General features: G+C 48.5%; 46 protein-coding genes and 1 riboswitch (2 of these 47 running past the window's edge). Of the genes, 43 read left to right on the plus strand and 3 right to left on the minus strand.

Annotation, left to right across the window (positions count from 1 at the left end):
- The 35 genes from AK95_RS05685 to AK95_RS05860 form a co-directional block, all read left to right on the plus strand.
- Nucleotides 1–1,172: the 3' portion of a helix-turn-helix transcriptional regulator gene (locus AK95_RS05685; protein ID WP_083397535.1), read on the plus strand. 1,153 nt of this gene lie to the left of the window's left edge; the window shows 1,172 of its 2,325 coding nt (coding positions 1,154–2,325); its start codon lies off the left edge, out of view; the stop codon is at nucleotides 1,170–1,172.
- Nucleotides 1,173–1,430: 258 nt separating this feature from the next.
- A complete protein-coding gene (locus AK95_RS05690; RefSeq protein WP_071219008.1) occupies nucleotides 1,431–4,031 on the plus strand; it encodes an exo-rhamnogalacturonan lyase family protein in 2,601 nt (866 codons plus the stop codon).
- A gap of 69 nt (nucleotides 4,032–4,100) precedes the next feature.
- Complete coding sequence (locus AK95_RS05695; protein WP_083397528.1) at nucleotides 4,101–4,835, plus strand: DUF1961 family protein; 735 nt, start codon at nucleotides 4,101–4,103, stop codon at nucleotides 4,833–4,835.
- 78 nt (nucleotides 4,836–4,913) lie between these two features.
- Nucleotides 4,914–5,960, plus strand: coding sequence for a glycoside hydrolase family 88/105 protein (locus AK95_RS05700; protein ID WP_071219009.1), 1,047 nt, complete (start codon nucleotides 4,914–4,916; stop codon nucleotides 5,958–5,960).
- A 29-nt stretch (nucleotides 5,961–5,989) separates the two neighbouring features.
- Complete coding sequence (locus AK95_RS05705; RefSeq protein ID WP_071219010.1) at nucleotides 5,990–8,257, plus strand: rhamnogalacturonan lyase; 2,268 nt, start codon at nucleotides 5,990–5,992, stop codon at nucleotides 8,255–8,257.
- A 175-nt stretch (nucleotides 8,258–8,432) separates the two neighbouring features.
- Nucleotides 8,433–9,230, plus strand: a complete 798-nt coding sequence (locus AK95_RS05710) for a polysaccharide deacetylase family protein (protein WP_071219011.1) — start codon at nucleotides 8,433–8,435, stop codon at nucleotides 9,228–9,230.
- Between the two features lie 28 nt (nucleotides 9,231–9,258).
- Nucleotides 9,259–10,545, plus strand: coding sequence for an FG-GAP-like repeat-containing protein (locus AK95_RS05715; protein ID WP_071219012.1), 1,287 nt, complete (start codon nucleotides 9,259–9,261; stop codon nucleotides 10,543–10,545).
- Between the two features lie 86 nt (nucleotides 10,546–10,631).
- Entirely contained in the window at nucleotides 10,632–11,567 is a 936-nt protein-coding gene (locus tag AK95_RS05720) for a phosphotransferase family protein (protein WP_071219013.1), read from the plus strand.
- Nucleotides 11,568–11,804: 237 nt separating this feature from the next.
- The gene (locus AK95_RS05725) at nucleotides 11,805–12,470 is read left to right on the plus strand and encodes a TetR/AcrR family transcriptional regulator (protein ID WP_071219014.1); all 666 of its coding nucleotides are present in this window, start codon (nucleotides 11,805–11,807) and stop codon (nucleotides 12,468–12,470) included.
- A 117-nt stretch (nucleotides 12,471–12,587) separates the two neighbouring features.
- Nucleotides 12,588–13,256: a pentapeptide repeat-containing protein gene (locus AK95_RS05730; protein WP_083397529.1), complete on the plus strand. Its 669-nt coding sequence runs from the start codon at nucleotides 12,588–12,590 to the stop codon at nucleotides 13,254–13,256.
- 99 nt (nucleotides 13,257–13,355) lie between these two features.
- Nucleotides 13,356–14,585 (plus strand): serine hydrolase domain-containing protein, encoded by a 1,230-nt coding sequence (locus AK95_RS05735; RefSeq protein WP_071219099.1) that lies wholly within the window; start codon nucleotides 13,356–13,358, stop codon nucleotides 14,583–14,585.
- A 375-nt stretch (nucleotides 14,586–14,960) separates the two neighbouring features.
- Entirely contained in the window at nucleotides 14,961–15,845 is an 885-nt protein-coding gene (locus tag AK95_RS05740; RefSeq protein WP_071219015.1) for an AraC family transcriptional regulator, read from the plus strand.
- Between the two features lie 102 nt (nucleotides 15,846–15,947).
- Nucleotides 15,948–16,946, plus strand: a complete 999-nt coding sequence (locus AK95_RS05745; protein ID WP_071219016.1) for a phytanoyl-CoA dioxygenase family protein — start codon at nucleotides 15,948–15,950, stop codon at nucleotides 16,944–16,946.
- 14 nt (nucleotides 16,947–16,960) lie between these two features.
- Nucleotides 16,961–17,755 carry a sugar phosphate isomerase/epimerase family protein gene (locus AK95_RS05750; protein ID WP_235613005.1) on the plus strand — a complete coding sequence of 265 codons (795 nt, stop codon included), beginning with the start codon at nucleotides 16,961–16,963 and terminating at the stop codon, nucleotides 17,753–17,755.
- 375 nt (nucleotides 17,756–18,130) lie between these two features.
- On the plus strand, nucleotides 18,131–19,282 hold the full coding sequence (locus AK95_RS05755; RefSeq protein ID WP_071219018.1) for a GntR family transcriptional regulator: 1,152 nt from the start codon (nucleotides 18,131–18,133) through the stop codon (nucleotides 19,280–19,282).
- Between the two features lie 39 nt (nucleotides 19,283–19,321).
- On the plus strand, nucleotides 19,322–20,140 hold the full coding sequence (locus AK95_RS05760) for an MBL fold metallo-hydrolase (protein ID WP_071219019.1): 819 nt from the start codon (nucleotides 19,322–19,324) through the stop codon (nucleotides 20,138–20,140).
- A gap of 41 nt (nucleotides 20,141–20,181) precedes the next feature.
- A complete protein-coding gene (locus AK95_RS05765; RefSeq protein WP_201259358.1) occupies nucleotides 20,182–21,300 on the plus strand; it encodes an extracellular solute-binding protein in 1,119 nt (372 codons plus the stop codon).
- Between the two features lie 87 nt (nucleotides 21,301–21,387).
- Entirely contained in the window at nucleotides 21,388–22,416 is a 1,029-nt protein-coding gene (locus AK95_RS05770; protein WP_071219021.1) for an ABC transporter ATP-binding protein, read from the plus strand.
- Nucleotides 22,413–24,122 (plus strand): ABC transporter permease, encoded by a 1,710-nt coding sequence (locus AK95_RS05775; RefSeq protein ID WP_071219022.1) that lies wholly within the window; start codon nucleotides 22,413–22,415, stop codon nucleotides 24,120–24,122. The genes AK95_RS05770 and AK95_RS05775 overlap by 4 nt, the downstream gene beginning before the upstream one ends.
- Nucleotides 24,123–24,355: 233 nt before the next feature.
- Nucleotides 24,356–25,285: a DUF2268 domain-containing putative Zn-dependent protease gene (locus tag AK95_RS05780; protein ID WP_071219023.1), complete on the plus strand. Its 930-nt coding sequence runs from the start codon at nucleotides 24,356–24,358 to the stop codon at nucleotides 25,283–25,285.
- Nucleotides 25,278–26,393 carry a hypothetical protein gene (locus AK95_RS05785; RefSeq protein WP_071219024.1) on the plus strand — a complete coding sequence of 372 codons (1,116 nt, stop codon included), beginning with the start codon at nucleotides 25,278–25,280 and terminating at the stop codon, nucleotides 26,391–26,393. Before AK95_RS05780 ends, AK95_RS05785 begins: the two co-directional genes overlap by 8 nt.
- A gap of 338 nt (nucleotides 26,394–26,731) precedes the next feature.
- The gene (locus tag AK95_RS05790; RefSeq protein ID WP_201259360.1) at nucleotides 26,732–27,874 is read left to right on the plus strand and encodes a GntR family transcriptional regulator; all 1,143 of its coding nucleotides are present in this window, start codon (nucleotides 26,732–26,734) and stop codon (nucleotides 27,872–27,874) included.
- 607 nt (nucleotides 27,875–28,481) lie between these two features.
- Complete coding sequence (locus tag AK95_RS05795) at nucleotides 28,482–29,432, plus strand: ABC transporter permease (RefSeq protein WP_071219026.1); 951 nt, start codon at nucleotides 28,482–28,484, stop codon at nucleotides 29,430–29,432.
- A 32-nt stretch (nucleotides 29,433–29,464) separates the two neighbouring features.
- Entirely contained in the window at nucleotides 29,465–30,385 is a 921-nt protein-coding gene (locus tag AK95_RS05800; protein ID WP_071219027.1) for a carbohydrate ABC transporter permease, read from the plus strand.
- Between the two features lie 56 nt (nucleotides 30,386–30,441).
- Nucleotides 30,442–32,133, plus strand: coding sequence for an extracellular solute-binding protein (locus AK95_RS05805; RefSeq protein ID WP_235613006.1), 1,692 nt, complete (start codon nucleotides 30,442–30,444; stop codon nucleotides 32,131–32,133).
- 135 nt (nucleotides 32,134–32,268) lie between these two features.
- Nucleotides 32,269–33,252, plus strand: coding sequence for a Gfo/Idh/MocA family protein (locus tag AK95_RS05810; protein WP_071219029.1), 984 nt, complete (start codon nucleotides 32,269–32,271; stop codon nucleotides 33,250–33,252).
- 18 nt (nucleotides 33,253–33,270) lie between these two features.
- Nucleotides 33,271–34,356: a Gfo/Idh/MocA family protein gene (locus AK95_RS05815; protein ID WP_071219030.1), complete on the plus strand. Its 1,086-nt coding sequence runs from the start codon at nucleotides 33,271–33,273 to the stop codon at nucleotides 34,354–34,356.
- A gap of 304 nt (nucleotides 34,357–34,660) precedes the next feature.
- Complete coding sequence (locus AK95_RS05820) at nucleotides 34,661–35,647, plus strand: aminoglycoside phosphotransferase family protein (RefSeq protein WP_162487540.1); 987 nt, start codon at nucleotides 34,661–34,663, stop codon at nucleotides 35,645–35,647.
- Nucleotides 35,648–36,154: 507 nt separating this feature from the next.
- Complete coding sequence (locus tag AK95_RS05830) at nucleotides 36,155–36,592, plus strand: GNAT family N-acetyltransferase (RefSeq protein WP_162487532.1); 438 nt, start codon at nucleotides 36,155–36,157, stop codon at nucleotides 36,590–36,592.
- Between the two features lie 272 nt (nucleotides 36,593–36,864).
- Nucleotides 36,865–37,554 (plus strand): alpha/beta fold hydrolase, encoded by a 690-nt coding sequence (locus AK95_RS05835; protein WP_071219034.1) that lies wholly within the window; start codon nucleotides 36,865–36,867, stop codon nucleotides 37,552–37,554.
- 314 nt (nucleotides 37,555–37,868) lie between these two features.
- A complete protein-coding gene (locus AK95_RS05840; protein WP_162487533.1) occupies nucleotides 37,869–38,465 on the plus strand; it encodes a hypothetical protein in 597 nt (198 codons plus the stop codon).
- A gap of 35 nt (nucleotides 38,466–38,500) precedes the next feature.
- Nucleotides 38,501–39,232 (plus strand): glycosyltransferase, encoded by a 732-nt coding sequence (locus AK95_RS05845; protein WP_071219036.1) that lies wholly within the window; start codon nucleotides 38,501–38,503, stop codon nucleotides 39,230–39,232.
- A complete protein-coding gene (locus tag AK95_RS05850) occupies nucleotides 39,229–40,461 on the plus strand; it encodes a glycosyltransferase family 4 protein (protein WP_071219037.1) in 1,233 nt (410 codons plus the stop codon). Before AK95_RS05845 ends, AK95_RS05850 begins: the two co-directional genes overlap by 4 nt.
- Before the next feature lie 21 nt (nucleotides 40,462–40,482).
- Entirely contained in the window at nucleotides 40,483–40,683 is a 201-nt protein-coding gene (locus AK95_RS05855; protein ID WP_071219038.1) for a hypothetical protein, read from the plus strand.
- 7 nt (nucleotides 40,684–40,690) lie between these two features.
- Nucleotides 40,691–41,251: a class I SAM-dependent methyltransferase gene (locus AK95_RS05860; protein ID WP_071219039.1), complete on the plus strand. Its 561-nt coding sequence runs from the start codon at nucleotides 40,691–40,693 to the stop codon at nucleotides 41,249–41,251.
- A 129-nt stretch (nucleotides 41,252–41,380) separates the two neighbouring features.
- Here the strand turns inward: AK95_RS05860 and AK95_RS34045 are convergent, their stop codons facing one another.
- Nucleotides 41,381–41,533, minus strand: a complete 153-nt coding sequence (locus AK95_RS34045; RefSeq protein ID WP_162487534.1) for a hypothetical protein — start codon at nucleotides 41,531–41,533, stop codon at nucleotides 41,381–41,383.
- Nucleotides 41,534–41,679: 146 nt separating this feature from the next.
- Here AK95_RS34045 and AK95_RS05865 point away from each other — a divergent pair, with 146 nt between their 5' ends.
- The 8 genes from AK95_RS05865 (at nucleotide 41,680) to AK95_RS05900 (ending at nucleotide 55,815) form a co-directional block, all read left to right on the plus strand.
- The gene (locus AK95_RS05865; protein WP_071219040.1) at nucleotides 41,680–44,511 is read left to right on the plus strand and encodes an NHL repeat-containing protein; all 2,832 of its coding nucleotides are present in this window, start codon (nucleotides 41,680–41,682) and stop codon (nucleotides 44,509–44,511) included.
- Nucleotides 44,512–45,084: 573 nt separating this feature from the next.
- Nucleotides 45,085–45,179: riboswitch (cyclic di-GMP riboswitch) on the plus strand.
- A gap of 206 nt (nucleotides 45,180–45,385) precedes the next feature.
- Nucleotides 45,386–47,545 (plus strand): non-ribosomal peptide synthetase, encoded by a 2,160-nt coding sequence (locus AK95_RS05870; protein WP_071219041.1) that lies wholly within the window; start codon nucleotides 45,386–45,388, stop codon nucleotides 47,543–47,545.
- A gap of 405 nt (nucleotides 47,546–47,950) precedes the next feature.
- Nucleotides 47,951–50,191, plus strand: coding sequence for an AraC family transcriptional regulator (locus AK95_RS05875; protein ID WP_235613007.1), 2,241 nt, complete (start codon nucleotides 47,951–47,953; stop codon nucleotides 50,189–50,191).
- 206 nt (nucleotides 50,192–50,397) lie between these two features.
- Nucleotides 50,398–51,378, plus strand: a complete 981-nt coding sequence (locus AK95_RS05880) for an ABC transporter permease (protein WP_071219042.1) — start codon at nucleotides 50,398–50,400, stop codon at nucleotides 51,376–51,378.
- A 71-nt stretch (nucleotides 51,379–51,449) separates the two neighbouring features.
- Nucleotides 51,450–52,352 (plus strand): carbohydrate ABC transporter permease, encoded by a 903-nt coding sequence (locus AK95_RS05885; RefSeq protein WP_071219043.1) that lies wholly within the window; start codon nucleotides 51,450–51,452, stop codon nucleotides 52,350–52,352.
- A 118-nt stretch (nucleotides 52,353–52,470) separates the two neighbouring features.
- Nucleotides 52,471–54,186 carry an ABC transporter substrate-binding protein gene (locus tag AK95_RS05890; protein WP_071219044.1) on the plus strand — a complete coding sequence of 572 codons (1,716 nt, stop codon included), beginning with the start codon at nucleotides 52,471–52,473 and terminating at the stop codon, nucleotides 54,184–54,186.
- Between the two features lie 294 nt (nucleotides 54,187–54,480).
- The gene (locus tag AK95_RS05895; protein ID WP_071219045.1) at nucleotides 54,481–55,377 is read left to right on the plus strand and encodes an AraC family transcriptional regulator; all 897 of its coding nucleotides are present in this window, start codon (nucleotides 54,481–54,483) and stop codon (nucleotides 55,375–55,377) included.
- 57 nt (nucleotides 55,378–55,434) lie between these two features.
- On the plus strand, nucleotides 55,435–55,815 hold the full coding sequence (locus AK95_RS05900; protein WP_071219100.1) for a RidA family protein: 381 nt from the start codon (nucleotides 55,435–55,437) through the stop codon (nucleotides 55,813–55,815).
- Nucleotides 55,816–56,122: 307 nt separating this feature from the next.
- On the opposite strand, the gene AK95_RS05905 is transcribed toward AK95_RS05900, so the two are convergent.
- Together AK95_RS05905 and AK95_RS05910 are read right to left on the minus strand one after the other, a co-directional pair.
- On the minus strand, nucleotides 56,123–57,013 hold the full coding sequence (locus tag AK95_RS05905; RefSeq protein ID WP_071219046.1) for a carbohydrate ABC transporter permease: 891 nt from the start codon (nucleotides 57,011–57,013) through the stop codon (nucleotides 56,123–56,125).
- A gap of 65 nt (nucleotides 57,014–57,078) precedes the next feature.
- On the minus strand, nucleotides 57,079–57,671 hold the 3' portion of the coding sequence (locus tag AK95_RS05910; RefSeq protein ID WP_071219047.1) for an ABC transporter permease. It continues 298 nt past the right edge of the window; only the last 593 of its 891 coding nucleotides appear in the window; the start codon falls outside the window, past its right edge; the stop codon is at nucleotides 57,079–57,081.

Consider the following 57,671-nt stretch of genomic DNA (forward strand, 5'->3'; position numbering starts at 1 on the left):
TTCTCCATCAGCTCCTTCAGGGCTATTTGTACGCCTATACGGAGGAGGACCTGAGGTCACGGATGGAGCGGTATAAATGGCAGGTGTGTGGCAAGCAATTTGTCGTGCTGTACGTACAGCTTACCGGGATCGCCAGCATGGAAGGGAAGTTCAAGTTTGGCGACGAGGGACTCGTCACCTTTGCATCCGTCAACATGATCGAAGAGCTGGCGGATTCGTATTTCGAGCAAAGCAGCACGATCAATTTCCATGATCTTGGATCAGGGGTGCTGCTCATCTTGCCGGAAGGGGAGCCATGTACAGAAACGGTCAAATCGTTTTGCGAAAAGCTTGCGCAGACGGTTAACCGGTTGCTGAACATGGTGGTCACGGTGGCGATCAGCCAGGCTACCAGCCGTGTAAGCGACATTCCGCTCGCATTTGAAGGCGTGAAACACGCAGCCAGCTTCCGCAAATTCGATAACGATAACCAGATTATCGAAATGGAGCAGCTGAATTTCGAGGATTCGTCCGAACCGAAGTACCCTTTTACGCTGGAAAGAGAATTTCTTCAGGCGCTTCGAACCGGACAGGAGGCGGATGCCAACGCCTTGCTCGTCGAATTCCAGAATGCGCTGTCCGTGCAGGAAGCAAAAGCGATAGATGTCCAGCAGGGGATGCTTCATTTGTTGGGTTCCATCCAGCATGCGATTCTCGTATCCGGTATTCAGCCGAATCGTTTGTTCAAGGGCGCCAACCTGTATGAGCAGCTTTCCCAGATTAAAGAACCTGCCGGCGCCAGGGAATGGTTCCAAGTGAAGGTGATCGCTCCTTTCATGAAGGAGCTGACGACCCGAACGGATGGCCAGGTCAAACGGCTGATTGAGCATGCCATGATCTACATGCAGCAAAACTATATGCACGACATTTCGCTCGACAATTGCGCCGACCACATCGGCACGAACCCGTTCTTCCTGAGCAAATCATTCAAACAGGTCACCGGCAAAAACTTTATCGATTATTTGACCGAGCTGCGTTTGGAAAAAGCGAAGGAGCTTCTTCGGGAATCGGAGATGAAAATTAACACGGTCGCCGAACAAGTCGGATATCGGCACAGCTACTTTAACCGGATCTTTAAAAAGCTCGAGGGCATGACTCCCACCCGTTATCGTGAGCTTAGCCGGGCAGATTAGGAAGCAAGCCGCGATAAACAGATCGAAAGAAGCAGCCGGCAGCGTTCATGATGTGACCGCTGCCGGCTTTATTGTGATGCGTTGGGCTGTGAAGCACCAGGAGAACCTTATCGTGCAATAAAGTGCTATTCTCGAGAAATCGTGCAATCTAGCCTGGCGGATGTCATCAAGAAAGTGCCATAGCCGGGAAAGCCGCAGCTGTCTACAATAAGGGCGTTGAAACAACGGAAGCCAACAAAACGTTTAGGAGATGATTCCATGAACGACACGCGAGTATCACTGCGTTGGTTAAAGGCAGCCGCTGATATTTCGGCTGGGCTGAGTTGGGGGATGCCGTGGAAGGAGGGGGAGCTTTCGCGGGACGACCGGCTTTCGCTGCACTTGGAGGGCGGGACTGCCCCCGCACTGCAAAGCTGGCCGACTGCATATTGGCCGGACGGCAGCGTCAAATGGACGGCGCATGCCGCCGCATTTCCGACTGGTGCCCCTCACGGGTATACCATCGTGAAGGGAGATTCAGAACATTCACCAACAGCGGCTTCATTGTCCGTACGTGAGGCAGAGGATGGCTTTACCATCGACACGGGCGTCATTTCCTTTCGGGTACCGAAAACAGGCCGCCGAATGATCGCCGATGTTCAACGAAACGGTGTCAGCATAAGCTCTTATGGCGAGTTGATCGCCATCAAGGAAAGTGTAAGCGAGCTGACCGGCAGCCGAACGATCCGGGAGGAACGTTATCAATCCCAAATCTACGAAGCGAAGGTGGAGCAAGCAGGTCCGGTACGAGCGGTCGTCAAGCTGACGGGCCGCCACCGTGCCGTGAACGGAACCGGTGAATGGCTTCCTTTTTCGCTTCGCCTGTACGCTTACGCGGGTCTGGAGTCGATCCGGATGGTGCATACGTTTTTTTATGACGGCAATCCGAACCAGGATTTCGTGAAGGGACTCGGCATCCGTTTCATCCTGCCGATCCGTGGGCCGCTGTACAACCGCCACATCCGGTTTGCCGGTGATACCGGTTATTTAAGCGAATCGCCCAAAACGCTTCATTCGCGGCGCACAAAAGGCAAATATTTGGAGCTGTTCAAGCGTCAGCTCAATGGGGAAACGCTGACCGACGAAGAATTGGACGACGAGTACTTTATGAGTCTGCTGCAAGACTCCGCAAGCTGGGACGGCTTTAAAGTGACCCAGTTCTCAGCCGACCATTATCTGATGGCCAAGCGTACCAGGGCAGGCTGCAGCTGGATCAAATCCGGCGAAGGCCGGAGAGCGCGCGGCGTTGCATATGTTGGTGGGCCCGGCGGCGGACTGGCTCTTGCGATGCGCAATTTCTGGCAAAAGCATCCTTCGGGCATGGAGGCCCACGGCCTTACGACGGACGAGGCGCAGCTGACCGCCTGGTTCTGGTCCCCGGAAGCGCCGGTTATGGACATGCGCCATTACGATACGTTAACGCATGTTGAATCTTCCTACGAAGGCGCGGAAGAGCTGCGCGCAACTCCGTACGGCGTCGGCAATACGAGTGAGCTGACGATTTGGTGCCGGGCGTTTACGCCGTCGCCGGTTGAGCTGGAGGCTTACGCGAGCTATAACGACTCGCCTTCGCAGCTTGTATGCGAGCCGGCTTATTTGCGCAGCCAGGGCGCTTTTGGCATTTGGAGCTTGCCGGACCGGGGAACGCCCGCCAAAGCCCGCCTCGAAGAGAAGCTGGACGGGATCATTGCCTTTTACCAAAGGGAGGTGGAGCAGAGGCGCTGGTACGGCTTCTGGGATTACGGCGATTTCATGCACAGCTACGACCCTGCGCGCCATGTCTGGAATTATGACCTCGGCGGCTGTGCTTGGCAAAATACGGAGCTGGTCCCGAACATGTGGCTGTGGCTGATGTTTTTGCGCTCGGGACGCGAAGACATTTTCCGGATGGCGGAGGCGATGACGCGCCATACGAGCGAGGTCGACGTCTATCATTTCGGGGAATACGCCGGGCTCGGCTCCCGGCATAACGTCATCCATTGGGGCTGCGGCTGCAAGGAAGCCCGGATCGGCATGGCCGGACTCCATCGCTACTATTATTATTTAACGGGGGACGAGCGGATCGGGGATATGATGGACGAGGCGAAGGATGCCGACTATACGACCGTCCATATCGACCCGATGCGCGCCTATTTTCCCAAGGATGAGCATAAGACCCATATCCGGGTCGGCCCGGATTGGGCGGCTTTCAGCTCCAACTGGATGACCCGCTGGGAGCGCAAAGAGGATTTGTTTTACCGCGACAAACTGCTTACCGGCATTCAATGCATTAAACAGGCGAATTACGGTCTGATCTCCGGTCCGACTTACGGTTATGATCCGAATACCGGCTTGCTGACGTCGATGGGTGACGACAACTGGGGGCGCCATCTGGCATTATGCATGGGTGCGCCGCAGGTGTGGTTCGAGCTGTCCGGCATGCTGAAGGATAAGCAGTGGGACGACATGATGGCCGATTTCGGAGTTTTCTATAATCTTTCGCAGGAAGAAAAGGATCAAATCACAGGCGGCGCCATCAGCACAAAGCGGTTTGAGCATCCAGTCCTGACGCTGGCCCTCGTCGCTTACGGCGCTTGGTACCGTAAGGACAGACGTACAGCCGATATTGCATGGTCGACGCTGCTGGGACACCCTTTTGCAACCACAGACCTGGAAAAAGACGCCGTTGACGTTACGTACGTCGACAAGCTGAAAGAGATTGACTGGATGAATACGAATGAGGCGTCGCAATGGTCTTTGAACACGATCATCAGCCTGGAACTGATCTCAGATTCATTACCTGACCATGCAGGCTCGGCCCGTCAGGAAGCGAATGTGTAATGAAGCTCGGTTACCGCTCGTCGCCAAAGCGCGGTCAACCAGACCTGGGAAGAAAGGAGCGTGAATACGATGACAACAGATCAACCAACCGAAACAGGGGTCGTGCATACTGCAAAAAGCCCGCTGATTCCCGAAAGGTGGCGTGCGATTTATGCAAACCCACTCGCCAAGCCCGAGCATGTCGCAGATTATCGAATGGAGGGAGATGGAGCCATCACGTTTCCTTTGGGACGTATGCGGCTCGAAAGCGTCCGCGACGAGGCGGAGGGGCAGCGAGCCAATTTCGTATTGTGGTGCCCGGAGGACTTTCCGGCGGACACCGCCGTTTCATGGGATTTTTGGCCGGTACGCGAGCCGGGCCTGGCGATTATGTTTTTTAGCGCAAGCGGTACGGAAGGCCGGAATTTGTTCGATTCTTCCATCAAGCCACGGACTGGTGAATACGACCAGTATCATCACGGCGAAATGAACGCCTTCCACGTTTCTTACTTCCGGAGGAAGTGGGCGGAGGAGCGGAAGTTTCATACATGCAATTTGCGTAAAAGCTACGGTTTCCACCTGGTCGCGCAAGGAGCAGACCCGATTCCAGGCATCATGGACGCGGTCGGACCATACCGGATGCTGATCGTCAAGAGCGGACATCGCATTACGTTTGCCGTTAACAATCTTCCGCTTTTCTCATGGGAAGACGACGGCGTGACGTACGGGCTTCCGATCGCTGGCGGAAAGCTCGGTTTCCGCCAGATGGCGCCTATGATTGGAGAATACGCGAATTTAACCGTATATGCCGAAATTAAATCGTAGTTTACACCGTTATTTCCATAATTACTGCCGGAGCCACTTCCATCTCAGCAGGGGCTTTGGCTAAGGAGGCTTTGCAAATTGAAGTTAACTATCGCTAATGCAGATCTGAAGCTAGCTGTCAAACGAGTAGCAGACTACACCTTCGGCATGGATCTGACTTGGGACTGGCCGTGCGGCGTCGCTTATTACGGGATCAGCCGTGCCTTTGAAGTGACTGGCGAGCAAGCATATTTGGAACGGATGATACAGTGGTGCGATGAATATATCGAAGCAGGACTTCCGGGATGGACGGTCAACACATGCTCGATGGGACATATGCTGCTTACCCTTTACGAACAGACGAAGGATCAGAAATACCTCAATATCATCATGAGCAAGGTGGACTATCTGGAGAACAACGCCCTGCGTTTCGGTGACGGTGTGCTCCAGCACACGGTGTCGGCTAAAAACGATTTTCCGGAGCAATGCTGGGCGGACACTCTGTTTATGGCGGGATATTTCCTATTACGCGCAGGTGTGGTGCTTGGGGAGAAGCAGCTTATTGACGATGCACTTCATCAGTTTTATTGGCATATTCATTATTTGCAGGACGAGAATACCAGCCTGTGGTATCACGGATATAACCACCTTAATAAGGATCATATGTCAGGAATGTATTGGGCACGCGCCAACGCTTGGGCGGCCTATACGATGTCACGCGTGGGACATGTGCTGCCGCAAGCTTACCTATACCCTCCATTTATGCATATTATAAGCTCGCTGCGAGACCAGCTTGCCGCCATCAAAAAGCTGCAGAAGGATGACGGCCTCTGGGGCACCGTGCTCGACTACCCGGAAGCTTATGGCGAGGTGTCAGCCACGGCTGGCATTGCCGCGGCAATGGTGATGCAGAATAATCCGCTTCATGCCAAACATGTAGAGCTGGCGTTAAAGGGCGTGCTGGCTAATATTTCCGATCGCGGACGGGTGCTTAACGTATCCGGTGGAACCGCCGTCATGAACGATATCAGGGGTTATCTCGAAGTGGATAAAAAATGGGCCCAGGGCTGGGGGCAGGGACTTGCGCTTGCCTTACTTTCCGCAGTTATCGAAATGAACAACACGGGAGAACAGGATAACGGATAGATGTTCATATTAAGGAGGGGTGTCGATTTATGAAAACCGTCCATGAGCAGCACAAGTTTGATGCACAGAAGACATCCGGGGTACAAATGGAATTTCTGGACCGGGGGTTGGTTGCAGCAGCGACAACAGAAGGGATTTTTCTCAGCTGGAGATTGCTCGGGAATGAAGTGACCGGTTATAGCGGTAACGGAATGATCGGCACCAATTTCAACCTGTATCGTAGTGGCGACTTAATCGCAGCTGTCCACGACAGCACCAACTATTTGGACCCCAGCGGGACGTTAACATCGGTTTATTATGTTTGTGCCGTTGTGGACGGACAGGAAGTCGACCGTTGTGCCGATGTCACTCCCTGGGCGGGTCCATACTATGAATTACCTCTGCGAAAACCGGCTGACGGTGTCACGCCAACTGGCCAAATCTATACATACGCGGCAAATGATATGAGCGTCGGGGATGTAGATGGCGACGGTGAGTATGAGTACTTTGTAAAATGGGATCCGTCCAATGCAAAGGATGTATCGCATTCCGGCTACACCGGTCCGGTATATATCGACTGCTATAAGCTGGACGGAACTCTCCTCTACCGGATTGGGCTTGGAGTGAACATTCGGGCGGGTGCTCACTATACACAATTTTTGGTCTATGATTTTGACGGAGACGGGAAAGCCGAGCTGATGTTCAAGACAGCGCCCGGTACAAAGGCCATAAGGTACGATCAGGAAGGAATCATCTCCTCCGAAACCTATATAACCATGCCTCCGGAGGATGTGGCTGCAGGGTATAGTCATCAGGACGACTATCGAATGTCCAGCGCGGACTACTATAAGCATATTGTCCATATGTTTATGAGCTGGCACTTGCATGAAGAGGTAGTGACCGGCTGTTGGCCCTCTACACTGGAAGAATGCTTCGGAATCGATCGTCGCTACAATTATCCTTTGCTAGAGGAGGATGCGGAGCGGCTGGCCGATTATTTTCTTGACGTCTATGCTCCCGGCCGGAGCGGCCGCAACAACTTGCGGTCATTCGAGGGCTTCATTCTTGAAGGGCCGGAATATTTAACCGTGTTCCATGGACAAACAGGCGAAGAATTGGAGACGATCCGCTATAAGCCGGGGCGGCATGATGACGGTCTGATGTGGGGGGATTATGCTTGGAATCGCATCGAGCCCGGAAACCGCGTGGATCGATTCCTAGCAGGAGTTGCCTATTTGGACGGAAAAAAACCGTTTGCGATCTTTGCTCGCGGTTATTATACCCGGGCTGCCGTCGCAGCTTATTCCTGGGACGGCACGCGCCTTAAGGAGCACTGGTTGGTTGACAGCGGCTGGATTTCGATGAATAATCCTTTTCATGATACGCTCCGTCTGGAGGACGGCCGGAATGAGAACTTTGGCAGCCTCGCTAAACAAGGGGCGCATTCCTTAAGCATTGCAGATGTGGACGGAGACGGCTGCCATGAAATTATTTACGGGGCGGCGACCATCGACCATGACGGATCCATTTTATACAGCTCCCGGGCCGTAATGCCTCCGGAAAGCACGGCACCTGGAAAAATCGCCAAGCTGGGTCACGGCGATGCCCTTCATGTAGCGAACATTGATCCAGACCGGCAGGGATTGGAGATTTTCATGGTGCATGAAAGCGGTGCCTCGGGACCATACGGATTTACGCTGCGTGATGCGTCAACCGGCGAGGTATTATACGGCGGCTTTGCCGTCGATGACGTAGGGCGCGGGATGATCGGACAGGTTGATCCGAACCAAAAGGGGCTTCAAACATGGTGCAGCGAGGGTTATGAAAGCGATGAAGCATTCGGCTTGATGACATGTAGAGGAGACCAAATGGCAAAACAGATTCCGGGCACGAACATGAGCATCAAGTGGTCGGCCAACATGACAACACAGATGATAGGCGGCCGTTTCGACGAGCCTGTTACAATCGACGATTGGAAACAAGGCAGGCTGCTTACGGCAGAAGGTGCAGTTACCAATAACGGAACGAAGGGAAATCCTTGCCTTGTCGCTGACGTTTTCGGAGATTGGAGGGAAGAGCTGTTAGTACGAACAAAGGATAGCTCGGCGATTCGGATCTACCTGAGCACTGAGGTAACCGACCGGAAATTGTATACGTTAATGCATGATGCCCAGTACAGAACCGGTGTCGCATGGCAGAATGTGGTCTATAACCAGCCCTGCTACACAAGCTTTTATTTTGCTTCCGATATCGATTGGGCGAAGGTCCCTACCCCAAATCTATATTTACCTCGTGTATGCATACGTGATCGCAACTGATGTTTCCGCGGGTGGCCATCCATGTTTGTTGACTTTTTTAATTGGGGCAAATGATCTGTTTAGTACTGGCAGCTTCTCAGTGAAACCAGGTTATCCGTCAGTTGCGCTCCGCTCATTGCCGAAGGGAACTTGCAGTACGCCTGCTGTGGAGTATATACGCTAAGGAGGAAACAGGATGGCGAAAATTTTGATGTGCTTTCCGGAAGGGCGGCACAAAGCGTTAACCATGAGCTACGACGACGGCCGATTCGCCGATCGGCGGCTGGTAGACACGTTTAACCGATATGGGCTTAAAGGAACTTTTCATATCAATTCCGGTCTGCTCGGAACGCATGACAAGGTGGGTGCAGATGAGGTCAAAACGCTCTATACAGGTCACGAGGTGTCGGCACATACGCTGACTCACCCTACGATCGCTCGCTGCCCGAACGAGCAAATCGTGCACGAAATCATGGAAGACCGGCGAAATCTGGAACGTATCGTGGGTTATACGGTGCGTGGGATGTCGTATCCGAACGGCTCTTACAACCACAGAATCAAAGAAATGCTGCCAGGTCTCGGCATAGAGTATGCCAGAGTCGTTGACAGCACTGGACATTTCGGAATGCCGGACGACTTTTTGGAATGGAAGCCGACATGCCACCATAATCGTGACCTGATGAAGCATGCGGAAACCTTCGTCAGCTTGCACAAAAAGCAATATCTGTATCTGATGTACGTATGGGGCCACAGCTACGAGTTCGATAACGATAACAATTGGGAGCTTATGGAAAAGTTCGGCGCCTATATTGGGGGCAATCCGGACATTTGGTATTGTACGAACATTGAGCTTGTCGATTACGCCAAGGCATTCGAAAGGCTGAAGTTTGCAGCTGACTTGGATTTTGTTTACAACCCTTCAGCGTTAAACGTCTGGTTGAACGTGGACGGAGAGATCTTCGAAGTGAAAGGCGGCGAGTTAATCAAGTTTTAATACGAAGAGAGGAATGGAGGGAAGTTGGATGAACCAAGAGATGATCAAAGAACCTATACTCATCGGCAAGCTGGATATACGGGCGGCAGGTCCACGCTGTAAAATGCTGCTCGGCGACTTAAACGGAGACGGCCGGATGGAGATGCTGCTCGTGCAGCCTGACAACCGCCAAGACGTGCGTTATATTCCCCATCAGGTGCAGTGCCTCACTGCGTTTGATCTAGAGGGGGATCTGCTCTGGCAAACGGGGAAGCCGGATCCGGGAGCAGGCAGCCAAGGATCGGATTATCCGGCACAAATAGTCGATATCGATGGAGACGGCCGGTTGGAGGTGCTATGCGTTATGGGTAGCCGACTCGTTGTCATCAACGGGCACGACGGAAGCGTTAGATCGTCCCATGAGCTTCCGGACCCTGAGGCGCACGACTGCATTATCATTGCGAATTTGACAGGCAACCCGAATGGGCGAGATTTCATTCTTAAGGATCGTTATCATCGCATGTGGGCTATGGACCGGAACTTCAATTTGCTCTGGATGCACGAGGGCAACCCCGGCCACTTCCCTTGGGCATATGATTTGGATGGTGATGGATACGACGAAGTGATGGCCGGCTATACGCTGCTGGACCATGACGGCACGCCGTTATGGAGCTGCCGTGATTTGGATGATCACGCCGATTGCATTTGGATCGGTGATGTGAATGGCGACGGAGAGCCTGAGGTTGTAATCGGAGGCAGCGTAACGGTCATGTATGACCGTTACGGCAAGGAATTATGGCGCTACGAAGGCTCAATCGAGTCACAGCATATCGCACTCGGGCGCTTCCGAAGCGAATTGCCGGGAATGCAAATTGCCGGGCTGGATCGAGTCGTGAGAGAGGACGACGGTAAGGGCTTAATTGGTAAGGACGCCTTGTTCCTGCTTGACAGCAGCGGACAAGAGGTGTGGAAGGAAGACCGCAAGACACCCGGCTGGCTTACGATTATCGAGCCCTTGAGCGGGTGGGCGGAAGGTGCGCCAGACTATATTTTGGCATACCGGCGCGGTGGGGGCATATTCCCAACATTGTATGACGGTCATATGAACGCGGTAGTGGAGTTTCCTTCCGAGGGCTATGCCGTCCATGCTGACCTATGGGGCAGCCATACGGAGCAAGTCATTATATACAGCAGCGAAACCGCGTCCATATATTCGAGCATGCCTGCGGATCTGAGCGAGATCCCTTCGGGTATTCCGCTCTCGCAGCCGAAACGCTTGTCCTGCTCGACATTGTATCCGGGCGGGGAGGTACCCCCAGCTATCTCATTAAACTAACGCGAGGTTAGTTTAATTATAAACGTACTTTCCAAAAAAAGTGTGGTAATCTATTCGAAATACGACACTTTAGAGGGTGAAAAACTGTGGGAGACACTGTTGCTGCACAAGCAGAACGAATTGCAAGCGATTTTCTTCTTGAAAAAATAAAAACATCTTACCGGATCATAGGAAAAGGCATCGTAAATCAGGTTTTCGTAGTTGAAACGGAGAATCGCAAAGTCGTAGTTCGCATGAACGACTCAGCTGCATTTCCAAGCTATGTGAAAGAAAAATGGTGTATTGAACAAGCTGCCGCAATTGGTATTCCCGGACCTGAAGTGTTGACTATTGGTGTAATTGATGAAACCGCATATATGATTCAAGCTTTCGTTGAGGGAGACAACGGGGCAGATAGTACGGTTCTCAAGACCGATGTTTGGAGGCAGCTTGGCAAATATGCCAAACTTATTCATTCGATCCCAGTGAAGGGATATGGGGAAAATCTAATAGATCCGGTCCATGGTGAGTTTCATTCCCCTTCCCACGCAGGATCGGACGGCAGTTGGCTAGGATATGTGCAGTATAATATCAATAGTTTGACGGAGAATGATCGGTTGATTGAGCTTAGAGTAATCAATCAAACGAAATCACAGAGAGTGCGAAAACTGTTTGAGAATTTGAAGAAAGAAAGGTTCCGTTTCGGTTTAATCCATGGAGATATTTCATTGAAGAATACGATTATCAATCAGTCGGGACAAGTCATATTATTGGATTGGGGCAATGCAGAAGTAAGAACGGTACCGCATGGGGATATGATTTGGCTGATGCGGTGCCATATGCTAGACGGAAATCCGAATATGGAAGAATTAAAAGCATTTGTAGACGGGTACGGCATAAGTGCAGAAAACCTAGCTGATATGAGACATTTGCTGCTATTAAGCGCGTTCGATAACCTTCGATGGGCCATTGATCGAAATCCGGATCTGATCGAATCCTATGCTGCGTTCGCAAAAAAAGTTGTTGAACTGATGATGGACTAGCAGAGATTGAAAGATGAATTTGTATCAAATAGAAACCCCGCCTAGTCTGGTGTGGTTTTTTTTTGCCTGGGAATGGTGGTATAGCCGCGTATCCGCGCCTTCTATTGAATACAGAAGCCAATAACACTGGGCAATGAATAACTAAAATCAAAAAAACTTCAAAAAGGGGGTTGACAGCAAACGGATGATTGGATATATTTGTTACATACCAACCGAATGTATGAAAGGAGAGGGCAAGTGGCACGAAATAAATATCCGGAAGAAACCATCAACCAAATTCTAACCGTGGCGCTTAATCTGTTCATGCAAAAAGGATACGAGCAAACCTCCATTCAGGATATCATCAATGAACTGGGCGGGTTGACAAAAGGAGCGATTTATCATCACTTCAAATCGAAGGAAGAGATCTGGCAGGCCGTCATCGATCATGCGTTCAAAGGCGTAGACGAGATGCTGTCCGGCATCCGGGATGATAAAGGGCTGAACGGACTGGAGAAGCTCCGCAAGATTTCCCAAGCCTCTCTCGACAATGCTGCCCGCAACGAACTGGCATCGGTGGGGCCGAACCTCTTGCGCAATCCGAAGCTGCTGGCGGCCCAGATCGAGAACATCCTCGAAAAAGCCGTACCCGTCTATATCCAGCCCATTATCGAACAGGGAATGCGAGACGGCTCGATCCGAACCGAGTATCCAAGGGAGCTTAGCGAAGTCCTAGTGATTCTCACCAATATTTGGCTAAACCCGGAGGTCATTGAGGCTTCGCCCGAGATGATGCTGCATAAGGTAAGATTTTTCGATGAAATATTGAAAGGCCTGGGGCTTGACCTGTTCGATGAGCAAATGTATCAACGATACGAGGAATTGTTTCGAGTGTCAGCGAGAGAAGTCAGCAAAGAAAAATAAACTGCCGAAAGGCAGCTTATTTTCACACCTATTCATACCATCGGTTGGTATGAATAGGTGGTCCGGATTCAAAGTAATGGTGTTAGAAAACTAATTATAAGGGAGATGTGAATATTTATGAATCAAACCAAAACCTCTAACTCGCAGGAACGGCAAGTAGTGACAAACTTTAACGCAAGCAATCTGATGAAAAGCGACTTTGCAGGCGTTACGGCCCATAATGGACAGTTTAAAAGCAGCTCGCTCTCCGGTTCCGACTTTTCGGGCGCTGATTTGACGGGAAGTTCGTTTAAGAGCAGCGACGTACACGGTACCCATTTTGACGGCACGAATCTGACGGACTGCAACCTGTCCACCCTTGACCTGGCCAATGCAAGCTTCAATAAAACGGTCCTTGTGCGCACCGACTTCAGTAAGTCGAGGTTGGCCGGCGTAAAATTCTTGGACGCCAAACTTACCGACGTCAATCTGACGATGACCGATCTTAGAAACACCGTCTTTGAAAATTGTATGTTCGACGGGGTGGATTTCACAAATAGCGATCTGACAGAGCTGGTGCTTGACGGCCAAACCTTCATCGGGGTCAAGTTTGACAAAGCAGGGTTGAACGGCGTTTCGTTCAAGGGCGCGGTAATCAAGAATTCGTCTTTCCAAGGATCTTTGTTGTCCAAAAAGTATTACCGTGCCATCAAAACCATCTGCTTTGACGGCGCAACGATGGATAAACTGACCTATGCGGCGCTTAAAGGCCTGGAGGCCGATTTATCCAAGGTTACGGTTATTTAAGACAAATGGAAAACGCAAAGCCGGGCGAAAGTGTAGTTTAAAACAATGGGATTTACAAAAAAAAATTAAAGTGAGGGATATCAAATGAATAAGATTGCAATGGGACATAGCAACAAAGGATTCACTGAAAAAGGGCTGCGCAGAATGCACGACGTGCTGGCAAGGCATGTCGATTCTGGAAAGATTCCAGGGCTCGTCGCCCTAGTCAGCCGGAACGGGGAGACGCACGTTGAAGCGATCGGTACGATGCGCCATGACGGTGGCGCGCCGATGCGCCGGGACACGATCTTCCGGATGGCGTCCACTTCCAAGATGGTCGGAGCCGCGGCGGTGATGGTCCTGCTCGACGAGTGCAAGCTGCATCTGGATGACCCGGTAGATAAGTGGTTGCCCGAGCTCGCCAACCGGCAGGTGCTGAAACGGCCCGACGGCCCGCTGGACGAAACCGTGCCGGCACGCCGGCCGATCACCGTCCGGGACCTGTTGACTTCTACGTTCGGGCTCGGAGTGGATATGACACTAATGGGTTCTCCGATCCAAAACGCGATCTTCGAGAATGGATTATTTGACACGCCAGGGCAGGAGATGCCTGAGCCGGATGAATGGATGCGCCGCCTGGGTACGCTCCCGCTATGCTACCAGCCCGGAGAGCGGTGGCAGTACCACATGAGCAACGAAGTGCTCGGCGTACTCGTTGCCAGGGTCACGGGTCAGACTTTCGAGACGTTCCTGCGCGAACGCATCTTTGAACCGCTGGGGATGAAGGATACCGGCTTCTACGTGCCCGAAGGCAAGATTGACCGGCTGCCGCCCGCCTACGTCCCTGATCCGCAGACCGGAGAGTTCATCGTGTGGGATGAGGCGGCAGGCGGACGCTACAGTAAGCCGCCAGCATTCCAAGCAGGCGGGGGCGGACTGCTCTCAACCGTCGACGACTATGACGCGTTTTTACGGATGCTGCTGAACCAAGGGATGCACGGGAACGAACGGATCCTGTCCCGGCCCGCCGTCGAGCTGATGACCACGAACCGTCTTACGCCCGAGCAACAAGCATTCCGAGACGACTTGGCCAAAAACAACGTCCATTTGTCGCATGGCCAAGGGCAGCACGGCGGCTGGGGATTCGGGATGGCAGTACGCACCTACCGCGGCGATTACGCGTCCATCGGCCAGTTCGGCTGGGACGGTGGAAGCGGCACCTCGGCGTACGCCGACCCGGACAAACAACTCACCGGAATCCTGCTCACTCAAGTCGGAATGTCCACCCCGGATTCGGCGCATCTTATCCACGACTTCTGGACCATGGTCTATCAGGCGATCGAAGACTGATACCGAGCCAGGGCCTGATACGTCCGCCATCAACCCACGACATCTAACGGTCAGCCGCCCTGGTGGCCGAACCATCGATGTTTCCACCATTGGTCTTGGCCCTGTTTGCCAAGAGTAGCCTAGCCAGATCCGGTAGATGGATCGATAATAGGAAAAGTCTGGACTTCATTTTATAAGCAAGAATGAGCCATTTGACAAGAAAAAATACGCTTAAAAGCCGCGAAGCTGCGGCTTTTTGTGCTTTAACGATAAATGTTCTTGTTAAAACCCCATATATACTTAGTCGAAAATGATAAGAAGATCTATGGTTAACCATAGACCTTTGGTACAATCGTAAACAACAGACAAAAGCAGGGAGGAAGGCGGTAGAGAGGAATGACTGAGCAAGAATGGCCGGTAGTTCATAACGTCGGCGACATTATTATCCAGGCCGGTTTCATACTCGGTCCGAGAACCATTAACGATTACGAACTGGTTTACTTCCCCGACGGTTCTGGAACAGTCTATGAGATAGGCGGTCAAGTCTTTCTATTAGATGAGCCTTGTTTCATCTTCACTCGTCCAGGAGAACAGCATTCATATCGTTTCTGCGCGGAGAAGAATGTGCGGCATATGTTTGTCCACTTTGACTACGCAGCCCTTCGGGAAGAGAATGAAAGGTTCGAACCTCTTTTTAGCCAGGGCAATCGGTTTCTCTCCAACCAGCATACGCTTGTTGCTGGTATGATGCAGAAGATGCTTTGGATTGCGAATCACCAATCTTCTTATTGGCGGAGACGGCTGGCTGTGCTTGTTGCCGCTTCGCTTGAAGAATTGTCGTCTCATTCTGGATATACAGATGAAGGGAGCCTACTCTCCTTGCCAGTCCCGATTCAACGGGCACTGGAATTCATGGAGGAGCATCTGGCGGAGCCCATAACCATCGAAGAAATCGCGGCGCGATCCGAATGGTCGCATGAGCATTTCACCCGCGTGTTCGTTGTGTCCCTGGGTATGACGCCGAAACGTATGCTGCTGGAAAGAAGGCTGCGCCGCGCAGAGTTTTTGATGATGAGGGGAGCAGGTTCGGTCAAACAAATTGCCTTTTCGGTTGGCTTTGGGGATGAACACCATTTCTCCAAAATATATAAACGGATTCGGGGGATTACGGCCTCTGATTATCTAAAACGCTGCAATGATCCATTATTTCGTCATACGGCCGACCTTTTGGATTCGCGCACGCCATACCCGGTTAATCGATATATCTTAGTCAAGCCCTAGATCAAATAAACACATCGTTTTCCGGTTTCAGACCATTGAGAACACGATTGTGGCGCGGCTACAATGAATGTGTACATTCATAATGACGGAGGGATTCAGATTATGGGTAAATTTTACGTCCCGAAATCACGCGCCAGGGACAATCGTTATTTGGTTAGTGTGAAGGAATATACGAACTATCACAAGGAAGGCTATCTGATTGTTAGAGGCTTGTTGTCAAAAGATGATATCGCCGAATTGTTTGAGCTGGCGGAGGATTCTAGGCTCAACCGTCTTCAGCCGGACAAGACGGCGGATGCTGGCAGCACGGATCCTCTCAAGGAGGAATTCGCGAAGGCGACACGGATTCATATGCTGTCCCGGCTGAATGCGGCGGCTGAGCGAGGCATGCTCCATCCACGAATTCTTGATGTGACAGAAGCACTGATCGGCCCCGACGTCTATGCTCTTCAGTCCATGCTCTTCCTGAACCCGCCTGGGAAGGGAGGTCAAGGCTGGCACCAGGATTCCTGTTACATCAAGACGCATCCCGATACACTGATTGGAGCGTGGATTGCGCTGGAAGAAGTGGATGAGGAGAATGGCTGCTTATGGGTCGTTCCGGGGTCGAATCACGAACCTGTGTATCCGCCTGATGGAATCGGTGGAGGGAACGTTCATGCAGTGGATGCGTTTGAGGATTTGAACAGGGTCCAGAACGTCAGCCATATAGACGATAATGTGAATACGCTGTCAAAGGTAGTCGCGGGCTATCCGCCGCCAATCCCGGTTATTCTGAGCCCGGGTGACGTGCTGTTTTTCCATTCACACCTGTTCCACCGCTCTTATCCCAATCGAACTTCGGACCGTTACCGCCGATCTTATGTGTGCCATTACTGCAACGCCCGGTCTTGGGTTCCTTGGGATCATGACGGATTCGAAGGGGATTCGGGTAATTACCGCCAAATTCTTGCGCGCGGAAGCACGCATCTCCCGTACGCCGAGCCTGTATTCGGTACCGAGGTGTTCTTATCTGATGAGGAAGAAGATTCGAATAGCGTGACCATGATGGGAATGGACAATGGCATGATGATGCCGATGGGGATGACGAAGGACGATTAAATCTAGGGAGGATTATGATGAAGCTGCAATTATTTCATGCTTTTTGGGGCATGGAGGGGACATTAAGAGAGAAATTCGAGCGAGCTTATCTGAACGGCTATCAAGGTATTGAAACAGGGCTTCCGAATGATGCTGACAAGAATGAATTTAAGGAGCTGCTGCAAGAGTTCAAGCTGTTATATATCCCTCAGATATTCACTTATGGAAATCATAAGGAGGTTTATCACGAGCAATTGGAAAGTGCATTGGAGTTTTCGCCGATCTTCGTAAACTCCCATACCGGTAAAGATTACTTTTCTGAGGAAGAACAAGATTCACTTTTTAAGTTCGCTTTGAGCATGGAAAAGAAGCTGGGCGTTGACGTGGCGCATGAAACCCATAGAGGACGCGCCATGTTCACTCCTCGCGCAACCGTGAAGCTGCTGAAACAATTCCCGGAATTGAAAATCACGGCGGATTTCAGCCACTTTACCTGTGTCTGCGAATCATTGCTTCATGATCAAGAAGAGGATCTGGCCTTTATGATTAGGCGGACTAAGCATACTCATGGAAGAGTGGGGTATGTTAACGGACCACAGGTTCCTCATCCGGCAGCACCTGAATATGGGGAGGAACTGGCAAGGTTCGAAGGCTGGTGGGAACAGATTTGGGCGCATTGCAGCCAAGCAGGCAAGCCGTACTTCACGGTAACCCCTGAGTTCGGTCCGGTCAGCTACATGCCTCGCACTCCATTTACAGGAGAACCTGTGGCCGATTTGTTTGAGATCAATCACTGGATCGCGGACCGCTTTAGGCAGAAATACAGCTAGACCAAGGGATTATACAGTCAGAGAACTTATAGACTTTAATGGGCAGTGCGTGAACGGGGATCAGGTTGAAAATAGCCGCCAGGCTTAGACTGGCGGCTATTTTGTGTACCATTTGACATTTTTACTCGGGGTGAGGCATTATCCCATTCATTTGCTAACGATTATGGTGAGATCACGGATTTAAAGCTCTAATATGTGAAGCGAATCATATATCACTGATATGTATTATTTGATATAGGAACGCAGAATTGCGATTTAACATAGAATTTACGAGAATTTTACATATATATCATTGAATATGTCAGTGACATAACTTAACGTCAAATTAGATCCCTTGCGGATACGAGTCGACTCAATGATTTGAGGGATAATTTGATGAAAGATGTACGTTTGATTAAACAGAATCAATTATATCACCGGGTGGCTGATCAGGTGATCGAGATCATTAAGAGCCGCAGGCTGCGGCCCCATGATCCGGTTCCATCCGAAGGAGAGCTTGCCAAGCTGTTCGGCGTGAGCCGAATGACAAGCAAGCTGGCGCTTCAAAAGCTGGCCGAACAGGGATTGGTGTACCGCCTGCCCCGAAGAGGGACCTTCCTTGCCCAGCCTCAAGAAGGATTGATGGTTGATGCAGGGATTTCTACCCAGGGCACCGTGGCGGCGCCGAACGTGGAGAGGCCGTTCGGACAGGTCGCGCTCATCTTGCCCCATTTGTCCGATTACACTTCCAGGATTATCGCCGCCGCCGAGGCTGAAGTGCGAAAGCACGGGTGCGACCTCATTCTGAAAATGACGAAGGATTGCGACGATGAGGATCTCTGTCTGGAGAGGTTGGCCGAAGGAGGAATTACCGGTATCATTCTGTTTCCCCAGGGGCGGAAGACCTGCAGCGATCAAGTATTGCGATTAAAGCTTCGCAAACTGCCGCTGGTGATCATCGACCGTATTTTTCATGAAGTGGAGATCGATTGCGTGTATCACGACCACTATATGGGTTCTTATCAAATGACCAAGTATTTGATCGAGAAGGGGCACCGGGAAGTCGGATACACTTCGAACGCGATCGATCATATCACAAGCAGGAAGGAGCGGTACCAAGGCTATATCCAAGCACTGCTCGACCATAAAATTCCGGTCAAGTACCAGAACATTCATTTTCGAAGCGTCGCTTGCGATACCAGACGTATTAATGAGCTCGATCCGGAGCAGGAGCGGTTTATTCAGGACAACCCCCGGATGACGGCCATCATGTGCGGTGATGACCATGTCGCCATCTCGACCATTCATACCGCATTGCAGATGGGTATTCCGGTTCCTGAAAAGCTGTCCATCGTCGGCTTCTCCGATATCCAGTTAGCGGCATATATTCCAACCCCGCTTACGACGGTTCGACAAGATACCGAGAAGCTTGCTCGATCGGCCGTTGAATTGCTGATGAAACGCGTTGGCAACTCCAACGAGAATCCAATCACCATTAAAATTCAAACATCGATTGTAGAACGACAATCCGTTCTGTCCAGGACCTAAAATGGATCACTACAGTTTGCATGGCAAGGAGAAATGACTTTGAAAATTCACTTTCTAGGAACCGCAGCCGCAGAGGGCTTTCCCAATGCCTTTTGCCGCTGCGAGCATTGTACCAAAGCGCGGGAACTTGGTGGAAAAAATATCCGTACACGAACTTCGGCCATCATGGACGATGTCATCAAGTTTGACTATTCCCCGGATTCCTATATGCAGGCGCTGCGGGACAATATCGATCTGGGGGCAATCGAGCACCTGCTCGTCACGCATTCGCATTCGGACCATTACAATGCTGCGGATCTGGAATGCCGCAGGGAAGGGATTGCGCACGGCCTCCAGCATCCGATGCACATTTATGGGAATGGTACCGTGATGCATCACACGCGTGCCGCCATCGGCCGCTTTGAAGGTCAAAGGTATCAATTCCATCTGTTGCGCCCGTATGAGACCTTTGCTATGGGCGATGCAAGGGTAACGCCATTATTGGCCGATCATGATCGGATGGAAACCTGTCTGTTATACGTGATCGAAAAGGAAGGGAAAAAACTGCTGTACGGGCATGATTCGGGCTGGTTCCCGGATGCGACATGGGCATGGTTAAAGGGCAAAAAGCTGGATTGCGCCATCCTCGACTGCACGCATGGATATACGGGGAATGCCCGCGACCGCAATCATATGTGCGTGGAAACGGTGCTGGAAGTCCAGCGCGAGTTCCAAAAAGAAAATATCCTGAAGCCTGAAGGCCAAATCGTCGTCACACATTTTAGCCATAATTCCAAGCTGCTACATGAGGATTTTGTCCGTATCTTCAGCCCCGCCGGGATTTTACCGGCATATGACGGGTTGATCATCAACATTTAAACCAAACAAAATGACACGATCAAAGGAGAGTTAAGGGAATCATGAGAAAACTTTCAATGGCGTTACTTCTCATTATGTGTGTGATTGTATCGGCTTGCGGAGGCGGCAGCAATGCCGGCAATGCAAACGATGGCACTTCGGAGTCCGGAGCGTCGGCCGGAACACCGGCTTCATCGGAATCGTCGTCTACGGAACCAGACCAGAATGAGAAGCTGATTGTGTACACGAACGCGAACTCTGACGGCCGCGGCGAATGGCTGATCGAGAAAGCGAAAGGTGCAGGCTTTGACATCGAAATTGTCGGAGCGGGCGGCGCCGACTTGACGAACCGCTTGATTGCCGAGAAGAACAACCCGATCGCGGACGTCGTATACGGCTTGAATAATATGCTTTATGAGAATTTGAAAAAGGAAGACGCTCTGGCTAAGTTTGTTCCAAGCTGGGCCGGCGATGTTGAGCAGGGCTTAAACGATCCGGAAGGCTACTATCATGGTCTTGTGAAGCAAGCGATTCTGCTTGGTTATAACCCGAACGAATTCACGGCCGATACCGCGCCAAAGGACTGGACGGACCTTTATAAGAACGATGCGTACAAAGGGAAGTACGAAGCTCCTACGCTGCTTGGACAAAATACGCCTCGCCTTATTGTAGCGGGGATTCTGACCCGCTTCCAAGATCCAAACGGTGATCTCGGCATATCCGAGGAAGGCTGGAATGAAATTCAGCAATTGTATGACAACGGCGTCAGCGCAGTCGAGGGCGAAGACTTCTATGCCAATTTGGCCAGCGGTAAAACGCCGCTAGGAGCGCTCGTCTCCGGAACCCTGCAGCAGAAGGAAGAGCAATATAACGTGAAAGCAGGCATTGTCAGCCCGGAAATCGGCGTACCTATGGTCGTGGAACATGCAGCAATCGTGAACGGAACGAAGAAGCAGGCAACGGCGGAGCGGTTCGTGGAATGGCTCGGATCCAGCGAAATTCAAGGAGAATTTGCGGCTGAGTTCAATGCCATGCCGGCAAATACGAAAGCGGTTGAGCAAGCCAATGAGTCCGTCAAGGAACTGTTTACTTCGTTAAAACCACAAGATTTCGATTGGGCTTTTATTGCTGCAAACATGGATCTGTGGGCGGAGAAAATCGAGTTGGAGATTATGCATTAAGTAACGGAATGGAGTCAAGCCGGCTGCATGTTGGGGATGCCAATATGCAGCCGTTCATTCAAGTACAACAAAAAGGAAGAGAATAATATGATTACATTCCAGAACGTTGATATTAAATTCGGTGAATTTCATGCGGTCAAAAACCTTAATTTGCATATTCGGGAGGGGGAATTCTTCACGTTCCTTGGTCCTTCGGGCTGCGGGAAGACGACGACCCTTCGCAGTCTGGTCGGGTTTATTATGCCTACGAGCGGACAGATCCTGCTGAAAGACGCCGACATTACCCGTTTGCCGATCGAAAAAAGAGAGATCGGGATGGTATTTCAAAGCTATGCGCTCTTTCCAACGATGAATGTGTACGAGAATATCGCTTTTGGCTTGCGAGTCAAGAAATTACCCAAGGCGGAATTGGATCAGAAGGTTCGGGACATTGCCCGGAAGGTTGATTTGAAAGATGATCAGCTGTTCAAGAAGGTATCGGAACTATCCGGCGGACAGCAGCAGCGCGTTGCGATTGCCAGGGCGCTGGTTTTGAAACCGAGCATCTTGGTACTGGACGAACCTTTATCCAACTTGGACGCCAAGCTGCGGGTACAGCTGCGCAATGAGCTGAAACAATTGCAGAAGAAATTCGGGATCACAACGATATATGTCACGCACGACCAGGAAGAAGCGTTAACGCTGTCCGACCGGATCGGAGTATTCAATCATGGAGTCCTGGAGCAAGTGGGCACGCCCATGGAAGTTTACAATCAATCCGAAACGGAGTTTGTGTGCAATTTCATCGGAGATATTAACCGGATCGATCCGCGGATGGTAGAGAACAGCCGGTTGAATGATGTTGTTCAGCCGGGGAATATCGCCTATATCCGCAACGAGAAGGTAAGTCTGCAGCCCCTGCAGGGTATCGATACGGTCCAATTGAAAGGCAAGATCGCGGACCGGGAATTTTACGGTTTATACAGCAAGTACGTATTGGAGATTGCCGGCGGCGGACGGTTAAAGACCATCGAAATAGAAAGCAGGCTCGTCCATCATGAGGTCGGCGACGATGTTGACATCTATCTCCCGACCCGCGATATTTTGCAATATCCGATGAGGGAGGGCGAAGCATGAATGCCCGGAACCTGAGCACCCGGCTGGCTTCCATAAACCCTGTCTCGATCCTTTTATACGGGTTGATTGTATGGTTTGTCATTGCCTTTCTGATTTATCCGAACTTGAATATTTACGGCGAAATTTTCATGAAGGACGGCAAATTTACGCTGGAAGCGGCAGAGAAACTGCTGTCGTCCGAACGCGCGATGCGAAGTTTATATAACAGCTTTATTCTCGCTTTTTCCCTAGTTATTACGGTAAATGTGGTGGGGATTACGCTGGTTTTGATTTCGGAATATTTCGATATCAAAGGCGCGAAGATTTTGCGATTGGGTTATTTTACGACCCTGATTTACAGCGGAGTCGTGCTGGTGTCCGGCTATAAATTCGTCTATGGCGAAGAGGGGTTTATGACCAAGCTCCTGGTTCAATTATTCCCTTCTTTTAATACGACATGGTTTCACGGCTACTGGGCGGTTCTATTCGTCATGACGTTCGCCTGCACGTCCAACCACTTCCTGTTCCTGAGCAATGCGATTCGCAAAATCGACTTTCAAACGGTGGAGGCCGCGAGAAATATGGGGGCGTCTACTTGGTATATCCTCCGGCGGGTCGTGCTCCCGGTCCTGAAACCTACGATCTATGCGCTGACGATTCTGACTTTTCTCACCGGCCTGGCTGCCACGTCCGCGCCGCTTATCCTCGGAGGTAAGGAATTCCAGACGATCACGCCGATGATTCTGACGTTCTCGAGAAGCATGACGTCAAGAGATTTGGCTGCGCTGCTGGCCCTTATTCTCGGAGTGGCCACACTGGTGTTGTTGACCGTGATGATCCGATTCGAACGTAAAGGCAACTTCATGTCGGTCTCCAAAGTCAAATCGGAGCTGGTTAAACAAAAAATCCGCAGCAAATCGGGGAATTTAGCCGCTCATATTTTGGCTTACGGCCTGTTTGTTCTCTACATCGTTCCGGTTGTGCTGATCATCATCTTTTCGTTCACCGATGCGGCCAGTATCTCTACCGCCACGTTGAATTTGAACAGCTTCACGTTGGATAATTACATTCAAGTATTTTCATCCATGTCGGCATTCAAGCCTTATCTCGTAAGTATTCTATATGCCGCAGCTGCCTCGGTCATTGTTGTCGCATTGGCGCTGGTTGCGTCAAGGATATTGCATAAATATAAGAACAAGTGGGCGCTTGCCCTGGAATACGCATTGCTGATTCCGTGGATTCTGCCGTCAACGCTGATTGCGATCGGACTGATCGTAACCTTTAACACGCCGAAGCTGATGATCGGGAATACGGTGCTGGTTGGCACGGTCTGGATGCTTCTGATTGCGTATGTCATCATCCATATTCCTTTTACCCTGCGAATGGTCAAGGCCTCCTTCTTCAGTTTGGACAGCAATTTGGAAGACGCTGCACGGAATTTGGGTGCCAAACCGTTTTATACGTTCAGAAAAGTATTGCTGCCGATCATTCTGCCATCGACGCTAGCTGTTCTTGCCTTGAATTTCAACGGAATTTTGGCCGATTATGACGTAACCGTGTTCCTCTATCATCCTTTGTATCAGCCGTTAGGAATCGTCATCAAGAACAGCACGGATGCTCAGGCGCTAGCAGATACCAAAGCGTTGACCTTGGTTTATTCGGTGATATTGATGATCATGTCATCCGTTACTTTATATTTCGTATATGGAAGAAACAGCAGATCTTGAGTGGCCGGGTTAACGTGCCACATAGGGACTTGCCCGGCTTGCATTACAAAAAAAAACAAGGATCGAGTTGAATGACTTGGGAGCAGATGATGCCGCGGCAGCTGCTCCCTTTTCCATTAGAGGTAAGAGGGTAATAAATGAATATATCTATAGTTGGTGTATCATCGCTGTCTTCTTTTCAAATATGATGTTTGTGTATTATCTCTACGAATACATAACTAGGAGTGTGAGAAATGAATATTAAATCACTGCGCTCAGATCATATTTATCAAAAAGTTGCTCAAGCTTCGCCCGAGGAAAAGCTTGAATTGTTCAGAAACGAAATGATGGCTCCCTTTATGAAACAATGGCAGATTCAACAGATTCCTTTTAAAGCTGAAGAGGCGAATGGTTTTGACGTTATTACGTTTAATAGTATGATGCATCGATCCCCAGATCAGATTACCCCTCAGATTTCGGCAGAGATCGAGCTGATTTCGTCCGAATCATTTTGGTTAGAGTGTGAGCATGCTGTGAAGAAAAGCCTGCATCTATTTGCAGAGCATGAAATTAACCTCCCTGTAACCGACTATTTGTTTACGATTCAACTAGGGAATCCGAAAAGCCGTGCTTTAGTAATAAACGAAGGATATAGCGGCTTTGGGGGCATTCCCGGGTTTATCTGGGGTACACTCTTGCCAAACGATTACACGATTCCTCGAATGAAGGCTTCGCTGGCGCACGAATGCAACCATAATGTGCGTTATCAATTTATTCAGTGGGATCACACCGTTAATTTGGGCGAGCTCATTGTAAGTGAAGGATTAGCTGAAAACTATGCTACGTTCATGTTTGGGGAAGAATTACTCGGTCCCTGGGTAACGAAAACTAACGCAGAAACGCTTAACATGCGCATAAAGCCTGTGCTTAGAGAGAAATTGCATTTAACGGGGTTTGATCAATTTGCTCCTTATCTTTACGGTGACGAGATCGCAAAACTTCAAAACTTTACACCGGTCAACATGCCTTATAGCGCCGGATACGCTTGCGGATATCATTTAATCCAATATTATTTAAGAAAAACAGGAAGAACGATTTTCGAGGCTACAATAACGCCTGCTGCTCAAATCCTGGACGAAGTGAAAGAATTTTGGAATGAAGAAACCATGATTAGCTGTGGTTGATGTTTTTGCTGTAGCCGATGTCATTGTCAAACATATTACGTCTCATTGCCCGCAAGATGTTGCGATTGTCGGATATTACGGATCCTATTTGCAGGGGACGGCGACAGAGCGATCGGACTTAGACTTTTTCTTCATTCCGGCCACACCTAGAGGAAAACAAGTGGAAATACAGTTTATAATCGACGGTATTAGTTTTGATTTTTGGCCAATTGGATGGGATCGTGCTGAAAGAATGTCAGCTTCTGAAGATTGGAGTACGACCATTATTGCGGATTGTGAACTATTGTATGTGCGTTCCGAAGAAGACCTGGCGAAATTCATGAAACTCCGTGAGACCATCTCTTCCATGGGGGAGCCGTCCAACACGTTAACATTGATCAATAGAGCTGAGGTTGTCGTAAGTGATTGTTTTACTAGCTTGATGAAGCTTCGTTTTGCCGGAGATTCCATGGATTTATCCTTTTGTCGGATACTGGCGCAAGAAATTGCCGCTACCATTTTTAAATCTCTTGCGTTGTTAAACCAAACGTACTATACACGCAGTTGGGGCCATTATCGCGAGCAAGTCAAAAATCTCTCAATTAAGCCAGACCAACTGGATTTCCATCTTGATACAATGATGTACAGCCACTCTAAAGATGAAATCGAATCTGCTTGCGAGAAACTGACTTTAGACACTGTTCATTTAATTTCAGAACGAAGAAACAAGCTCAAAGGATTACGTTCATACCAAAATTGGATGAAGGGATACTATGAAGAGGAAAAAGGAATGCTTAACAAGCTCCTAACCGCTTGCGAAAAGGGCCACTATGAAACCGCGTTTTTCGTTGCTACAGGTGTACAAGATGGTTTGGCACGTATTTTGTACGCAGCCGAAACAGGACGCTGGCCTGGCATTTTCGATTTGGGGGAGTATCAGGAATATTATCGTCGCTTCAGCTATCCGGATCTCACTGCGCTTCTGGATCCCGAGGATTTCGAACCATTGCGAATAGCTGTCCTGCAGCTGATTGAACAATTAGAGAATCATCTTAGAACAGAAGGTATATCTTTGAACCAGTTCGACTCAGTTGCTGATTTCGAATCATTTTATGTAAGCAGAATTTGATTACTTGTCGTTTGTATGGTGTAAGTCATTCTCATGACAGCTTGATTTAATGGACGGACAGTTGAGCAGGTCTCGACTGTCCGTTTATTTTGTGCGCCCAGCGAATGGACGATCATCTCTAAGCGCAGGATGGCAAGAACATATAGACCTTGACAGCAGCTAGCATACAGCTTTTATGTTCTACTATAATGGAAGAGCTGGGAGAACGCATCCGATGCATTCTTTCGGCTCTACACAAACAATGAAAGGATATGGAATAAAGCGCTTGCACCATTCGTAATGTATATATTAAACATATTGAATGAAATGTGGTGATTCGGTTGAGCTCTACGGAAAGAATGCCGTTGTATCAGAGGGTTCAAGAGTATATACGCGACTTGATATCGTCGCAAGTATTGAAGGTTGGAGACCGTATTCCTACGGAAAAAGAACTCATGGAGCGTTTCGGAGTCAGCAAGATTACGGTCGTTAATGCCCTGGCCGGCTTGGTTAACGAAAAAATCATAACCAGGGTGCCCGGAAAGGGGACTTTTGTAAGCGAACCTGAATCTGAAATGTCGGCGACTTCTCCTATAAACGCCGTTAAGTCTATTCATAAAGCTGGCGGAGAAATGGGGACACGGTTAATAGGCCTGATTCTGCCCAGCATTTATGATTATTTTACGATTCGGCTTATACAAGGTATTCAGCAGGCACTCAACGAGAATGATTACCGCTGCGTCATCTATTTATCGGAGGGCAGCCTTGATAAGGAAAAAGAGGCAATCAAGACATGTTGTAAAATCGGAGTGGAAGGGTTACTGATTTTCCCGGTCGACGAGGAATTATTCAACGAGGAAATTCTAAGCATGAAATTTGCGGGGTTTCCATTCGTTCTCATTGACCGTTACCTTCCAGGGGTCGAAACACATTATATCGCATCAGACGGCAGGCTTGGCGTTAACATGGCTGTAAACTACCTGTGGGAGCTGGGGCATCGCGAAATCGCCATATGCTCCGATTCGCCCATACAAACCGTTACCGTTCAAGAGCGGATCGACGGATATATGAATGCCTTCAAGGAAAAGGGGGCCCTCATTAACCCTGCCCATATCGTGACCGATTTTGAAATCGGAAGTTTGGAGCAAGCTGAAACCCATCCCCTGTACCGCTATATCCAAAATCGAATGGCAACCGCCTATATCACGCTAAACGGAAGTCTTGGCGTGAAAATCTATCAGATTGCGCGTCAAGCTGGATTGAAGGTGCCTGAGGACATTTCCATCATCAGTTTTGATGATCCGACCTCCATCATCGAAGGCTACAGCACGTTTACGCATGTTAAACAGTTTGAACGGGACATGGGCTACCGAGCGGCCTATACGCTGCTTGAGGTCATTAACAGTGATGACGGGCATCAAGGAAAATACTTTAAAACCCTCGTGGAGCCGGAATTGGTGATTGGCGAAACGACGGGAAAAAACGTTCTCTCCACTTCATGATATTCCACACCCGCTTACCCTATATATGTAGCCTAATTACGAGTCCGATGCGCTTTCTATTCGAATCTGACAATAGATGCGAGGCTGGCCGGACTCCTCTACTAGGTCAACCGCAACTTTCTCTCATGAAATCCTCCCCATAATAATGTCCTGCATCCATAACGAAATCCAGCAGGCTCTTCAAACCATTGCATAAATATATATTGAATATAATGTATCCTCGCCAAGGAATAAAACGCCTCCAAAATAAGGGCGGGAGAAGGGGCCCCCCACCCCATTTCTCGATAACCTAAAGAAGAGGAGGCTCCTCTAGGCTAACAGCAGCTTCTTTTTGATGTAACCTCCGATTTATTAATCAACGAAACCACCCGTACTTTAATCGGCCTAAAAATACTTTAACCGGAATGAAGAAATTATGGAATGATTCCAACAGTATATTGAATATATTTAAACTACCGTTAAGTGAAACCGCTTGCAGTAAGGAGGGGGAGGCAGTCGTTATACATCGTCGAAAATCGAAAATCAAAGACATTGGCTCTGTTCCCAAGCGATCGGGAATGGATTCGTAACCATCCGATCCGACGAAGATGGAGGAGGTGTTCGGAGAGTGGTACCCAAAGGTGTTGTTATCCCTGGATTTGAGCAATTAAAAAAGAATAAGAAGTTCTCTAAAATTTGGCAATTCAGGCACATCTATTTGTTTTTGCTTCCTGCGATCATCTGGTTTCTGGTGTTTGCCTATTATCCGATGTACGGCATATTAATCGCGTTCAAGGATTTCAAATTCAATCTGGGGATCTTGGGAAGTCCTTGGGCAGGCTTTAAATATTTCGAACAGTTTTTGAATGATTCCAGCTTTTACGATGTGCTCCGAAATACGTTATCCATCAGCGCGCTTAAGCTTATTTTCGGATTTCCGGCGCCATTGATCCTGGCCTTAATGCTCAATGCCGTCATGCACAAGAGAATCAAAAGAGTGTTTCAGACAATTTCCTATCTGCCGCACTTCGTATCGTGGGTCGTTGTCGTTACCTTGCTTCAAAAAATCCTGTCTCCGAACGTAGGGCTTATCAATGACATTCGGTACCAAATGGGTTTGGATCCGATCTTTTTCATGGGAAAGCCGGAATTATTCTATCCGTTGGTCATCATTTCCGACATCTGGAAAGGTGTAGGCTGGGGTTCGATCATTTATTTAGCCGCGTTAACGAATATCGATCCGCACTTGTATGAAGCAGCCGAAATCGACGGGGCGGGAAGGTGGAGCAAACTATTTAAGATCACGCTTCCATGCCTTACTCCAACGATCGGCATATTGCTTATCTTCTCCCTCAGCGGAATACTGAACGCGGGCTTTGACCAAATCTGGCTGATGCAGTCCCCGGCAACATTAAGCGTCTCGGAGATCTTGGACACCTATGTCTTAAAAACCGGCCTCCAGCAGGGGCAATTAGCCTATTCCACGGCCATTGGATTATTCAAGTCTGCGATTTCGCTGCTGCTCATTGTTGCTGTCAACAATATATCCAGGCGTGTGAGTAACGTATCGTTATGGTAATCAGCTGGCACTCAAGATAAGGAGGTGTGTGTATGGATGCGAGAAGGCTGACGCCAGCAGATAAAATATATATGACGCTTAACTATTCGGTGTTACTTTTATTCTGCGCTACGGCACTTTATCCATTTATCTATTTTCTAGCCCTTTCTTTTAATGACGGCTATGATGCGATGAAGGGTGGAATCTACTTTTTTCCTAGAGTGTTCACACTAGAAAACTATGCAAAAGCTTTTAGCAACTCATTGATCTTGAATTCGTTTTATATTTCCGTAACCCGAACCCTTGTCGTAACGGTTGCCTCCGTATTTTTGACGGCCTTATTAGCCTACGCGCTTTCGCGGAAAGGGCTGCCCGGAAGAAAATATATCGTATTCTTCTTTTTCTTCACCACCTTGTTCAGTGGAGGACTTATCCCGACGTTTATCCTGTTCCGGCAAATCCACATCCTGGATACGTTTTGGGTGCTGGTGCTGCCGTCCCTATACAATTTTTTTAATGCGATTATCATGAAAACCTTCTTCGACGGGATCCCTGAAGGTCTGTCGGAATCGGCTCGAATCGACGGAGCCAGCGAGTTGTCGGTATTTGCAAGAATCATCCTGCCTCTTTCGATGCCGGTGCTTGCTACCATTGCCTTGTTTGTCGGGGTGGGCGTGTGGAATGACTGGTTTACCGGTCAGTTTTTCATACAGAATGAGAACCTGCAGCCTGCAGCCACGTTCCTGAACAAGATGATCAGCGAAGCGTCTTTCCAGTCGATGACGTCATCGTCGGGTAATAGCGGATCCGCGATTCAAAACATGACCGAGACACAGATGGAGCTGCGAGGCGTAACGCCGGAAGCCTTGAGGATGACGTTCGTTATTATTATTACGACCCCGATCATCTGTGTGTATCCATTTCTTCAGAAGTATTTTGTAAAAGGCGTATTGGTAGGTTCTCTTAAGGAGTAGTTGGTATAAAAGGCTAAGCCTCTTATATAAAACTTCCAATGGAAGGGGATTGTAGGATGAGAAAGAACAAGCGCAGGAGTGTTCTTGGCATGATACTAATCGCTTTGCTGCTTTTCGTGACCATGACGGCATGCACGGGAACAGGAGGAGAAAAGGAAGCAGGCACGGTTGATACGGGTCCGAATGAGTCAGGTACTGAAGCAATAAAGCCGGTCACCTTGACTTTCCTCAGTGCTTGGAACGGTGGCGGAGCTGGTTTCCCGCAGAACCAGGAGAATAATCCCGTAGCCCAGCAAATCAGGGAGAAAACCGGGGTCACGTTAAAGCTCGAATCCATCACAACAAGCGAAGTAGAAAAACTGAACACCATATTTGCTTCCGGTACGGTTCCGGATATCGTTAATGCACCTTTCTGGTCTACGACAGGAGGAGAAGGACAAGTCATCAAGAAGGCGGCCACGGAAGGACAGCTTCTGGATTTAACCCCTTATCTCGATAAATACCCGAATGTTAAAAGACTTGTGACGACCGGGATTGCGAAGGATTTTGCCGAGTTCGATCTCAATAGTCCCGAATTTGAAGGCAAGACTTATCTCATTCCTACAGAAACCCCGGACGGAACCCCGGAGAGCATTCATAATTGGAATTACGGCCTGTTTGCCAGGGGAGATATCCTGAAAGCTTTAAATGTAAAAGCGGAGGATATTGATACGCAAGAAGAATTATATGATCTATTGGTCAAGATCCGAGACGGCGGTTTCAAAGATATTGGCGGAAAGCCGGTCATCCCGGCCGGAACCATGTGGAATGGATGGGATTACGGCCAATTCCTTGCCGGGTGGACGGATTACACGATTTCGGACTTTCGTGAAGTGGATGGAAAACTGATTCATTGGACGCAAACGAAAGATCATGAAGCCAGGTTGTTATACATGAGGAAGTTATTAACGGAAGGTTTGTTTGATCTTGAAGCCTTCAACAATACGAGTACAACAGCGAATGAAAAGCTGACGACGGGCAAGCTTGCCATATTCGGAGCCCAGCCGATGTTAGCTGATTTACAAAAAACGCTGTATAAGACGAATCCGGAAATGCAATATGAACTGCTCGGGCCGATGAAGAATAAGAGCGGAAACATTCGAACGCAAGTGGAAAAGCCCGGTCGTTCCGGTTTCCCTGTCCTATTCTTAAGCGCGGACATCAAAGATCCCGATGCGGCATTGCGGTACATTGATTATGTCAACAGCGAAGAAGGCCGATTGCTTGCGAATTTCGGGATCGAAGGAACACACTACAACATGGAAAACGGGATCCCTCAATGGATTCCGGATGTGAAACAACAATTTGATGACAACCCGGATCTGAAAAGAGACGCAGGACTCAATTATCTTCCAGGAAGGTTCATCGGCGCCTTCTCATCCGAAGTCACTTGGCCTACGCCTGAAGATCAAAAAACGGAGTGGCAAAAGCTGGAGGAGAGTTTTTCGGCAAGAATGCCGATCAAAATCATAGACAAAGTAAGCGCCAGCTACCTTGCCAGAGAGTGGCCTAAATATCAGGAATATATCGATAAAACCAGCAGTTTGAATTTTGATGAGGAATTTAAGAAAGCCTTTTTTGCGGCGTCCGATGATGAGGCTCTAAATATGCTTCATAGTGTTCAGGAAAAATTCAGAGCGGCCGGCGTGGAAGAAATGGCGGAGTTCGTGGCTCAAAAAGCTGCGGAACGGGATGATGTAGGGTTCTAATGAAGGAAGATTGCGGGATGGTGTGGATGGTGTCACTCCATCCCCAATTACTTTCTAACCTTGTTTATAAAGCCGCCTCCCTAGGAAGATAAATAAGATTTGGTAAAAATATAAACGGTTACGGAGGGAAGACGCATGTTGAACGTTGCGATGCTAAGTAAGTGGCATGTGCATGCAGATGATTACGCAAGAAAGCTGCAATCTCACGGTAACGTGAAGCTCGCGGCCGTCTGGGACGAACAGCCTGAACGCGGAAGGGAATGGGCTGCCCGATTGGGAGCGGATTTTGAAACGGACTTGGATACGCTGCTGCAGCGAGAAGACATCGACGGCGTTGTGGTGGATGCCCCTACAAGCATGCACACCGACGTCATGGTCGCTGCCGCGGAGGCCGGCAAGCATATTTTTACCGAGAAAGCGATGGCTCTTACCGTAGAGGAATGCGATCGGATATCTGCAGCGGTACGCAAAGCAGGCGTCAAGTTCTGCATTTCTTTTCCCGCTCGCACAAGGCCTCACCAATTGTTTGCGAAGCAGCTGATCGATGACCATGTATTAGGGGACGTCACACTTTTGCGCATTAGGAACGGCCACGACGGCGCATTGAACAATTGGCTTCCGGAATACTGGTACGATGAGAAGCAAACCGGCGGCGGAGCGATGATGGATTTGGGATGTCATCCGATGTACTTAGCCAGTTGGATGTTGGGCCAGCCCAAACGGATCACCTCCATGTTTCACTACTTCACCAATCGGGCAGTGGAGGATAATGCGCAATGCTCCATTGAGTTCGTAAACAATGCGGTCGCATTGGTCGAAACGAGCCTGGTGACGTACAGAACACCTTCCGCTCTCGAGATTTACGGAACGGAGGGCACCTTGATGATCTCAGATGATACCGTTAGAGTCATCTCGAAGAAGCTCGAATTACCTTTTTCCGGATGGATCTCACCCGCTCAACTCCCTAAAGAGCAGCCCCTTCCGATTATCCAGTGGGCAGATGCATTGATTCAAGACAAGCCGATGCCTTTCGGACTGGAGGACGGGACGAAATTGACGGAGCTATTGGAAGCGGCATACATCGCGCATAAGGAAAATCGAACGGTAGAGTTCAAATAACGCGGGGGAGGGAATACGATGAGAACCGTAAAAGTAGGGATCATCGGTTGCGGAATGATTGCGAACGGCAAACATATGCCGTGTTTGTCCAAGTTGGATAACGTACAGATGGTGGCCTTCTGCGACTTGAAGCCGGAAAGAGCCGAGGAAGCCGCCCAAAAGTACGGCACGCAAGGCGCAAAGGTGTTTACCAATTACAAGGAACTTCTTGCCATGGAAGAGATTGAGGTCGTCCATGTGCTAACACCGAACAGCTCTCACGCAACGATTTCCATTGATGCGCTCGAGAGCGGCAAACATGTCATGTGCGAAAAACCAATGGCCGTCACAGGTGCGGAGGCCAAAGCGATGTACGAAGCTCACTTGCGAACCGGCAAGAAGCTCACCGTTGGGTACCAGAATCGCTCCAACGCCAAGAGCCAGCTGCTAAAGAAGATGATCGCCGATGGGGAACTCGGAGATATCTATTTTGCAAAAGCGGTCGCTACCCGAAGAAGAGGTGTGCCGACATGGGGAGTGTTTCTGGATAAAGAGAAACAAGGGGGCGGTCCTATGATCGATATTGGAACCCACTCGCTCGACCTGATCCTATGGCTGATGGATAACTATGAACCGGAGAGTGTCGTCGGCAGCGTCTTCCATAAGCTGAAGTTTACCGAAAATGCCGCGAACGAATGGGGGGCGTGGGATCCAAACGAATTCGAGGTAGAAGATTCGGCGTTCGGGTATGTGAAATTCAAAAATGGAGCGACGGTCATCATTGAAACCAGTTGGGCCCTTAATATTGCGGAAGGTGGCGGCAACCTGCTGTGCGGAACGAAGGGAGGAGCGGATTTTGCTAAAAATGAACTGCGGATCAATGGCGAGCGGGACGGGAATTTGTTCCTGAATAAAATCGAGGTGAATGCGAATGCAAGAGAACTTTTCAGGGGAGAAGAGATGACCGATTTCGAGTATGAAGCCAAACAATGGATTCACAGTATCGTGAACGATACCGAGCCCTTGGTTAAACCGAGGGAAGCGATGATTGTTTCGCAAATATTAGAAGCGGTATATATATCGGCGGAAACAGGAAAAACCGTTTATTTTGATGATAAGGAATAAGGATGTGAAATAAAGTGCACTTTTCCATGAGTCGCTAATTTAGCGGCTTTTTTTTATCCCGAAAAGGACGAGAACATGTTCCGATTACCGGATAGACGAGAACTAACCATTTTTCAAACGCGATTTCATTAAGCTAGCTGGCAGGAAGAGGTAATAAATGAATAAATCCATAGTCCACCTTTCATCGTTGTCTTCTTTTCCAATATGATGATTATGTATAGGCGTTCCCATGTTAAAAAAACGATTGGAGGACTTCGTATTGAACGAAATAAAAGCTGAAACTGTAACACAGGTTTTAAACAAAATGCTCGGTACAAAAATAATCTGCACCGATTTCCAAACCAAACCATTACATGGCGGTACAGTGGGTAATGTACAGCTTGTGACGGGTAATGTCAAAACCACTGACGGTGAGACATTACCCTACAAAATCGTTTTAAAAACGCAGAAGAAATGGGAGCGCTACAGCGATCCCGATTCATGGCGTAGGGAATACGACTTGTATACATCCAATTTCGGCGCGCTGTTCTCTGAATCATTCCGTTGGCCTGAATGTTATCACGTCGAAATGAACGAAGAAGAAAACGAAACGCAGATATGGATGGAATATATCAACGGCATATCGGGTTTAGATTTGACCGGCGATATGTATGAACGCGCAGCCGAGGAATTAGGACGGTTCCAAGGCAAGTTATATGCCGAACAGCCAGCTGTTTTACAGAGCTTGACCAACCTGAGCAAAGCGGATTATATGAAAAATTTCTATCTTCATTATCGGTCATGGAATAGAGTGTACGATTATATACGCTCCGACGATTGCGAAATCCCCAAACACCTATGTAACATGCTCATCGACATTGATGAAAACGCAGACGAAATTTGGAGCCGTATTGAAAAGCTCCCCATCGTGCTGTGCCACAGGGATTTTTGGGTGGCAAACATATTCTATTCAGACGGTAAAACCATACTCATGGACTGGGATACCGCGGGGTGGGGCTATTTAGGTGAAGATATGGCAAGCCTTATCGCGGACGAAGCCGATGTTGAAGACATGGTTGAATACTACCGTAGATGTATCCCGGCGTATTACAAGGGCTTTTCGGAATATGCGGATATTTCGCACATAACGGATAACTGCGTTTATGAGTTGATCCTACTTATGTTCGGGTACAGGCTTGTAGAGTGGTATATGGACGCAGGATCAGTTAATAAACTGCAAGAAACAGATGATGAAAGAACACTGCACATCCATACCCTGCAAAAAATCTTTGAGATAGGGAATGAACAGTGATTCCTCCGACAAAAATGTCGAGGGACAACAATAACGGAAGAAGTTAAGCCGGGCTTTCGAAGAAGCTCTGCAAGAGGCCTTACGAATAGATCCATATGAGCCTTAGCTCCAGAAGACAAACAGTACCAAGATGAATTTCTAGAGGCGCTTCAGCATAACGAAATGTTATTTAAAATATTTTTGTGGCCAGTCAAATTTTTGCGGAAAATGAAGAATTGGCAGATTCTGCTCAGCTGGGTTGTGGCAGTGCTCTTATTTAGGCCTTTGTTAATCCTGTTCATCGTGTTGTATGTGCTCTCGCATTGGGTAAACAAAGCCATCGTGCACGTCAATGTCTTCGGCTGGGGACGCAGAGGCGTATAAGAATTTCGAGAGGAAAAGATATATTGCTGTTTGGGAGAGAGGAAGATGAAATGAATAAAGACAAATTATGCTTGGAAATAAAAGAAGCAGAAGAATCCCAGTTGAGTTTACTTGTTGCTCAGTTTTCACTCACCTGGTAATCCCATGTTTCAGTACAACCGATATGCTACACAAAAGAGAGGTGAGGGACTATACTTAATCGCTTGGCATCATAACACCCCTGTTGGCCATTTCTTATTACGCTGGAGTGGTCCTAATGATGAGCCTGTTACTAAAATAGCGGATATTACCCATAGCGCTTTCTTAGAGGCTGGGTTAACAGTATATGAATATCGGAGACAAGGTGTTGCAACAGCCATAATCCAAGAAGCCGAACGTTTAGCAAAAGATAAGGGTTGTACCTGTATAGGGTTAGAAGTGGAAATAAATAATCCGGAAGCCAAGCGACTTTATGAAAAATTGGGCTATGTGGATTGGGGCCATGGGGATTTTTTAATCAGTTGGGAACAGATTGACGAGAATGGAAGTAAAGGAATCGGAACAGAAATTGTGATATATATGCAAAAAAGTTTGATTGATTAACTAACGGGGAACGATCGCTCAATAATGAAAACAGACGGGGCTGTCTCAAAAGTCATCAGTAGATGATGGTGGGATACCCCTTTTGTTATAAGTAGTCAAGTTCCTGACAACAGCTTTATTTAGTTAACGAGCCAAATGACAACGAGTGCAGCTGATATGATGCAGTTCTCATTTTTATATTGACTAATTGTTCATTCAATAATAAAATAACACTAAAAATTCCAGTAGACGCCTTCTACTATTGGGCCAAATTGGTTTGGAGATGATCAGAGATGGAAACACGTGTGAATCAAATTGAATTGAATGGACGCATTTTTCAATATCGCGAGAGTGGGGAATCTTCTGGACCGCCGCTTGTTGCACTTCACGCGCTGGGAAAAAGCGCAGAATCATGGGATCAAGTCGCTGTTGCATTAGGAGAAAAATACCGCGTTTTAGCTTTAGATCAACGGGGGCACGGTGGGAGTGCAAGAATAGGTAAATACACTTTTGAACTGATGTGCGATGACTTGTTTCATTTTGCAAATGCTATGAATTTGGAACGATTTACGCTTCTTGGCCATTCCATGGGGGGAACAGTATCCTATCTTTTCTCGGAAACATATCCTTCGAGAATAGAAAGATTGATCGTAGAAGACACTCCACCTCCCTTTCCGGATAAGCCCATCGAAATTCCTGCCAAACCTTCTGATCCCCTTCCGTTCGATTGGCAGGTAGTGCCTTCGATTTTACGGCAACTTAATGAACCTAATCCCGAATGGTGGCTGCGTCTTAATGAGATCATCATGACGACTCTTATTATAGGCGGTGAGTCCAGTCATATTCCTCAAAACAAATTGCAGGAAGTCTCTGAGCTTATTCCGAATTGCGAGTTAGTAATGATACAGGAAGCTGGGCACTTTGTGCATGATGATAATTTACCAGCCTTCTTGTCTGCCGTAAAAAAGTTTATTGATTTGTAAGTTTCCGAACGCTTCACATCCGATATGGCTATAGCGGATAGGAGACTGTCGGGGGAAATTGCGTTGTGATATTGAAAGTCGCTATTTTAGATGCTTTATTGTTTTTTCGGTACAAGTTTGTGTCCCGAGTCTAGACGAATAACTTTTCATGGATGCGATTTCATGAACGGAAAAGACTCTTGCAAGTCACTCTTGCAAGGAGTCTTTTTTTTGAAGATATAGTCACGCGTCGGCTCAGGCCGCTAAGACAAAGAGTATATTATTAAAGATTGGTGAAGGGAGGGATTGTTATCTACAATAACCATGTCCAGAACATGATTACCAAGATCCCGGATGGAACGCTTGTCCGCGATTCGGGCTCGGCTGTATTTTTGATTGAACACGGCCAAAAACGGCCCATTATGGATATCGACTCCTTTTATTTTTACAAACTGATGGCCAGGAAAATCATACCGCTTGAGGATATGCTGCTTAACCTGTATCCCCTTGGAGAAGGCGTGACGGTTACGGGACAGTGGGCGAAGTGCGCCCCGGCGACGCTATTCGTAAAGGGGGGCGGATCCGGGATCTTTTTGTGGATGGACAATTGTTTATTCCCGATCCAGTCTGGAGAAGTCTTCCAACGTTTGCGGTGTCAAATGGACGAAATCGTGCATGTCCCGGATTCCTTGGTTCAATCTTTGCAGATTGGACACACCATCGATGCCTCTTTTTTTCTTCAGTACCCGGTGCTTAACGGACGCCTGTACAGCTCCCCGAGCGGTCATATTTATTACGGCGAACGGCGAACGCTGCGAAAAGTGGAAGGTCCCTCCGTTTTTTCCTTCTTTCAATGGAGCGTACATCAGCTGATCTATCTAACCCAGAATGAATTTATAAAAAGTCCGATAGGAAAACCGGTACTTTCCTAACCGGGGTCAATACGCGGGTAGGAGGTCAAGATAACATGATACCGAAGGTAACGGTTATTATCCCTTTCTACAACTGTGTTTATGTTCAACAGGCCGTAGAGAGTGCTTTGGCGCAAACCTATCCCGAGATAGAGGTCATTGTGGTCGATGACGGGTCTACCGAACATATGGATCTCCTGAATCCTTATGTTGACCGCATCCGGTATATCCGAAAAATCAACGGGGGAACGGCTTCGGCTCTAAACGCCGGTATTCGAGAAGCTAAAGGGGATTATATTGCTTGGCTCAGTTCGGACGACTATTATCTTCCCAACAAAACAGCAAAACAAATGTCGTTTATGCTGGAACGTGGGGCATGGATCAGCAGTACAAACTTCAACTTCATCAACGATCGGAACTTAGTGCTCATGGAAGCCCCGAATTTTTCGTTTACCTCGAATCTGGAGCTGCTTGATCGATTGAAGAGGGAATGTCCAATTAATGGCTGTACCATCATGATGAAGCGGCAGCTCATTGAACATGTCGGCATGTTCAATGAAGAGATTAAATACACGCAGGACTACGACATGTGGTGCCGGGTCGTGCTCGCCGGGTACGAATTTCATTATTTGCATGATATTCTTCTGCATTACCGATATCATCCGAACATGGGAACCTTAAAGCACAAAGACGCCCTTAAGCGGGAAATCGGGACCCTTCAGGCCATATACGGCGACAGACTGGAGCAGCGAAGACAGGTATTACTGACAGGAGGGTGGCAGCCTTGAAAATATTGCTGGCTACCTTTTTTCAAATCCCGTACGTCGGTGGATTATGGAAATATATGTTGCAGGTGAAGCAGGGGCTTGAACGAGAGGGACATCAGGTGGATCTTTTTGGGAACGGACTGGACCGGTTTTATATTTTCAACAGCAACCAGGAGGTTCCGAAGGTACATTTCAAGGAAATGTTCGATTACAAGATAACCCCTGCTACCGCGCCTTTGATTGCGGAGCATCCCTGGGTCAGGGAAGCGGAGACCGACAGGTATTGCATGGAGTTATCGCTCGCCTTTATCGGTCTTGATCAATACGATATCATACACGCGCAAGACGTTCTTGCCGCCGCTGCCATAAAACGCATAAAACCAGAACAAATACCGTTAGTGACCTCCATTCACGCTTCTGCAGCTCTTACAGTACGGGATATGCTTGAGAACAACAAAACTACTTCGGAAGACCCCACGAGCTCCTTGGTCTGGAAATACTATAAATCTATGGAATACTTGGGGAGTTCGGTAAGCGATAAAGTCCTTCTTGCTTCCGAATGGCTTAAAGAAGTAATGGTCCATCAATTTAGGGCTCCTTCCGATCGAATTGCCCATATTCCTTACGCCATCGACATCCCTTTTTTTCAAAGCAGCATGCGTAAGGTTTTCGGAAATCCGATCATGAAGCCCAAGGATAAAACCGTGATCATCAGCACATCGCGTCTTAGCTACGAGAAGGGGATTCACGTCTTGTTGAATGCCTTGTGCAGGATGCACGTGGACCGCCAGGATTGGGAATGCTGGTTGGTCGGAGACGGTGATAAACGGTATGAATACGAGGAGTTATGTCGCCAGATGGGAATTCAGTCGGCGGTTCGTTTCCTCGGAAGCCGGGAGGACGTCCCCTATTTGCTGAGTCAGGCCGAAATTTTCGCAATGCCCAGTTTGATGGAAACCCTGTCCTACTCCGTTATGGAAGCTCAGTTAGCAGGTCTGCCCATCGCATCATCCAGTGCAGGCGGATTAAAGGAAGCGGTACGGCATAATGTTGACGGATTGCTGTCTCCTCCGGGAGACGCGCATGTACTTTATCTGCATTTGGGACAGCTGCTGTCGGATCCTTCGTTCCGACGCAGGCTTGGGGACAATGCGCTGGAGTGGGCCTTAAAAAACCGGTCACTTCAGACGATGATCAAACATTTGACAGGGGTTTATTCGGAGCAGTTGTCTCTAAAAAAACAATCCTAATTTAAAAAGGCGGTGTTTGTTATGAACATGCATCACGTTCCCGGGGATAGATACAACGGGTTGTTTTTAACCCAGCTTTCCCAGCCGCATATAGTTGTCAACCGACAGGTATGGGATCAGATTACCGCCAAACTTCCTCAAGAGTACGCCATTCCGGATTTTCGCATCATCAATCTCATGATGAATGATGAACCATCGCCTCAACGAGAAGTGGGGTGGTAAGAACAATATGGGAACATCCAATTGGCAAAATATTTCGTATTGTGTGGAACTGCTCCGGCAGATATCGCCGTCCTCGGTACTTGATGTCGGCGTTGGATTTGGCCGCTGGGGCATGTTATGCCGCGAATTCCTCGATGTGTGGTCAGGGCGGGTATTTCGTAAGGATTGGAAGGTAAGGGTGGAAGGAATTGAAATATTCCCCAAAAACATTGACCGTTATCATGCGTATTTCTACGATAAAATTCATATCGCTGATGCTTTTGAATTTATTCCGTCAACTTCGCCCGGAGAATATGACATCATAATTATGGGCGATGTTCTGGAGCATTTCGATAAGGATAAGGCGCTTACCCTGTTGAATGCCAGCATTGTTAGAGGCAAGCACGTTCTGCTTAACATTCCCATCGGATCGGAATGGCCGCAAGGCACGGTGTACGGCAATGAGTTCGAGACCCACCGCAGCATCTGGACTACCGAGGAGCTTGATGCTTTCCCCGTTAAAGCCAAGAGGCATTTTAAAGACTATATTAACCGGGATTTTTCAACGTATTTATTTTCTTCGGAGTGATAAGGGTTTCGATGGAATAGCCAATGTTTGCTTAGGCATTCATTTCCATCAACAGGCGTAGAGACAATAATGGTTGGGTGTCCAACAAATGCAGCAGCCGGGGGTATTCCCGGCTGTTTTTGTATTCTATTAATGACGGCGCCAGAGGACGGAGCCGACTGGCGTTAGACCATGAACGGCTGCCAACTGTATTTTGACACTGCTGTGGGTCAGGCTCAGCTCGACCGCTGCCGCCGAGCATATCCATATTGCAATCAGCGGCAGCAACCACCATGATGACATATGTACATCCCGTAAGGGTCTAGTGAGTCCTCGTGTTATTTACATGTATTTTACTTGTATACAAACAAGAGGATATGCTAAGATGAGATCGTATTGAAAGCGTTTACTGACTGCGAAAAAAATTTATTCGCAAAGGGGAGAGTTTAGTGAGAAGCAAGTGGAAGAGTCGAGTTGCCGCAGTCCTAACGGTTATCATGATGTTCGCAATTATTCCGTGGGCCATGCCGATCACGTATGCCGCAGATGAAGAATTGGCCAACGTTATGATCAACGGCGGCTTCGAGGATTCTGAAGTAGATGGACGTTTGCCGGGCTGGCAGCCCGATGAAGACACAGCTGCCATTACCGTAAGTGAGTCCGTGTACGCAGAAGGGGAACGAAGTCTTCAGGTGGAACGCCTGTCGCCCGATGCAGGCTCCGGAGCGGTTAGCGATGCATACGCCGTACAGCCATTCGGCAATGTCATCATGACAGCAAGTGTGCTATCGGATGAAGGCCAAGGCGGCAAAGCAGACCTCAGGTTTTATGATGCAGACGGAAAGCTTGTCTCCGTAGTGAGCGGCCTGGTCGATAAACCATCGGGCCAATGGCAGAGTTTAAGAGTGGCTGCTGCGGCACCTAAAAATGCTGCAGAGGTCAGGGTAGCCTTCTATTTTAATGGTGACCTATCCGGCAGGTATTTCGTTGACAGCGTCTCATTGAAGACGCAAGCTTCCTCCCCGTACTTAACGAATTTAGGACCACAATCTTCGAGTTTAACCTTGATGACGGCTGCGTTCGGTAAGGATAGGAATGGTCAGGATGCTTTGTTCACAGTCGCACAGGGTGATCCGGCACAATTCATCGTGATGGATGTTGCTTCGAAAGAAGTGAAATCCACTCATCCACTTGTTGCGCTTGACGGAAGCAACGTATCGGCAGCTTGGGCGATTGTGACAGCCTCCGACGGAAAGGTATACATCGGCAGTACGCCGAACGGGACGTTGTTTCAATATGATCCGGCAGAGGATACATTGCGGGCGATCGGCAAACCGGTTCCTACCGATACCGTTATCTGGACGCTTGTAGCCGGGGAAGATGGCAAAGTATATGGAGGAACGGGATATTCCCAAACGCTGTTTGAATATGATCCCGCATCCGACCAAACCAGAATCCTTAAATCCTTCAAGACTTCTTCGAAAGAGTCTCATATCCGCAGCCTTGCTTACGATTCCGATCGTCAAGTGATCTATGTGGGGGGAGCCGATGTCGCCAAGCTTTATCAATACAATCTCGCAAGCGGAACATCCACCGCGCTTCATCCGCCTGAATTTAACGGCATGACTTCGGTTTATGATCTCCGGTATGCAGGGGGCAAGCTTTTCGTGCGCGTGGATCCAGGACCTGTTATGTGTGTCTATGATCCCGATATCTCCAGCTGGATCGTAAATAAAAATACGGCCTATAATGCCCGGGGATTCTCACCATTATCGCCAGACGGCAAAACGGTGTTCTACACCTATTATGAGACTCTCCCGGGAGGCGGGCAGCAGTGGTCGCTTTATTCGTATGATGTGAATACGGGGGTTTACGGCTCGCTGGGCGTGGATGTCAAAGGAGCAGGCGTCGCTTTTGGTTATGTTCAGCTGGATCAGGCAAAGTATCCGGGCTGGACCTTGGTCGGATTGGCCGGAAATAGCGGCAGGGCATTTTATTACAATCTGGAAACCGGTTTGATTGAGACGCCGGAGCTTCCGTTTCCGGCACAGTTTGTGGAATTGTTTAACATCGGGAAGAGCACAGACGGGCAAATTCTGTCTTCGGGCTTCATTTCAGGCGGGGGAATGGGAATTTACTCGCCGACCCGTAACGAGACCAAGCATTATCCTCAAATCGGCCAAGTCGAAGGATTCGGTTCCTTGAACGGAAAGGTGTATCTCGGCGTATATCCTAGAGCGACCATCTTCGAATACGATCCAGCCAAACCATGGAACCGAACGGACCCATCAGAACCGAATAATCCGCTGCGGCTTGGTCAGCTGGGTTCAGAGCAAGACCGGCCTGTAGCCATGCTCGGGGTCGAGGAAGAAAACCTGTTATATATCGGCTCCTATCCAATCGCAGGCAAAACAGGCGGGGCTCTTACCGTCTACAATCCTGTTACCGGAAAGTTTGATGTGAAGCGCGACATTATATCCGGCCATTCGATCAATTCGTTGCTTTACAAGAATGGAAAGCTGTTTATGGCCACCGGAGCAATGACTGGCGGAGAGGGGAAACTTGCCATTTACGATACGGCTTCAGGCCGAGTAGAGCTGGAACAGGTACCTGTTCCGGGCAAAAAAGCAGTAACCTCTTTGATATGGGGCCCGGACGGTAACATATGGGGAATGGCGCTGGGGGCTCTGTTCATCTATGATACGGAACGCCAAGAGATTATTTACAGCGAGGATATGTTTCCTACAGCAGATTATGCACACAGCAATCCTCGCTTGACCGTTGGAACCGACGGCAATGTGTACGGTACCATTTATACGGGATATGTTGCTGACCACACGTACACGAGCAAGATGTTTAAGATTGACACAGCAAGCAAATCGCTGTCCATCTTGTTGGAGAGCAATGCGGAAAAGCTTGCGCAGGACGACTTTGGCAACTTCTATTTCAAATACGGCAGCGAGCTGATGAAGTATAGCGACCCGAATCTGGTCATGCCGCTAGACAAAGTACAGCTCGAGGCTGAATCGCTCCAGCTTCACCCGGGGGATGAAGTCGATTATTCTTACGAAGTCTTCCTTGAGAGAGGAAGAACGACGAAGGAGTTATCCGGCGCTCACATTGAGTATTTGAGCAGTCGTCCGGATAAGGCGGAGATCGACCCAAAAGGAAAGATTATCGCCAAGCATCCGGGGCAAGCCGAATTGTCGATTCGAATTACATTGAACGGGATAACGGTTGAATCCAATAAAATCAAGGTAAAAATAACCGGCCCTTTTTAAAACTGTTCATGACATATAGCAATATGAGGCCGTTGTCCTGGACAACGGCTCTTTATTTTATTGTCCAGTGATCCATTAGACCGGGAACTTAAGAATGGAATTACCAAGTGATTTGAACTTATGAAAGTTTTCTGATCGGAAGCGAGATGTCATGACCAGTTATAAACGGTATTTTAGTCCCGGATGACAAGAGACAAAAGTTATTGAATCTAATGATTTCCGTTGTCGTAATTAGGGCAACGGATATAGGGGTGAATTTGTAAAATAGAACTATTGACTTAATCAGCCATCATCTAATGTCCAGGTAATAACAGAAAAACGTATCCTGCCTAATGAACAAAATAGCTTTAATACATAGTTAAGTGAAGTGGAGTGAAGTCGGGGAATAGCAAAAATTAGTAAAGATTAACTATTGCGACCTAGTGTCTCATGAGGGTTATCAATATCATCAAAACCATTCTTGAAAGACAATATTGAACAAAAGACCTATCGATTTTCATTTGGAAACAAGATACAGTAAATGTAAATCGAATACATAATATAATCATGGTTTACAATTTAAATACTATTTTTGTACGACAATAGCAAACCCACCGAAAGGTGGCGACGCAAAGCTATAGGGGCTAATGCGGGATCTACTGCGACCGCAATGCCAGCCAGTTGCCGAATACAACGGGAAACCTCCGTTTTATTCATTATTTTGAATTGAAGAAAGGGGTTTTTTTGACGTTCCATAAAACAGCGATGGCTTCGCTATAAAAAAACTAGTTTGGGGTTGAAGGGGGACACTGCTTCATCGCAGAATGCGAAGAGGATTTTTCTGTTCGTTAACAATCAGACATTAATGAATCGATAGTCCGGGAGGTTGATGGTCATGGAACAAACGACATATGAAGTATCAATTGACGAAATGCCGAGGGGGGGATGGGCCAACGATGAAGGAAACCGGGTTAGTTTTTCCCTTGATTTTGCAACGACCCGAAAACTCCATGAACTTGCGTTCAATTTCGGAATAACTGTGGATATGGCACTTATGGCTTGTTATGCGATCCTGCTTGCCAAATTTACCGGCGAGGATGATCCTGTAATCGGGTATCTGTTGGAAAGACAGATGTTTCCTATACGTTACTCTCCTACTGTACATAAGCCATTAGGTAAGTTTCTGATAGAAGTCAAGCATGCCACGATGCAAGCACTCGAAGATCGGAATATGCGAAAGAATTTGAGCGGTAACCCGTTCATCAAAGCGGCGTTTACTTGGCAAAACGCCAATGCCACTCCTTATGAATCCGATCAGTTGGGGACGTTTGAGCTTGCTTTGACGGCTTTTAAGAAGGAATTTATCATGATACACCTTGAATATTCGACCCGCTCGTACAGAAAAGAAACGATCGAGCAAATGAGCGGCCACTTGAGCCGAATTGTGCATGAAGTCGTTGATTTCCCCGAGAAGGTGATTGCCGACATACGCATGATGTCAGAAGAAGAGGAGAGAAAGATTCAGGCTTTCAGCGGAACTAAGACGGACTTTCCTTCCAGCCAAACGGTCCATTACTTGTTTGAGGAACAGGTCCGCTTAACCCCCGATCGCCCGGCGATCATGACCGAGGACCATCAGATGTCCTATCGGGAATTGGACGATCACGCGAATCAGCTTGCAAAAGCACTGCAGGATCACGGCGTTAAGCCGGAGAGCGTCGTTGGCATTGTCGCGGATCGGTCTGTCAGTATGATTGTCGGGCTTACAGCCATATTGAAAGCTGGCGGCGCTTATATGCCCATCGAAGCCGATTCTCCGTGCGAAAGAATCGAATATATGCTCGAGGACAGTCGGGCGGGATTTTTGCTGGCCCCTTCCAGTTGGAAGCCTGACATTGCATTTGAAGGAAAAGTAATTTATTGGGACAACGCGAAGCTAAGCCTTGATAGCTGTTCCCATACGATATCTGCAGTAACCTCGCAAAGTCTTGCGTATATCATCTATACTTCCGGATCAACGGGGACACCAAAAGGGATCATGGTTGAACATCGCAACATCGTAAGACTGGTCAAGAATACCAATTATTTCAACTTTTCCAAGGAGCATCGAATTTTGCAAACCGGTACAATATCATTCGATGCGTCGACCTTTGAAATTTGGGGATCCCTTTTGAACGGATCTACCTTGTATTTGATGAAGGACACGGACCTGTTTGACCTTTATAAATTGAAGGAAACCATCATCGGTCACCGCATTACGGCTTGGTTCCTGACAACGGCTCAGTTCCATAATCTGGCCGAACAGGATCCAGACGCCTTTCGTACGTTAGACACCTTGCTAGTCGGCGGAGAAGCGTTATCGCCAAAGCACGTAAATGCCGTAAGGAAGAGGTGCCCCGATCTGCGGATGATCAATATGTACGGTCCGGCGGAAAACACGACGTTCTCCACTTACTTCCCGATCGAACGTGATTTCGAATCGACCATTCCAATTGGCAGACCAATATGCAATTCCTCCGCTTATATTCTTGATAAACAGTTGAAGCTTCAGCCGATCGGAGTAGTAGGAGAGCTTTGCGTCGGAGGAGACGGTATCGCGCGGGGGTATGTGAATCAGCTGGAATTGACAGAAGCCAAGTTTGTGGAACATCCGCTCCTCGGGGAAAGGTTATATCGAACGGGGGATTTGGCCCTGTGGCTGCCGGATGGCAATATCGAAATGATCGGGCGAATCGACGATCAAGTGAAGATCCGAGGGTATCGAGTGGAACCGGGAGAAATCGAGACTCGGCTATTGGAACACAACGGAATCTCGAAAGCCGCGGTAGCCGTCAAAGCCGACGGAAGTGGAAATCCGATAATATGCGCGTATTTTGTTGCGAAACAGGTGTTGTCCGAAACGGAAGTCAAGGCGTATTTAGCCCGGAATTTGCCTGAATATTTCCTGCCCTCTCTTGTGGTGCAGATGGAAAGTTTGCCGCTTACCCCTAATGGGAAAGTCGATAAAAAAGCTCTGCCGGACCCTGACTTTCTTCGTCCGATGCTCGTCAACTGAGACGAAGCGCTTAACGAAACCCAGTAAATACTTAATAAGATCTGGCTAGAAAAGGATACCAAGCAAATCGAGACCGCATTTACCCAATCTAACGATGTTTATCGTCCAGTCATCACCAATGATGGATGGGAGCACACTAATTTGGGCAGGGGAGCAAGGAAGGAAAAAAGTGAACAAAACAGATAAAGAGAAGTCAAAGCTAAAGTATGATGACGGCAAGCAGTCACCCTAAAACAAAGGTTGACTGCTTTTTCTTTTGTGAGGAGTGTAAACTTGCTGTTCCATCCGCCACTGTCGGATTATCATCAAAATTATTCTAAAGTTACTTCAACCGACAGGGGATTGCCCTCCGTTGTATAATTCATTAATACCAAGAGCATGTCCACATTACATAGGGGCGGGGTTATGATGCGCAAATCATGGTTTAAACGACTACTATTGTCCTACATGCCGGTATTTATGATTGTCATCACGTTTATTTTCTTTGTTTTCTTTCAAATGTTCAGTGAGCAAAGCCGTCGCGAGGCGCTGAATGCCAATAAGACGCTGTCTCTTCAGGCGATGCGGATCGTGGATACGTCGCTCAAAGTGATCGATAATATGATCGTCCTCGAGAGTATCAACAGCGAGTCTTTGAACAATTTTTTTAAGGCAACCTCAGGAAGTGATGCCTACATCAACATCAGGGCCGTGCAGAAGCTAAAGGAATTGATCAATTACTATCCTTTGATCGATTCCATATACTTGGTGCGATATTCGGACGGATATGTGTTGAGTGATGCAACCAACGCTTATATCGGTTCATATCCTGACCGCAAATTTATCGAAGAATATCAGGTGTCTAAGACTCCGAAGTGGACCGGCGGGCGCAGCTTCGAGCAATTCAAAATGATTGGCGGTAAACAGGTGGTCAGTCTGGTGCGGGGATCGCCATACATGAAAAATAATCTCGGCATGATCGTGGTTAACGTTTCGGCGGATTCGCTGAAAAAATTGACGGAGAATATGTACGAATCCAAGGTCAGCTTTATCCAGGCTAAAGATGCTTCCGGTCAGCTGTTGTTCGGGAGTGAGGCGAAAGTTAAAGAATCCGAGCTCTTCTCGGAATATACCTCGGACTACACCGGCTGGAAATATGGAAGCGGTCTCATCAATGGCGGATATGTCAACACGATTTCAGAACTCTATAATCTGTGGTTTGTGATCGGACTCCTCATGATCGCCGCCGGATTCATCTGGATGATCTATGTGACTCGGCGCAATGCCAGACCGATCGAGCGGATCGCCGAGCGATTCAGCGACTATTCCCTGCCTGTAAGGGGCGCGGGCTTATGGAAAGGCAGTCCCGATGAGTTCGCATTTATTGAGTCGGCGTTCGATCATATCCTGGAGCAATCCAGGCAATACCAGGAAAAATACCAGGAAGACCTTCATCTGCGGACAAGGTATCTGTTCCATCAGTTGATTGAAGGACAAACCGATATGAGTCTGGAAGAGTGGCAGGAGGAAGCCGCAATACTGAATTTACCCGAACCGCTGGACCGGTTTAGGTTACTCATCATTGAAATGGACAATTACGGAGAGTTCTGCCGGAAGTATACGGCGAGTGATCAGAATCTGCTGAAATTCGTCCTCCGGAACGTGGTGAACGAGATTGCGATGAAGGAGAGTATTCGTTTGTGGTCGGAATGGACGTCGCCCTCCTGCCTTGCCGTCATTTACTTTGAGGGGGAGGAGACAGAGGAGAGAGATGGAGAAGCTTTATCCCGTTTTGGCACGAAAATGCTGGGCTGGACCGAGCAAAATTTGAAATTTACCGTTACGATTGGAAGCGGCGAGGAGGTTTATCGGATCCAAGACCTGTCCAAGTCGTATAAAAGCGCAGCCCAAGCGCTTAAATACAAAATCGTACTCGGGGAAAACCGACTGATCCGCAGCGAGGATATCGCTGGCACCAGCCATGCCGAAGTGTACGCTCACCTAGGAGAAATCAGCTCGATTATTCAATCCTACCGAATGCTGAACATAGGGTGGGAGGAGGCATATGAGGCATGGTTCGGACAGTTAAAGGGCAGCCTTCTTACCAATGAAGAGATATTTAACCTTATGAATTATTTACTGTACAACGTCGGCCGGGAGCTTTCGGACATGAATAAGGATGTCTACCGCGAGTGGGCCCAGGAACGGCTTCCCCTACTTACGGAAATGTTGGACCATGGCAGTTCACTGGAGCAGCTGCGGATTGAAATCAAGCAGGTCATGACCAGTTTGTTCGAATCCGTGGGTCAGCTACAAGAAGGCAGGCAGTACGCAGCGCTTATCCGGGAGATCTGCAAGCTGATCGAAAGGGACTATGCCAACCCGGACTTGTCGCTGGAGATGTTCGGGGATCGCTTTCAGCTGAATCCCAAATATATAAGCAAGTTGTTCAAGGGACATACCGGACAGAGGTTCGTCGATTTTCTTATCCAGGTACGGATGCGTGAAGCAGTGAAGCTGTTGTTGGAGACGGATGCCTCTGTACAAGAGATCGCGGAGCGGGTTGGCTATACCCACGCCATCTCGTTAACGCGTGTATTTAAACGGATTATGGGAGCGGCACCAGGCGAATACCGTAGCAATCAGCTCCGCAAAACGAACAGTTGAAAACGGTTTCTTTGTGGAAAACGGTTAAGGTGGCGAGTTCATCGCTGCCTTTTTCGTTATAAATCATGCAGGCGAAAATGGTTAACCCGTTTATTCTTGTTTCTTGTTGATCGCAAGATCGGGCGTTTACAATGGCAATACATTCCGCCGCATCCAAAAGGGCGCTAACGATATCCGCAACATACAACGAAAAGGAGTTCATGCTGATGCGAAGTCTCAACAATAAATTACATGGCGGTCCCGGGCTACCCGGTCCTGCTCAGGTCGGCACCCGCTCCCGCCCGCAAACGACGTGGATCCGGATCAGGCGCCACTGGCAGCTGTATCTGGTTCTCCTGCTGCCCTTTCTTTACTTGATTGTATTCAAATATGTGCCGATGGCCGGGATCGTGATTGCATTCAAGGATTACAGCGTCATTAAAGGGATTTGGGGAAGCCCTTGGGCTGGATTCAAATACTTTGAACAATTTTTTGAATCCCCAAACTTCTGGCTCTACATCAAAAATACGCTTGGGATCAGTTTCTATGGTCTGGCCGTCGGGTTTCCGGCACCGATTATTCTGGCGCTCGCCCTGAACGAAATCCGAAATGGGCTGTTCAAGAAGAGCGTACAAATGATAACTTACGCTCCTTATTTTATATCGACGGTTATCATGGTATCGATCATTATCGTCAATTTGACGCCCCAAGTGGGCATGGTCAGCAAGCTGTTCGAAATGATGGGAGTAACCAATACGAATTTTATGGGTATGCCTGATCTGTTCAAATCCATTTATGTCTGGTCCGATGTCTGGCAGTACACCGGATACGGGGCGATCATCTATATCGCTGCGCTCGCCGGAGTAAATCCTGAGCTGTACGAGTCGGCCAGGGTGGATGGGGCTTCCCGCATCCAAAAGATCCTCAAGATTGATATCCCCAGCCTGATTCCCGTGTCAGTGATCATGCTGATTCTGAATCTTGGGAACATTATGAAGCTGGGTTTCGAAAAAATTTATCTAATGCAAAACCCTCTCAATCTCGCCTCTTCCGAAGTCATATCTACTTATGTGTATAAAGTAGGTCTGCTTGGGTCGAGCTTCAGCTTCTCGGCGGCGATCGGCTTCTTCAACTCGGTGGTGAATTTGCTCCTGTTGATCGCCGTGAATTACATCGCCCGAAAGCTGTCGAGCAGCAGTCTGTGGTGAGTCGAATGAATTCGTCGCCGAGGCCGACTGAAACCATACCTAAATGAAAAAGGTGCCAAGGAGGGAACAAAATGCCCAAAACAACAACCGTTATTCGGGAATCCCGGGGGGACCGCATATTTGTCGCTTTGATCTATGCTTTCCTGACCTTGATTCTTATCATCGTGGCCGTGCCATTGATTTATATTCTCAGCTCATCCGTAAGCTCGCCGCAGGCCGTCGTGTCTGGAAAGGTATGGCTCTTCCCAGTCGATTTTACATTGGATGGATACAAGGCGGTATTCCAGAACCCGCAGATCGGCGTCGGCTATATGAACTCCTTGTTCTATACGGTCGTAGGGACGGCGATCAACGTGTCACTGACAATCATGTTTGGATATCCGCTTGCCAAGCGGACGCTGTACGGCCGCCATTTCTTTATGATTGTGCTGGTTATTACCATGATGTTCGACGGGGGCTTGATACCGTACTATCTCCTGGTGAAGGATCTTCAGTTGCTCGACACCCGTTGGGCGATGATTCTGCCGGGAGCCATGGGCGTGATCCAGGTAATCGTTGCCCGCACCTTCTTCCAGACAACCATCCCGGATGAACTGTCCGAAGCGGCGGAGCTGGACGGATGCAGCGATATCAGGTTCATTCTCAGCATCGTCCTGCCTTTGTCCAAACCGATTATTGCCGTCATGATGCTCATGTACGCGGTTGGACATTGGAATGCATATTTTGACGCCTTGATCTTCCTGAGATCTCCGGACTTGTTCCCGCTGCAAATCATTCTACGCAACGTCTTGATTCTGAACACGGTGGATCCGTCGATGATGGCCAATGTGGATCAGGTGCAGGCGCAGCAAGGCCTGAAGGATCTATTAAAATATTCACTGATCGTGGTCGCGAGTGCACCGGTACTGATCATTTATCCGTTTGTTCAGAAGCACTTTGTCAAAGGAGTCATGATCGGTTCCTTGAAAGGATAAGTGGGAACCCAGCTTAAGGGAGGTGGTGCGGTCTTTTATTCAAGGAAGATACGGGTGATTGGAAGTTTACTGATTGTGATCAGGAATAACATGAAAAAGAATGGGGGGAGTTGTTTTGATGCGCAAAGGGTGGACGAAGTCTTTAATCGCGTTGTTAATCTGTCTGTTGACCTTGACGATGCTGCTGAGTGCCTGTGGAGGATCTTCCAATCCGGAGAACCCGGATGCTGCTGCTGGTGAGACAGGGGCGGAATCGCCTCCGGAACAAAGTGAATTGTTTACAGAGGTCGGCACCTATCCGATTGTGAAGCAGCCGATGACGATAAGAATGTTTGCACCGCAGTTCCCGACCATCGAGGATATGAAAACCAATGCCTTTACCGTGTTCCTGGAAGAGAAAACGAACATCAAAATTGATTGGGATCTGGTTCCGAACAATGCCTTGAAGGATCGCAAACAGCTAATGCTCGCCAGTGGAGACTACCCGGAAGTCATCCTGCATGGGGACCTTTCCAAAGAAGAACAGATGAAGTATGGATCGCAAGGCGTGTTTATCCCGTTGAACGACTTGATCGAACAATACGCGCCGAATATAAAGAAGGCGATGCAGGATATCCCATATATGAAGGATTCGATAACGGCCCCCGATGGCAATATTTACGCCCTTCCTCAAGTAAATGAATGTTATCACTGCGATAACGCATTGAAAATGTGGATCAACAAGAAATGGCTCGATCAGCTGGGACTGTCCGTTCCTACCACCACAGAAGAGTTTTACAATGTCCTGAAGGCTTTTAAGGATAAGGACCCGAATGGAAACGGCAAGGTCGACGAACTCCCGCTTTCTGGATCAGATGAGATGTGGGCGGGAAACGTTTCGGCCTTTCTGATGAACTCCTTTATTTTAGATGATTATACCGAGAAGAACGCGGGCACCTTCCTAAGGGTCATTGACGGCAAGGTTGATTTTACGGCAAATAAGGATGAATGGAAGCAAGGGTTGATTTACTTAAACAAGTTGTACAAAGAGGGATTGATTGATCCGGCTGCCTTTACACAAAACGCTGACGCGGTTCAGCAAATGGCCAACCGGGAACCAGACAACGTCATGGGAGCTTTGTCTACTGCGCTGATCAGTTATGCCTACAGCATGGATGATAAAGCGCCGCGGCATAAGGATTACGTCGCGGTTCCACCTCTAAAAGGGCCCGGCGGCGTTCAGCAAACCCTGAATTTTGCCGGCATTGGTAATTCCCAGTTTGCCATTACGAATAAAGCGACCAACGACCAGCAGATTGCAGCGATCCGCCTCGCGGACTACCTTTACACCGAAGAAGCAATTCTGCTTCAGGAGAACGGACCGGAAGACAAAGGTTGGCGAAAGGCACAAGACGGAGAGCTGGATATTAACGGAAATCAAGCAAAATATACGTCGATTCCGAAAACGGACAAGAAGCCAACGCATAATGACGGATGGGAACAGATCGGGCCTTCTTTAAGAACTTATGCGTATCGAGCTTCCTGGACCGCACCGCAAGATCCGCTGGCACCGGATGGATATGGGACGCGGCTGAATCAGGTATCCAAGGAATATGAGCCGTTCCATTCCAAGGAGCAATACCCAAATGGCGTATTTATTGCGCTGGAAGACGCGGAGATCGCGGCACAAATCAAGACTTCGTTGATCGATTACGTGAAGTCCAACATGGCTCAATTTATTACCGGTTCTAAAGACATCAATAAGGAATGGGATGCTTACGTCAAGGGATTAGACGGACTCCAGCTAACCCAATACCTTGAAATCTACCAAAAAGCCTTGGAAGCGAAAAAGTAAATGATGAATCATTATGGGGTTCTCCGCAGTCGGCTTTACCGACCGAGCGGGCCCCTTTTTTTCTTGTGAGATAGCATTTCGGTGCCAGACATTTCATTAAGCTAACGGGCAGGATAATGCGAATATTAAACGAAAATATTTGTAACGGCTCCCTTGATGGCGCTGTCCATGCTCGGCTTTGTACTACAATGAATGTACATTTACATTGTCCAAGAAGACGCAACTAATTTGTGCACAAATAGTTGCGGTACGAAATTGACAGGATATTATACTTTTGTCGAGAGGAGGAATCTGATGGAATGGCTTGAACGGATGAATCGCGCGATGGACTATATCGAATTAAACTTGGCTGGAGAGATTGAACTGAGTGAAGTTGCTCGTAGAGCATGCTGCTCGTCTCATCAGTTCCAGAGGATGTTCTCATTCATTACTAATGTAACGCTGGCAGAGTATATTCGGCGCAGAAAGCTCACTCTTGCCGCGCTCGAATTGCAAAATAACAAAGCGATTAGAGTGATCGATATCGCCATAAAATACGGCTACGAGTCTCCGGTTTCATTCGCGCGGGCATTTCAATCGCTTCATGGGATCACGCCGGCAATGGCTCGCCAAGACGGAATTGCTCTTAAAGCCTATCCACGCCTCTCATTCCTGATTACGATCAAGGGGGTGGATGCGGTGAATTATCGGATTGAAACGAAGGAATCATTCGAAGTTTTCGGTATTGAAAGAGTTTTTCAAAGTGATGAAAGTGGTGATGCACCGAGCACGCCGGCACAATTCTGGCAGCAATCCCACGCCAATGGCGAAGTTGAGAGACTTGCTTGTAACGCCGGCGACTTGCCCCGTTTTGTAAGCCAAGATTCAAACAAAGTACATGGAATTTGCAGTTATAAAAAAACGGGAAACGACACGTTTCCTTATATGCTGTGTTCCTTTAAGAGCGGAACCAGCAACACAAAAGGGTATTCAACCATAACGATTCCCGCACAAACATGGGCCATCTTCCCCTCCGAACCGATTGCTTCGGATGCATTTGGTGAAACCATTGAGACGTTGTATCGACGATTTTATGCGGAGTGGCTCCCGACGTCAGGCTATGAGCAGGTGGATGAAATGGAAATGCAAGTTTGCGGCGAAAGAGGCGGCCTTCACACTGTTGAACTGTGGTTCGCCGTTAGGAAAATCTAATGCATGCATCCGACTTTGAACACGAATCCCGATATGCTAATAAAGGAGATGGAAAAAATGCTAAGAAAATTCAACCCTCCAGGTGTGGTTTCCTCGGACATTTATCACCACGGAGTAGAGGTTACATCATTCCAACAAATGCTGTTCATCTCAGGTCAAGTAGGTGTAGGTCCGGATGGAATTCCCGGTATAGGTATTCGGCAACAAACGGAATTGGCGATCCATAATTTATACAAAGTTCTTGCAGGTGCGAATATGGATGCCAACGACATCGTGAAATCCACAATCTATTTAACGGATGAAAATCAACTGGGTGCCTTCATGGAGGCTGGGGCAGGGGCCTTGCCAACTCCTCCACCGGCGACGACGTTAGTTATTGTCAAAGCTCTTGCATCGCCTGATTTGCTTGTTGAGATCGAAGCCATTGCAGCGAAGTAGTTTTTTTATTATACATTGGATACCCAAGTTACGGGGAAGGATGATAACCAGGGAACAGAGAACAGACTCCTTTCGATAACACCATATGCCTTAACCCATCAATACGGCATGCGTGTTAAAGAGGAAGGCAGACGAGCTCATGGTCCCATTATATTAAAGTTTTTTATACATGAAGCAACAGCAAAAAGGGGCCGTTTCTCAAGATCTAAGATCGTTTGGGACGGCCCCTATTTACAATATGGTTTAATATAAATGTAAAGAAAATGGTATGGATCTCTGAAACCTGTTGTTGTCCTGGCTGTGTGAGCTACTCTTTAACCGAACCGAGCGTAATCCCGTGGATGAAGAAGCGCTGAAGGAATGGATAAACGATAAGGACGGGCAGCATCGCGATGAAGATTTTGGCGGCATCGAGTGTCCGGTTGGACAACTCCGACAAGCGACGGTACTGGTCCTCGGACATCGTCGATGGATCAACCGAGACGACAAGCTGCTGGATATACGTCTGGAGTGGATAGAATTGCTCACGGGACATGAAGATCAGACCGTACAAGAATTCATTCCAGTGATACACGATACTGAACAGCGAGACGGTCGCCAGCACCGGCACGGCCAGCGGGATGTAGATCTTGAACAGGATGTACCATGGTCCCGCGCCGTCGACAAGGGCGGCTTCATCCAGCTCCTTGGGCAGGTTGCGGAAGAAGTTCATCGTGAGGATAACATTGAAGACGAGTGTCTGCGCGCCGCCGACCAGGACAAGTGCCCAGATGCTGTTCAGCATGTTGAGCTCTTTGACCGTCAGATACAGCGGGATCAGACCACCGTTGAACAACATCGTGAAAATGAGAATCCACATGAACACATTGCGCCCCTTGAACTCTCTTGCTGTCCGCGAGAGCGGGTAAGACATGAGCACAACCATGACAAAATTGAGAATAACCCCGAGCAGCACTCGCTCGGTCGATGTCCAGAAGGACCGGAAGAACTGATTGTCATTGAGAATCTGGTTATATGCGTTGAGATTGAAATCGACCGGCCATAGCCAGACCTTACCGGCCGCAGCGGCAGAGTTGGAGCTAAGCGAAAGGGAGAGCGTGTACCAGATCGGCAGGACGCATGACAAAGTAATGCCTATCAGGACTACAATCAGTATAATATCCGTCACACGGTTGCCGAACGTCCGGTCTCTGACCACGGTCAGCACCTCCTACTCTAGTTGGAATGGGATGAGTTTACATTGCTTTGCATCAGGATGAATCCTTAGAATATGCGATAGTTAACAAAACGGTAAGCCAGATAATACGAGACGGATATCAGCAGGAAGCCCACAACGGACTTCAGCAGGCCGACGGCGGTTGCAAGTTCATATTGCAGGTTGAGCAAACCTGTACGATAGACCCAGGTGTCAATAATATCACCTGTAGAGTAGACGAGCGGGTTGTACAGATTGAAGATCTGGTCGAAGCCCGCGTTAAGCACATTACCCAAGCTGAGTACCGTAAGCAATACGGCTGTCGTGCGGATCCCGGGCAGCGTGATATGCCAGAGACTTCTCCAGCGTCCTGCGCCATCGATGTTGGCAGCTTCGTACAGTGCCGGGTTGATCCCGGTAAGCGCGGCAAGATAGATAATGGTACCAAAACCGAATTCCTTCCAGACGTCACTGCCGACAACGAGGAACGGAAACAGCTGGGAATCGGCAAAGAACAATTTGGGCTGGTATCCGAACAAAGCAGTCAGTTGATTGACGGGTCCGTTATAGGAGAACAGATCAAGTACAATGCCCCCAAGGATAACCCAGGATAAAAAGTGAGGCAGATAGACGATGGTCTGAATCCAGCGTCTGAGAATCA

It is taken from the genome of Paenibacillus sp. LC231, assembly GCF_001860525.1.
GTDB lineage: Bacteria > Bacillota > Bacilli > Paenibacillales > Paenibacillaceae > Paenibacillus_AQ.

What these genes read in the sequence shown, in the direction of transcription:
- AK95_RS05690 (WP_071219008.1), top strand. Translation starts at nt 1,431, where the DNA reads ATGAACGACACGCGAGTATCACTGCGTTGGTTAAAGGCAGCCGCTGAT.
- AK95_RS05695 (WP_083397528.1), top strand. Translation starts at nt 4,101, where the DNA reads ATGACAACAGATCAACCAACCGAAACAGGGGTCGTGCATACTGCAAAA.
- AK95_RS05705 (WP_071219010.1), top strand. Translation starts at nt 5,990, where the DNA reads ATGAAAACCGTCCATGAGCAGCACAAGTTTGATGCACAGAAGACATCC.
- AK95_RS05710 (WP_071219011.1), top strand. Translation starts at nt 8,433, where the DNA reads ATGGCGAAAATTTTGATGTGCTTTCCGGAAGGGCGGCACAAAGCGTTA.
- AK95_RS05715 (WP_071219012.1), top strand. Translation starts at nt 9,259, where the DNA reads ATGAACCAAGAGATGATCAAAGAACCTATACTCATCGGCAAGCTGGAT.
- AK95_RS05730 (WP_083397529.1), top strand. Translation starts at nt 12,588, where the DNA reads ATGAATCAAACCAAAACCTCTAACTCGCAGGAACGGCAAGTAGTGACA.
- AK95_RS05735 (WP_071219099.1), top strand. Translation starts at nt 13,356, where the DNA reads ATGGGACATAGCAACAAAGGATTCACTGAAAAAGGGCTGCGCAGAATG.
- AK95_RS05740 (WP_071219015.1), top strand. Translation starts at nt 14,961, where the DNA reads ATGACTGAGCAAGAATGGCCGGTAGTTCATAACGTCGGCGACATTATT.
- AK95_RS05745 (WP_071219016.1), top strand. Translation starts at nt 15,948, where the DNA reads ATGGGTAAATTTTACGTCCCGAAATCACGCGCCAGGGACAATCGTTAT.
- AK95_RS05750 (WP_235613005.1), top strand. Translation starts at nt 16,961, where the DNA reads ATGATGAAGCTGCAATTATTTCATGCTTTTTGGGGCATGGAGGGGACA.
- AK95_RS05755 (WP_071219018.1), top strand. Translation starts at nt 18,131, where the DNA reads ATGAAAGATGTACGTTTGATTAAACAGAATCAATTATATCACCGGGTG.
- AK95_RS05765 (WP_201259358.1), top strand. Translation starts at nt 20,182, where the DNA reads ATGAGAAAACTTTCAATGGCGTTACTTCTCATTATGTGTGTGATTGTA.
- AK95_RS05770 (WP_071219021.1), top strand. Translation starts at nt 21,388, where the DNA reads ATGATTACATTCCAGAACGTTGATATTAAATTCGGTGAATTTCATGCG.
- AK95_RS05775 (WP_071219022.1), top strand. Translation starts at nt 22,413, where the DNA reads ATGAATGCCCGGAACCTGAGCACCCGGCTGGCTTCCATAAACCCTGTC.
- AK95_RS05780 (WP_071219023.1), top strand. Translation starts at nt 24,356, where the DNA reads ATGAATATTAAATCACTGCGCTCAGATCATATTTATCAAAAAGTTGCT.
- AK95_RS05790 (WP_201259360.1), top strand. Translation starts at nt 26,732, where the DNA reads ATGCCGTTGTATCAGAGGGTTCAAGAGTATATACGCGACTTGATATCG.
- AK95_RS05800 (WP_071219027.1), top strand. Translation starts at nt 29,465, where the DNA reads ATGGATGCGAGAAGGCTGACGCCAGCAGATAAAATATATATGACGCTT.
- AK95_RS05805 (WP_235613006.1), top strand. Translation starts at nt 30,442, where the DNA reads ATGAGAAAGAACAAGCGCAGGAGTGTTCTTGGCATGATACTAATCGCT.
- AK95_RS05810 (WP_071219029.1), top strand. Translation starts at nt 32,269, where the DNA reads ATGTTGAACGTTGCGATGCTAAGTAAGTGGCATGTGCATGCAGATGAT.
- AK95_RS05815 (WP_071219030.1), top strand. Translation starts at nt 33,271, where the DNA reads ATGAGAACCGTAAAAGTAGGGATCATCGGTTGCGGAATGATTGCGAAC.
- AK95_RS05820 (WP_162487540.1), top strand. Translation starts at nt 34,661, where the DNA reads ATGCTCGGTACAAAAATAATCTGCACCGATTTCCAAACCAAACCATTA.
- AK95_RS05830 (WP_162487532.1), top strand. Translation starts at nt 36,155, where the DNA reads ATGTTTCAGTACAACCGATATGCTACACAAAAGAGAGGTGAGGGACTA.
- AK95_RS05835 (WP_071219034.1), top strand. Translation starts at nt 36,865, where the DNA reads ATGGAAACACGTGTGAATCAAATTGAATTGAATGGACGCATTTTTCAA.
- AK95_RS05840 (WP_162487533.1), top strand. Translation starts at nt 37,869, where the DNA reads ATGATTACCAAGATCCCGGATGGAACGCTTGTCCGCGATTCGGGCTCG.
- AK95_RS05845 (WP_071219036.1), top strand. Translation starts at nt 38,501, where the DNA reads ATGATACCGAAGGTAACGGTTATTATCCCTTTCTACAACTGTGTTTAT.
- AK95_RS05855 (WP_071219038.1), top strand. Translation starts at nt 40,483, where the DNA reads ATGAACATGCATCACGTTCCCGGGGATAGATACAACGGGTTGTTTTTA.
- AK95_RS05860 (WP_071219039.1), top strand. Translation starts at nt 40,691, where the DNA reads ATGGGAACATCCAATTGGCAAAATATTTCGTATTGTGTGGAACTGCTC.
- AK95_RS34045 (WP_162487534.1), bottom strand. Translation starts at nt 41,533, where the DNA reads ATGTCATCATGGTGGTTGCTGCCGCTGATTGCAATATGGATATGCTCG.
- AK95_RS05870 (WP_071219041.1), top strand. Translation starts at nt 45,386, where the DNA reads ATGGAACAAACGACATATGAAGTATCAATTGACGAAATGCCGAGGGGG.
- AK95_RS05875 (WP_235613007.1), top strand. Translation starts at nt 47,951, where the DNA reads ATGATGCGCAAATCATGGTTTAAACGACTACTATTGTCCTACATGCCG.
- AK95_RS05880 (WP_071219042.1), top strand. Translation starts at nt 50,398, where the DNA reads ATGCGAAGTCTCAACAATAAATTACATGGCGGTCCCGGGCTACCCGGT.
- AK95_RS05885 (WP_071219043.1), top strand. Translation starts at nt 51,450, where the DNA reads ATGCCCAAAACAACAACCGTTATTCGGGAATCCCGGGGGGACCGCATA.
- AK95_RS05890 (WP_071219044.1), top strand. Translation starts at nt 52,471, where the DNA reads ATGCGCAAAGGGTGGACGAAGTCTTTAATCGCGTTGTTAATCTGTCTG.
- AK95_RS05895 (WP_071219045.1), top strand. Translation starts at nt 54,481, where the DNA reads ATGGAATGGCTTGAACGGATGAATCGCGCGATGGACTATATCGAATTA.
- AK95_RS05900 (WP_071219100.1), top strand. Translation starts at nt 55,435, where the DNA reads ATGCTAAGAAAATTCAACCCTCCAGGTGTGGTTTCCTCGGACATTTAT.